At 69.1% G+C, this 53,573-nt stretch carries 59 protein-coding genes, 1 tRNA gene and 4 pseudogenes (1 of these 64 only partly in view); 26 read left to right on the forward strand and 38 right to left on the reverse strand.

Features of this window, described 5'->3' with window-relative positions; translation table 11 throughout:
• Positions 1-77 carry the start of a VOC family protein gene (locus tag HYQ63_RS25945; RefSeq protein WP_179936323.1) on the reverse strand. The gene continues 307 nt to the left of window position 1, outside the view, so the window shows 77 of its 384 coding nt (coding positions 1-77); the start codon lies at positions 75-77; its stop codon lies off the left edge, out of view.
• A gap of 97 nt (positions 78-174) precedes the next feature.
• Here HYQ63_RS25945 and HYQ63_RS25950 point away from each other — a divergent pair, with 97 nt between their 5' ends.
• Positions 175-1,176 carry a YafY family protein gene (locus HYQ63_RS25950; RefSeq protein WP_179936324.1) on the forward strand — a complete coding sequence of 334 codons (1,002 nt, stop codon included), beginning with the start codon at positions 175-177 and terminating at the stop codon, positions 1,174-1,176.
• Here the strand turns inward: HYQ63_RS25950 and HYQ63_RS25955 are convergent.
• From HYQ63_RS25955 to HYQ63_RS25970, 4 genes are all read right to left on the reverse strand, one after another.
• A complete protein-coding gene (locus tag HYQ63_RS25955; RefSeq protein ID WP_179936325.1) occupies positions 1,146-1,829 on the reverse strand; it encodes a histone-like nucleoid-structuring protein Lsr2 in 684 nt (227 codons plus the stop codon). The two genes, HYQ63_RS25950 and HYQ63_RS25955, sit on opposite strands and share 31 nt — an antisense overlap.
• 368 nt (positions 1,830-2,197) lie before the next feature.
• Positions 2,198-2,716, reverse strand: a complete 519-nt coding sequence (locus tag HYQ63_RS25960; protein ID WP_179936326.1) for a proline dehydrogenase — start codon at positions 2,714-2,716, stop codon at positions 2,198-2,200.
• A 38-nt stretch (positions 2,717-2,754) separates the two neighbouring features.
• Positions 2,755-3,228: a cyclophane-containing RiPP N-acetyltransferase HaaN gene (haaN, locus tag HYQ63_RS25965; protein ID WP_179936327.1), complete on the reverse strand. Its 474-nt coding sequence runs from the start codon at positions 3,226-3,228 to the stop codon at positions 2,755-2,757.
• Positions 3,229-3,269: 41 nt separating this feature from the next.
• Positions 3,270-3,752 carry a hypothetical protein gene (locus HYQ63_RS25970; RefSeq protein ID WP_257232120.1) on the reverse strand — a complete coding sequence of 161 codons (483 nt, stop codon included), beginning with the start codon at positions 3,750-3,752 and terminating at the stop codon, positions 3,270-3,272.
• A 289-nt stretch (positions 3,753-4,041) separates the two neighbouring features.
• Here HYQ63_RS25970 and HYQ63_RS25975 point away from each other — a divergent pair, with 289 nt between their 5' ends.
• Positions 4,042-5,985: a DUF262 domain-containing protein gene (locus HYQ63_RS25975; RefSeq protein WP_179936328.1), complete on the forward strand. Its 1,944-nt coding sequence runs from the start codon at positions 4,042-4,044 to the stop codon at positions 5,983-5,985.
• Between the two features lie 56 nt (positions 5,986-6,041).
• Here the strand turns inward: HYQ63_RS25975 and HYQ63_RS25980 are convergent.
• From HYQ63_RS25980 to HYQ63_RS26000, 5 genes and pseudogenes are all read right to left on the reverse strand, one after another.
• Positions 6,042-6,996: pseudogene (locus HYQ63_RS25980) on the reverse strand (IS481 family transposase).
• Between the two features lie 256 nt (positions 6,997-7,252).
• Complete coding sequence (locus tag HYQ63_RS25985) at positions 7,253-7,675, reverse strand: PIN domain-containing protein (RefSeq protein ID WP_179936329.1); 423 nt, start codon at positions 7,673-7,675, stop codon at positions 7,253-7,255.
• Positions 7,672-7,947 (reverse strand): CopG family transcriptional regulator, encoded by a 276-nt coding sequence (locus HYQ63_RS25990; RefSeq protein ID WP_179936330.1) that lies wholly within the window; start codon positions 7,945-7,947, stop codon positions 7,672-7,674. Before HYQ63_RS25990 ends, HYQ63_RS25985 begins: the two co-directional genes overlap by 4 nt.
• 94 nt (positions 7,948-8,041) lie before the next feature.
• The gene (locus HYQ63_RS25995) at positions 8,042-8,869 is read right to left on the reverse strand and encodes a hypothetical protein (protein WP_179936331.1); all 828 of its coding nucleotides are present in this window, start codon (positions 8,867-8,869) and stop codon (positions 8,042-8,044) included.
• 267 nt (positions 8,870-9,136) lie between these two features.
• Positions 9,137-9,352, reverse strand: a complete 216-nt coding sequence (locus tag HYQ63_RS26000; protein WP_179936332.1) for a DUF397 domain-containing protein — start codon at positions 9,350-9,352, stop codon at positions 9,137-9,139.
• A 466-nt stretch (positions 9,353-9,818) separates the two neighbouring features.
• On the opposite strand from HYQ63_RS26000, the gene HYQ63_RS26005 reads away from it, so the two are divergent.
• Together HYQ63_RS26005 and HYQ63_RS26010 are read left to right on the forward strand one after the other, a co-directional pair.
• A complete protein-coding gene (locus tag HYQ63_RS26005; protein ID WP_373689141.1) occupies positions 9,819-10,283 on the forward strand; it encodes an ATP-binding protein in 465 nt (154 codons plus the stop codon).
• A 63-nt stretch (positions 10,284-10,346) separates the two neighbouring features.
• Positions 10,347-10,643 carry a GYD domain-containing protein gene (locus tag HYQ63_RS26010; protein ID WP_123098495.1) on the forward strand — a complete coding sequence of 99 codons (297 nt, stop codon included), beginning with the start codon at positions 10,347-10,349 and terminating at the stop codon, positions 10,641-10,643.
• Between the two features lie 66 nt (positions 10,644-10,709).
• Here HYQ63_RS26010 and HYQ63_RS26015 read toward each other — a convergent pair whose 3' ends face one another.
• The 5 genes from HYQ63_RS26015 to HYQ63_RS26035 form a co-directional block, all read right to left on the reverse strand.
• On the reverse strand, positions 10,710-11,168 hold the full coding sequence (locus tag HYQ63_RS26015) for a type II toxin-antitoxin system VapC family toxin (protein WP_123098494.1): 459 nt from the start codon (positions 11,166-11,168) through the stop codon (positions 10,710-10,712).
• Positions 11,158-11,427, reverse strand: a complete 270-nt coding sequence (locus tag HYQ63_RS26020) for a type II toxin-antitoxin system Phd/YefM family antitoxin (RefSeq protein ID WP_123098493.1) — start codon at positions 11,425-11,427, stop codon at positions 11,158-11,160. The genes HYQ63_RS26015 and HYQ63_RS26020 overlap by 11 nt, the downstream gene beginning before the upstream one ends.
• Positions 11,428-11,460: 33 nt before the next feature.
• Positions 11,461-13,236: an alpha/beta fold hydrolase gene (locus HYQ63_RS26025; RefSeq protein ID WP_179936334.1), complete on the reverse strand. Its 1,776-nt coding sequence runs from the start codon at positions 13,234-13,236 to the stop codon at positions 11,461-11,463.
• Positions 13,233-13,835, reverse strand: a complete 603-nt coding sequence (locus HYQ63_RS26030; protein WP_179936335.1) for a TetR/AcrR family transcriptional regulator — start codon at positions 13,833-13,835, stop codon at positions 13,233-13,235. Before HYQ63_RS26030 ends, HYQ63_RS26025 begins: the two co-directional genes overlap by 4 nt.
• A 117-nt stretch (positions 13,836-13,952) precedes the next feature.
• A complete protein-coding gene (locus tag HYQ63_RS26035; protein WP_179936336.1) occupies positions 13,953-14,318 on the reverse strand; it encodes a hypothetical protein in 366 nt (121 codons plus the stop codon).
• Between the two features lie 268 nt (positions 14,319-14,586).
• On the opposite strand from HYQ63_RS26035, the gene HYQ63_RS26040 reads away from it, so the two are divergent.
• From HYQ63_RS26040 to HYQ63_RS26070, 7 genes and pseudogenes are all read left to right on the forward strand, one after another.
• Positions 14,587-14,931: a hypothetical protein gene (locus HYQ63_RS26040; RefSeq protein ID WP_179936337.1), complete on the forward strand. Its 345-nt coding sequence runs from the start codon at positions 14,587-14,589 to the stop codon at positions 14,929-14,931.
• 58 nt (positions 14,932-14,989) lie between these two features.
• Positions 14,990-15,328 (forward strand): hypothetical protein, encoded by a 339-nt coding sequence (locus HYQ63_RS26045; protein ID WP_179936338.1) that lies wholly within the window; start codon positions 14,990-14,992, stop codon positions 15,326-15,328.
• Positions 15,329-15,595: 267 nt separating this feature from the next.
• A complete protein-coding gene (dctA, locus tag HYQ63_RS26050) occupies positions 15,596-16,966 on the forward strand; it encodes a C4-dicarboxylate transporter DctA (RefSeq protein ID WP_373689142.1) in 1,371 nt (456 codons plus the stop codon).
• Between the two features lie 21 nt (positions 16,967-16,987).
• Positions 16,988-17,350: pseudogene (locus tag HYQ63_RS26055) on the forward strand (glycerate kinase); the annotation flags it as partial.
• Positions 17,351-17,374: 24 nt separating this feature from the next.
• Entirely contained in the window at positions 17,375-18,103 is a 729-nt protein-coding gene (locus HYQ63_RS26060) for a glycerate kinase (RefSeq protein WP_257232122.1), read from the forward strand.
• Positions 18,104-18,177: 74 nt separating this feature from the next.
• Positions 18,178-19,095 carry a LysR family transcriptional regulator gene (locus HYQ63_RS26065; RefSeq protein WP_179936340.1) on the forward strand — a complete coding sequence of 306 codons (918 nt, stop codon included), beginning with the start codon at positions 18,178-18,180 and terminating at the stop codon, positions 19,093-19,095.
• Positions 19,096-19,222: 127 nt separating this feature from the next.
• Entirely contained in the window at positions 19,223-20,317 is a 1,095-nt protein-coding gene (locus HYQ63_RS26070) for a tartrate dehydrogenase (protein ID WP_179936341.1), read from the forward strand.
• A 6-nt stretch (positions 20,318-20,323) separates the two neighbouring features.
• Here the strand turns inward: HYQ63_RS26070 and HYQ63_RS26075 are convergent, their stop codons facing one another.
• Positions 20,324-20,965, reverse strand: a complete 642-nt coding sequence (locus tag HYQ63_RS26075; RefSeq protein WP_257232648.1) for a polysaccharide deacetylase family protein — start codon at positions 20,963-20,965, stop codon at positions 20,324-20,326.
• Positions 20,960-21,679, reverse strand: a pseudogene (locus tag HYQ63_RS44900) (glycoside hydrolase family 11 protein); the annotation flags it as partial. The gene HYQ63_RS26075 and the pseudogene HYQ63_RS44900, both read right to left, overlap by 6 nt.
• A gap of 161 nt (positions 21,680-21,840) precedes the next feature.
• Here HYQ63_RS44900 and HYQ63_RS26085 point away from each other — a divergent pair.
• Positions 21,841-22,617 (forward strand): aminotransferase class IV family protein, encoded by a 777-nt coding sequence (locus tag HYQ63_RS26085; protein WP_179936342.1) that lies wholly within the window; start codon positions 21,841-21,843, stop codon positions 22,615-22,617.
• A 9-nt stretch (positions 22,618-22,626) separates the two neighbouring features.
• On the opposite strand, the gene HYQ63_RS26090 is transcribed toward HYQ63_RS26085, so the two are convergent.
• Positions 22,627-22,860, reverse strand: coding sequence for a cold-shock protein (locus HYQ63_RS26090; protein ID WP_179936343.1), 234 nt, complete (start codon positions 22,858-22,860; stop codon positions 22,627-22,629).
• Positions 22,861-22,962: 102 nt separating this feature from the next.
• Between HYQ63_RS26090 and HYQ63_RS26095 the strand changes: the two genes are divergently transcribed.
• Both HYQ63_RS26095 and HYQ63_RS26100 read left to right on the forward strand, forming a co-directional pair.
• Positions 22,963-23,286, forward strand: a complete 324-nt coding sequence (locus HYQ63_RS26095) for a helix-turn-helix transcriptional regulator (RefSeq protein ID WP_179936344.1) — start codon at positions 22,963-22,965, stop codon at positions 23,284-23,286.
• On the forward strand, positions 23,252-23,638 hold the full coding sequence (locus HYQ63_RS26100) for a VOC family protein (RefSeq protein ID WP_179936345.1): 387 nt from the start codon (positions 23,252-23,254) through the stop codon (positions 23,636-23,638). The genes HYQ63_RS26095 and HYQ63_RS26100 overlap by 35 nt, the downstream gene beginning before the upstream one ends.
• 18 nt (positions 23,639-23,656) lie before the next feature.
• On the opposite strand, the gene HYQ63_RS26105 is transcribed toward HYQ63_RS26100, so the two are convergent.
• Positions 23,657-24,523: a helix-turn-helix transcriptional regulator gene (locus HYQ63_RS26105; protein ID WP_179936346.1), complete on the reverse strand. Its 867-nt coding sequence runs from the start codon at positions 24,521-24,523 to the stop codon at positions 23,657-23,659.
• Positions 24,524-24,741: 218 nt separating this feature from the next.
• On the opposite strand from HYQ63_RS26105, the gene HYQ63_RS26110 reads away from it, so the two are divergent.
• From HYQ63_RS26110 to HYQ63_RS26125, 4 genes are all read left to right on the forward strand, one after another.
• Complete coding sequence (locus HYQ63_RS26110) at positions 24,742-25,680, forward strand: SDR family NAD(P)-dependent oxidoreductase (protein WP_257232124.1); 939 nt, start codon at positions 24,742-24,744, stop codon at positions 25,678-25,680.
• Between the two features lie 35 nt (positions 25,681-25,715).
• Positions 25,716-26,504, forward strand: coding sequence for an alpha/beta fold hydrolase (locus HYQ63_RS26115; RefSeq protein WP_179936347.1), 789 nt, complete (start codon positions 25,716-25,718; stop codon positions 26,502-26,504).
• Entirely contained in the window at positions 26,498-27,328 is an 831-nt protein-coding gene (locus HYQ63_RS26120) for a MerR family transcriptional regulator (RefSeq protein WP_179936348.1), read from the forward strand. The genes HYQ63_RS26115 and HYQ63_RS26120 overlap by 7 nt, the downstream gene beginning before the upstream one ends.
• Before the next feature lie 80 nt (positions 27,329-27,408).
• Positions 27,409-27,732: a hypothetical protein gene (locus tag HYQ63_RS26125; RefSeq protein ID WP_179936349.1), complete on the forward strand. Its 324-nt coding sequence runs from the start codon at positions 27,409-27,411 to the stop codon at positions 27,730-27,732.
• 342 nt (positions 27,733-28,074) lie between these two features.
• Here HYQ63_RS26125 and HYQ63_RS46085 read toward each other — a convergent pair.
• The 3 genes and pseudogenes from HYQ63_RS46085 to HYQ63_RS26140 all read right to left on the reverse strand — a co-directional run bounded on the left by HYQ63_RS46085 (position 28,075) and on the right by HYQ63_RS26140 (position 31,810).
• Positions 28,075-28,293: pseudogene (locus tag HYQ63_RS46085) on the reverse strand (CPCC family cysteine-rich protein).
• 1,689 nt (positions 28,294-29,982) lie between these two features.
• Entirely contained in the window at positions 29,983-31,326 is a 1,344-nt protein-coding gene (locus HYQ63_RS26135) for a hypothetical protein (RefSeq protein ID WP_179936350.1), read from the reverse strand.
• A 25-nt stretch (positions 31,327-31,351) separates the two neighbouring features.
• Positions 31,352-31,810 (reverse strand): hypothetical protein, encoded by a 459-nt coding sequence (locus HYQ63_RS26140; RefSeq protein ID WP_179936351.1) that lies wholly within the window; start codon positions 31,808-31,810, stop codon positions 31,352-31,354.
• Positions 31,811-31,983: 173 nt separating this feature from the next.
• Between HYQ63_RS26140 and HYQ63_RS26145 the strand changes: the two genes are divergently transcribed.
• Together HYQ63_RS26145 and HYQ63_RS26150 are read left to right on the forward strand one after the other, a co-directional pair.
• On the forward strand, positions 31,984-32,349 hold the full coding sequence (locus HYQ63_RS26145; protein WP_179940512.1) for a hypothetical protein: 366 nt from the start codon (positions 31,984-31,986) through the stop codon (positions 32,347-32,349).
• Positions 32,346-32,540 carry a hypothetical protein gene (locus HYQ63_RS26150; RefSeq protein WP_179936352.1) on the forward strand — a complete coding sequence of 65 codons (195 nt, stop codon included), beginning with the start codon at positions 32,346-32,348 and terminating at the stop codon, positions 32,538-32,540. The genes HYQ63_RS26145 and HYQ63_RS26150 overlap by 4 nt, the downstream gene beginning before the upstream one ends.
• A 237-nt stretch (positions 32,541-32,777) precedes the next feature.
• On the opposite strand, the gene HYQ63_RS26155 is transcribed toward HYQ63_RS26150, so the two are convergent.
• Both HYQ63_RS26155 and HYQ63_RS26160 read right to left on the reverse strand, forming a co-directional pair.
• Positions 32,778-32,853: transfer RNA gene (locus HYQ63_RS26155), tRNA-Arg, on the reverse strand.
• Positions 32,854-33,264: 411 nt separating this feature from the next.
• A complete protein-coding gene (locus HYQ63_RS26160) occupies positions 33,265-33,468 on the reverse strand; it encodes a hypothetical protein (RefSeq protein ID WP_179936353.1) in 204 nt (67 codons plus the stop codon).
• 111 nt (positions 33,469-33,579) lie between these two features.
• Here HYQ63_RS26160 and HYQ63_RS26165 point away from each other — a divergent pair, with 111 nt between their 5' ends.
• Positions 33,580-34,791, forward strand: coding sequence for an exo-alpha-sialidase (locus HYQ63_RS26165; RefSeq protein ID WP_257232125.1), 1,212 nt, complete (start codon positions 33,580-33,582; stop codon positions 34,789-34,791).
• Between the two features lie 68 nt (positions 34,792-34,859).
• On the opposite strand, the gene HYQ63_RS26170 is transcribed toward HYQ63_RS26165, so the two are convergent.
• The 11 genes from HYQ63_RS26170 to HYQ63_RS26220 form a co-directional block, all read right to left on the reverse strand.
• Positions 34,860-36,647, reverse strand: coding sequence for an IucA/IucC family siderophore biosynthesis protein (locus HYQ63_RS26170; RefSeq protein ID WP_179936355.1), 1,788 nt, complete (start codon positions 36,645-36,647; stop codon positions 34,860-34,862).
• Positions 36,644-37,216, reverse strand: coding sequence for a GNAT family N-acetyltransferase (locus HYQ63_RS26175; protein ID WP_179936356.1), 573 nt, complete (start codon positions 37,214-37,216; stop codon positions 36,644-36,646). The genes HYQ63_RS26170 and HYQ63_RS26175 overlap by 4 nt, the downstream gene beginning before the upstream one ends.
• On the reverse strand, positions 37,213-38,517 hold the full coding sequence (locus tag HYQ63_RS26180) for a lysine N(6)-hydroxylase/L-ornithine N(5)-oxygenase family protein (protein WP_179936357.1): 1,305 nt from the start codon (positions 38,515-38,517) through the stop codon (positions 37,213-37,215). Before HYQ63_RS26180 ends, HYQ63_RS26175 begins: the two co-directional genes overlap by 4 nt.
• A 68-nt stretch (positions 38,518-38,585) precedes the next feature.
• Positions 38,586-40,160 carry an aspartate aminotransferase family protein gene (locus HYQ63_RS26185; RefSeq protein ID WP_306664839.1) on the reverse strand — a complete coding sequence of 525 codons (1,575 nt, stop codon included), beginning with the start codon at positions 40,158-40,160 and terminating at the stop codon, positions 38,586-38,588.
• A 238-nt stretch (positions 40,161-40,398) separates the two neighbouring features.
• Positions 40,399-41,289 carry a siderophore-interacting protein gene (locus tag HYQ63_RS26190; RefSeq protein ID WP_179936358.1) on the reverse strand — a complete coding sequence of 297 codons (891 nt, stop codon included), beginning with the start codon at positions 41,287-41,289 and terminating at the stop codon, positions 40,399-40,401.
• Between the two features lie 73 nt (positions 41,290-41,362).
• Positions 41,363-42,388, reverse strand: coding sequence for an ABC transporter substrate-binding protein (locus HYQ63_RS26195; protein WP_179936359.1), 1,026 nt, complete (start codon positions 42,386-42,388; stop codon positions 41,363-41,365).
• Between the two features lie 173 nt (positions 42,389-42,561).
• Positions 42,562-43,581: a 2Fe-2S iron-sulfur cluster-binding protein gene (locus HYQ63_RS26200; protein ID WP_373689143.1), complete on the reverse strand. Its 1,020-nt coding sequence runs from the start codon at positions 43,579-43,581 to the stop codon at positions 42,562-42,564.
• The gene (locus HYQ63_RS26205) at positions 43,578-43,754 is read right to left on the reverse strand and encodes a hypothetical protein (protein ID WP_179936360.1); all 177 of its coding nucleotides are present in this window, start codon (positions 43,752-43,754) and stop codon (positions 43,578-43,580) included. Before HYQ63_RS26205 ends, HYQ63_RS26200 begins: the two co-directional genes overlap by 4 nt.
• Positions 43,751-44,869, reverse strand: coding sequence for an aromatic ring-hydroxylating dioxygenase subunit alpha (locus tag HYQ63_RS26210; protein ID WP_257232126.1), 1,119 nt, complete (start codon positions 44,867-44,869; stop codon positions 43,751-43,753). Before HYQ63_RS26210 ends, HYQ63_RS26205 begins: the two co-directional genes overlap by 4 nt.
• Before the next feature lie 93 nt (positions 44,870-44,962).
• A complete protein-coding gene (locus HYQ63_RS26215) occupies positions 44,963-45,241 on the reverse strand; it encodes a DUF4190 domain-containing protein (RefSeq protein WP_179936361.1) in 279 nt (92 codons plus the stop codon).
• A 3-nt stretch (positions 45,242-45,244) separates the two neighbouring features.
• A complete protein-coding gene (locus tag HYQ63_RS26220; protein WP_179931904.1) occupies positions 45,245-45,415 on the reverse strand; it encodes a hypothetical protein in 171 nt (56 codons plus the stop codon).
• Between the two features lie 125 nt (positions 45,416-45,540).
• Here HYQ63_RS26220 and HYQ63_RS26225 point away from each other — a divergent pair, with 125 nt between their 5' ends.
• The gene (locus tag HYQ63_RS26225) at positions 45,541-46,167 is read left to right on the forward strand and encodes a TetR family transcriptional regulator (protein ID WP_179936362.1); all 627 of its coding nucleotides are present in this window, start codon (positions 45,541-45,543) and stop codon (positions 46,165-46,167) included.
• Here HYQ63_RS26225 and HYQ63_RS26230 read toward each other — a convergent pair.
• Positions 46,133-47,458, reverse strand: coding sequence for a M6 family metalloprotease domain-containing protein (locus tag HYQ63_RS26230; RefSeq protein WP_179936363.1), 1,326 nt, complete (start codon positions 47,456-47,458; stop codon positions 46,133-46,135). The genes HYQ63_RS26225 and HYQ63_RS26230 overlap by 35 nt on opposite strands.
• A 249-nt stretch (positions 47,459-47,707) precedes the next feature.
• Between HYQ63_RS26230 and HYQ63_RS26235 the strand changes: the two genes are divergently transcribed.
• Both HYQ63_RS26235 and HYQ63_RS26240 read left to right on the forward strand, forming a co-directional pair.
• Positions 47,708-48,373, forward strand: coding sequence for a TetR/AcrR family transcriptional regulator (locus tag HYQ63_RS26235; protein WP_123098462.1), 666 nt, complete (start codon positions 47,708-47,710; stop codon positions 48,371-48,373).
• 269 nt (positions 48,374-48,642) lie between these two features.
• Positions 48,643-50,163, forward strand: a complete 1,521-nt coding sequence (locus HYQ63_RS26240; protein ID WP_179936364.1) for an MFS transporter — start codon at positions 48,643-48,645, stop codon at positions 50,161-50,163.
• Positions 50,164-50,291: 128 nt separating this feature from the next.
• Here HYQ63_RS26240 and HYQ63_RS26245 read toward each other — a convergent pair whose 3' ends face one another.
• Positions 50,292-50,816, reverse strand: coding sequence for a MarR family winged helix-turn-helix transcriptional regulator (locus HYQ63_RS26245; RefSeq protein ID WP_179940520.1), 525 nt, complete (start codon positions 50,814-50,816; stop codon positions 50,292-50,294).
• Between the two features lie 133 nt (positions 50,817-50,949).
• Here HYQ63_RS26245 and HYQ63_RS26250 point away from each other — a divergent pair, with 133 nt between their 5' ends.
• Positions 50,950-51,711, forward strand: a complete 762-nt coding sequence (locus HYQ63_RS26250; RefSeq protein ID WP_179940522.1) for a dioxygenase — start codon at positions 50,950-50,952, stop codon at positions 51,709-51,711.
• Positions 51,712-51,756: 45 nt separating this feature from the next.
• Here HYQ63_RS26250 and HYQ63_RS26255 read toward each other — a convergent pair whose 3' ends face one another.
• On the reverse strand, positions 51,757-52,167 hold the full coding sequence (locus HYQ63_RS26255) for a hypothetical protein (RefSeq protein ID WP_257232129.1): 411 nt from the start codon (positions 52,165-52,167) through the stop codon (positions 51,757-51,759).
• 346 nt (positions 52,168-52,513) lie between these two features.
• Here HYQ63_RS26255 and HYQ63_RS26260 point away from each other — a divergent pair, with 346 nt between their 5' ends.
• Entirely contained in the window at positions 52,514-53,515 is a 1,002-nt protein-coding gene (locus HYQ63_RS26260) for an RNA polymerase sigma factor RpoD/SigA (protein ID WP_179936366.1), read from the forward strand.
• Positions 53,516-53,573: the final 58 nt, after the last annotated feature.

The raw sequence follows: 53,573 nt of genomic DNA on the forward strand, positions 1-53,573 counted from the left end.
ACCCCCGTGGCGCGCTCGTAGAACTCGACGAGACGTGCGACGTCGGCGGTGATGATGCGGATCGAGACGAAGTCCATGGTGTTCTCCTTGGCTGCTGGAGCTGAGCTGCTGCGCGTCGCAGGCTAGGAGAAATAGGGGACAGAATCGGCCCGGTATGCGCGCTAGGCTGCGAACATGCCTCGTCCCACCGGCCGCGTGCTGACACTCCTGGAGCTGCTTCAGTCGGGCGGTACGCGGACGGTGGCCGAACTGGCCGATCGGCTCGGCGTCGACGGGCGCACCGTGCGGCGGTACGTGGACCACCTGGTCGACCTCGACGTGCCCGTGGAGTCGGTGCGCGGCCGCTACGGCGGGTACCGACTCGCTCCCGGGTACCGCTTGCCCCCGCTCATGCTCAGCGACGACGAGGCCCTGGTCGTGCTGCTCGGCCTGGTCGCCGGCCGACGAACAGGGCTGATGACGGCGGGGCACACGGCGAGCGAGACGGCATCGGCCAAGATCCGGCGGGTATTGCCCCAGCACGTCGCCCGCCGGCTCGACGCGCTCCTGGAATCGCTCGCCTTCACCGATCAGCCCGGCGAGTTCGCCGCCCCCGACACCGGGATCCTGCTCACCCTCGCCGACGCGGTCCGCCACCACCGACCGGTCTCGATGCGATACACCGACGGCGACGGCCGCCGCAGAGAACGCACCCTGTACGCCTACGGCATCGTCGCCCATTCGGGCCGGTGGTACGTCACGGGCAAGGACGCCGGGATCGACGAGGACCGAACCTTCCGCCTCGACCGCATCGCAGACGCCCGCACCCTGCCCGGCTCCTTCGAGCCTCCCGTGGACACCGCTCCGGCACAGCGCGTGTTGTCAGGGTTCGCCACGACCGAGTACCGACATGAGGTGACCTTGCGGATCCACGGCACAGCCGATCAGATCCGCGCCCACCTCCCCGCAAGCATCGCGACGTTGGAGGACCTCGAGCCCGCGACAGGCCAGGACCGCACGCCCGAACGCTGGCTGCGCGTTCGGCTACGTGCGGAACGCCTTGACTGGCTGCCCCCGGTACTGGCCGCACTCGACCGGCCGTTCGTCATCGAGCACCCCGACGAACTGCGCACCCTCGTCGTCGCCTTCGCAGATCGCCTCGCGTCCTACGCCCGAAAGGCCTGGGCCCGATCGTAGGCTTCGCGCACCTCCGCGGGCACTCGCCCACGGTCGGGCACGTCGTACCCATGGGCCCGCCCCCACTCCCGGATGCTCTGCGTGTTGATGGGCGGCGTCCTCCTCACGTTGACGGGGACCCAGGGCTTGGGGACGGAAGGCTCGAACCCCACCGGTTCCTCAAGGAGCCCGTCGGGAACCTCGGGGACCGCGGTCTCGCCGCTCAGAACCGAGACGAGGAATTCGGTCAGCGTGCCGTCGAAGGTGAACCAGCGGAGCCCGCGGTCCTCGGTCCCGGCGATGCGCCAGGTGTCGGGGGCGTCCAGCGGATCGGTGATCCAGAAGAGCTTTTCGCCGTTGCCGATACCACCCATGGAGAACAGGTGCCGCGGGTGACAGGGGACAGGCGCCCTGCCCTGGTCGTAGTCCTGCTGTACGTACTCGCGGATGATGCCGGGCATGCGGCCGGTGAGGTTGCTGTACTCGGTGTAGCCGTGGGGATGGCAGATGCTGATGAAATCGGCGAAATCCCCGGGCCCGTAAGTGGCGGCGAGCCGCTTGTAGTCCGCGGGCAGCCGCATTCCGAGGACGGTCTCGACCGCGTCCCAGTCAATCGCCCACGGCGGATCGTCCGGCGGCGGACACAGCTGGACGAGTGCGTCGATGGCGTTCACCGCCTCTTCCTCCTCTGCGGCCTCTGCGGCCAGGGATAACCAAGCCGCTCCGCGCTCTCACGCGAGCCGCCACAGACGTCCGCGGCGGCCCGCGGGTGCCAGCCGTCCCACACCACGTGATCGCCGTCCCGCCGTACGGTCATACAGAGCGCACCGCAGCACCGCAGGGGGCCCGCCGCCGGACCCCGGTCGAAGCCCTCGGTCACGAGGTCACGGCCGTCGACGATGGGGCGAAGCTGCGCCACTGCGCCTTCCTCGTCCGGCTCGGGGACGAGGACGCCAGGGCGAGGGAGTTCACGTTCTCGATCATCCCCCCGATTCTGATCCCCACCCCGACCACCCCGCCAACGCATTCCCCGCCCACCGCATCAGCCCCCGTCGCCCAAGACACCCCCTGCCACCGCCCGGAACGCCTTCACCGCCTCCCACAACGCGTCCGACCTCTCCACCGCGAGCGCCAAATCCTCAGCCCTGCGCGAGGCGTCACCGCGGCGCGCGTCGTCCACCATCCGCCGCATCACACCGGAGAGCGCACTCGACGCCTCCGCCACCCCACTCACGGCCTCGCCGACCCCAGACGGCCCCTCCAGCAGCACCACCTCGGCAGCCCGGTGCACCTCGCGCGCCAGCCCGATGAACGTCTCCACCCGCCCGTCGACGACCGCCTGGTCAGGAGCCTCCGCATCGAGCGCGCGCAGCACGTCGTCCATCGCCACATCGCGGTCGTGGAGGGCGACCAGGTACTGCGTGTACGCCTCACGCCGCACCTGCCGACGCCACTGATCATGCTGCGAACGCGCCTGGGCCCGCCCACTGACCGAAGCCGCCCCCAACGAAGCAACGGCCCCGAGGGCAGCCCCCACCAGCGCCGCAAGTCCCGCATCCATGCCCGCAATTCTGCCGCCGCCAGGCGGTCTCGACAGGCTTACGCGGTGCTGGTATCGACCCGATAGATGATCTTCCCGTCGAACTCGGCGAACCCGAGCGACTTGTAGAAGGAACGCGCGTCCGCATTGTCGCGATCGGTCATCCACTCGACGCGGCTGCACCCAGGGCGCGCGGCGGCGAGGGCGCGGAGTTCATCCATCAGTCGAGCGCCGACGCCCTGGCGGCGCAGGGTGTCGCGGACGTACAGCTCCTTGAGGAACAGCGAGTGGGAGGAACCCGCGGCCGGCCAGAGGAACGAGTAGGCTGCGAGCCCGGCGAGGTCACCCGTCTCGTCCTCGACGACCAGGGCGAAGACCATGGGCGGTGAGTCGAACAGGGCTTCCTCCACCTGGGCCTGGCGTTCGTCGAGCGGCTGGACCTCGGTCGAACCGTAGAACCACTCGATCTCCTCGATCAGCTCGGCCAGGGCGAGGACGTCCCGCTTTTCAGCGGGGCTGATCGTCACGGTCATCGGCATCTCCTGTCGTTCCTCAATTGCTTCACTCGCTCGCTTCAACGCGGACTCCCACCGCGGCGGTGCGGTCCGGCGTGGGTGCTCCAGCCGTGCTCGCGCAGGGAGTCCTGGACGTGCCGGATCAGGTACTCCAGGTCCGCGCAGTACACGGAGGGATTCCGGTAGCCGCGTACGGCGCTGAAGCGATGCGGGAGGTAGCCCCCGCCGCAGACCTCGACCAGCGGGCAGCCTTGGCACTGTTCGGCCAGCGCTGCCTTGCCATCGTGCCGGTGGCGGAGCTTCGGGTGGCGCATGGTCTGGTCGAAGGACTGGGTGAGGAGGTCGATGCCCAGCCAGGAGGCGCCTTCCTCGACGGAACGAAGGGTGTCCACGCCTTCGATCGTGCCGTTGGACTCGATCACGACGCCGGCCGGTGGGGCGAGGCCCAGGGTTTCGACCGAGCCGCGGACACCGGAGCTGAGATCGAGTTCTTCGGCCCCTCCGAGGCGAGCCGTATTCCACTCGCGCCCCGCGGCAGTCACCACTAGATGCCAGTACAAGCCACAGCCTCGCTCCGGTCGCCTGCCCCTTGAGTCCGCCCCCAACGGCAACGGGCAGGCTGGTCTCCCACTGCTGAGCAGGGCTGGAGGAGCGACCAGTGGTGAGAGCCTGCACATGGTGGGAGTACCCAGCCGAGGAACGTCGCCACACGGCTTCCGCCTCCGGCGTATCTGGGAAGCCAGAACACCTTGTCACACCAGGCTGCTAGCGTTGCTCAGATTGTAGGGGGACCGGTGGGGGGGAACCGCCGGATTTCGAAAGGCGGAGAGTATGCAGATTTCGCAGATCCTGGATAAGGTCGATTCGGGTGACATCGCGCTCCCTGAGTTCCAGCGGGGGTACGTCTGGACACGTGACCAGGTTCGCGGTTTATTTCAGTCTCTATACCGAGGCTATCCGATCGGCGGTTTTCTGACTTGGAGCACTAAGGCGGAGCAGGCCGATGCCCGGGGCAGCGGCCCAGGCAAGGATGGGACTGTGCAACTTCTGCTGGACGGTCAGCAGCGTCTCACGACCCTATACGGCATTACCCGTGGAGTGCCTCCCCGTTTTTTCGAAGGGAATAAAGCAACTCTCGGTGGGTTGCATTTTAATCTTGAGAGTGAGGCATTTGAGTTTTATGCTCCGGCGAAGATGAAAGACAATCCGGTTTGGATTGATGTGACGAGCCTATTTCGAACAGGACTGGGAGGGTATCTCTCGAAAGTGACCACGCTCGCCAAAGGTGACGCCGATCGCCAGGTCGTCTACATTGAGCGATTGAACCGGCTCACGCAGATCAAGGACCGTTCCGTCCATATCGACGAAGTCACGGGCGCCGACAAGACCATCGATGTCGTGGTGGACATCTTCAATCGGGTGAATTCGGGGGGAACAAAGCTCTCCAAGGGGGATCTGGCTCTGGCGGCCATTTGCGCCTCTTGGCCGAATGCCCGGTCCGCTATGAACGATGCCCTCGGCGTGTGGTCGGAGGCTGGATTCAACTTCAAGCTTGACTGGCTGCTCCGTAACATTAACGCTGTCCTGACTGGTGAAGCCGAGTTCTCTAAGCTAGCCGACGTCAAGGTCGCAGATTTCAAATACGGCCTACGGGAGACTGTAGATTCGATCTCCTATATCCTAAATGCTCTCGGCGGCCGCCTTGGCCTTGATCATGATCGGGTCCTCGGTGGTCGTGGCGCCTTCCCTGTGATGAGTCGCTTGCTTCATTGTCACGGTGGTGAATTCCCGGACGCCATGACCCGAGATCGGCTGTTCTACTGGTACGTCCATAGCTTTCTGTGGGGTCGTCATACTGGTTCCACTGAAACTGCACTCAATCAGGACCTCCAAGCGCTCGACGAGGGCGGGGTGAACGGTCTGATTAAGGTTCTACGCCACAGCCGAGGCCACTTGGAGATCCGCCCAGACGACTTCATGGCCTCCACCATGGGTTCCCGTTTCTACCCGCTTCTTTATTTACTCACTCGGGTCCATGAATCTCAGGACTTCGTGAGCGGTGTTCCACTCAAGGATAATCTGCTGGGCAGGCTCAGCTCCCTCCAGGTGCACCACATCTTTCCCAAGGCCAAGCTGCGACAGTACGGATACACCAGCAATGAGATTAATTCCGTGGCCAACTTCTGCTTTCTCACGCAGGGGACCAACCTCAAGATCGGCGCCAAGTCGCCAGTCGTGTACTTGGAGGAGATCGAGGAACGTATGCCTGGAGCCCTAGCCTCCCAGTGGATTCCCATGAATCGTGAATTGTGGGAACTGGACGCCTATCGCGCCTTCCTCGATGCTCGCCGCCAACTTCTTGCCCGCGCTGCTAACCGTTTCTTGCAAGCATTGCATGACGGCCCCTCGCCCGTTGCCCTCACAGACTTCGCCTCCGTCGCGGTTCCGTCCGCGCGTCCTGCGAATGTATCCGAGCCAACGGAAGATGTGCCTGGCTTGTCGGAGCTGCTCAGAGTTCTTACGGACGCAGGCATGTCTCTCCCTGAGTACGAGGCCGAGATTTGCGACCCCCGCACTGGCAGGGCTATTACCATCGCTGCGGCCCTGTGGCCCCACGGGCTTCAGAAAGAGGTCGGCGTCCCAGTCGTCCTCGCTCTGGACACTACTGCGACCGAGCAAGCAGCCCTTGAAGCCTGCGACTTCCGCGTCTTCCACAGTGCCGAGTCGTTGCGTCGGTATGTGGACAATGTGCGGACGGAGTATACGGCTGCGTGAGTGCGGTCGGGCGCTGGCATGGCAGAGGTTGGGTGTCTGAGAGGAGATGGGACGGCCTAGTTGTGCTGTCCGGAGAGGTTGGTGATGCGGCTGGCTGGGGTGTGGCCGCTGATTCCGGTGTGGGGTCGGTGGTAGTTGTACCAGTCCAGCCAGTCGGGAAACGCTGCCTGACGTTCGCGCTCTGAGGTGTAGGGCTGTTGGTAGGCCCATTCGTCCAGCAGGGTGCGGTGGAAGCGCTCGACCTTGCCGTTGGTCTGCGGTCGCCAGGGGCGAGTCCAGCGTGGGCTGATGCCCAGGTCACGGCACGTATCGCGCCAGGTGTTCTTGCTGTAGGCCCAGGCGTTGTCGGTCAGCACCCGCTCGACGGTCACGCCGTGGTCGGCGAACCAGACGGCAGCTCGTCGTAGGAAGGCCGCGCAGGTGGCCGCCTTCTCGTCGGGCAGGTCTTCGGTGTAGGCCAGGCGGGAGTGGTCATCCAGCGCGGTGTGCAGGAAGGCATAGCCGACCCTGGTCCTTGTTCTTGCGGCCGGCCGCGCGGCCCAGGACTTTGTGCCTGCCGCTGTCGGGGATGCGGCCGAGCTTCTTGACGTCGATGTGGACCAGTTCGCCCGGTCGGGAGCGTTCGTAGCGGCGGAGGGGTTCGCCGGTGGCCCGGTCGCAGACGGTCAGCGGTGGCAGGCCGTGGCGTTGGAGGATGCGGTGGGCGGTGGAGGCGGCGACGCCAGCACGGGCGGCCAGCCGCAGCGGGCCGATCCGGTGTTCGCGGCGCATCCGCAGCACCCGCTCCTCCACACAGGCGGGTGTCCGGCGTGGTGAGTGATGGGGGCGGCTGGAGCGGTCGTGCAGGCCCGCTGCCCCGTGACGGCGGTAGCGTCCGGCCCAGCGGGCTGCGGTGGTGTGGCTGACCTGGAACCGTTCGGCCGCCCGTCGCAGCGGCCAGCCGTCCTCGACGACACACCGGGCCAGACGCAGCCTGCCGGTTGGAGTCAGCGGGGCGTTACGGTGGATCAACGAGGGCCTCCTGCGTGTTGGTGCAGATGTCGCAATCCACACCGAACCCAGAGGCCCTCACCTCATGCAAGGCCCCCTGAAGGCGAGTCGCCTGTCACCAACGTCCCCGGACAGCACACCTAGTCGCTGTCTCTTCTGCACAGCCGAAGTCGTGCGGCGGGATGCCTCGCGGGCGGTGCTTGCCGAGTCGATCAGCAGGTAGGCCACCGCTCGGAGTCCTCCGCGATGCGATGGCACTGACTGAGGCTGGCCCCGGTCAGACCTTCTTGACGACGATCCTGTCCGGGACCAGCTTCTCCAGGTCGTCCACGTCCGAGGTGAAGACCGTGACCTGACCCTTCTGCTGGCTCGCGACGACAGCCAGTACGGCGTCGATCGCATACTTGTGGCCGTGTAGCCCGGCGGCGGTCAGGAGCCGGCGCGCCTGACGGGCCTCTTCCTTCCCGACATCCGCGACGGTGAGACGGGAGAGCACCCAGTCCCAGCGTTGTTCGGTGGTTCTTCCGTCGTATGCCTCAATGAGCGTCATCGGAGACGTCACGACCTCAGCCTCGCCTTGAGCCGCGAGAGCGAGGCGCGTGATCATCCTTCGCTCGCCGCGCACAGCAAGCGACAGAGCTTCGCAGTCGAGTACGAAGATTCGGAGCGGTGACGTGTGCTTGCCGCGTCGCTCCTTCACGCAGCTTCCCCCGCGAGGCCCTTTTCGGTGGAGCGGCGCTCGTGTTCGGCGTCGATTTCGTCCAGCTCCTCCAGCGCCGCCGCCTGTTCGCTCTCGGTGACTGGTCCGTGTTCCTCCTGTAGCCAGTCGACCAGCTCAAGGAGCCGGTCTCGGTTTCGTTTGAGGCGTACCGCTTCCGCGATGTACGCCGACAGTCCCCGCTCGGCTGCCTCCGAACGGATCTCCTCAAGGAGGTCTTCCGGGATCGTGACCGTCACCTTCTTGGTTGCCATACAAGGCACCATACTCCCAGTGTCAATTGCCTTACTTTCGTTTCCTCGGGTTGCTGCACCATTCACCTGGACGGACGGCGCCGCACCCTCGGGCTCAACAGGCCGCACGGAGATCTTCTCGGCAGTCGCGGCAGTGTCGGCCGGGCTCGCCCGCCGCGCGGAAGGCGCGTTCGCAGCCGTCGCAGGTCCGCCAGCGGAGGACGGGCGGTGGCGTGGGCGCGGCGGTGGTCGGGGTGGGCGTCGGGAGGGGCGGGTCGCTGAGGCGGAACGCGAGGATGCGGGCGGGGCGGGTCAGGAAGTGGTCGGGGAGCCGGGCGGTGAGCGCCACGGTGATCTGCGCGGGGCCCACCCCGGCGGCGAGCCACTGCCCGACGGCGGGGGCGAGTTCGGCGACGTCGCGGCGGGACAGGATGAGCCGCGGGTCGGCGAGACGCAGCGAGGAGAGGATGGCGACGGCCCGCTCGTCGGCGTCGGCGAGCGAGGGCGCCTCGGGGACGGCTTTCGGCTCAGGCTCGGGCTCGGGCGTCGCCGGTGTCGCCGTACGTGTGGTGGAGGGCGGGGTGGGCGAGCCGCCGCCCGGTACGTCGTAGAAGAAGGTGCGGGTACGGATCACCCCGCCGGGCCCGCGTTCGCGCCGCCGTTCCAGGTAACCGGCGGCTTCCAGCTCCCTCAGCGCCCGCGAGATCAGGATCTCGCCCTCGGTGAAGTGCTCGCACAGCGCGGCGATGCTCACGGGCGCGCCGTCGGGGAGGGACAGGATGTAGGCCGCGACGCCAACGGTGACCGCGCTTCCGCGTCGCTGCGCGAGGGCGTTGGCGATCACGGTGAAGTCGGCGGTGAGGCGGGTGCGGATGTGGATCACGCCGGAGGTCGGTGCTCCGGCGTCGGCGCGCGCGTGCGCGTTAGACTGCGGCTCAGCCATCGGGAAGCGGCTCTTCCTGATCGGTCAGGCCCTCGTTCGGGATTGCCGTCCCGGCGGGGGCCGTCGTTTTGCGGTTGTTGCGGCGAACGTAACGACCGTCATGCCGCCCCCGCAAGCCGGTCACCCGTACGAGTGACCGCAGCCGGAAGGGTGGGTGGGCGGGAGTTCTTTACCCCGGTTCTTAGGGGGAGTTCGCGGCCCGCCGGACCCCCGCGTACGAGGATCCGGCGGACCGGGAAAGCCGACGCCGACCGGTACCCGGTGGGCTCAGAGCCGGTCGCCGGTCTTCAAGTCGCCGATGAAGGAAGCCCAGGTGCCCGCAGGGAAGACCAGCACCGGACCCTCGGGGTCCTTGCTGTCACGGACGGGAACGACAGCGATGACGCCGTCGCCCACCTCGACGCAGTTGCCACCCGCCTGGTTGCTGTAGCTGCTCTTGCGCCAAGCGGCGACGTTCAGATCGGGACGGGACACTCGCTCCAACGGCAGTTGCCCTCCATCACGGATCGGATCATGTCGAGCGACATGAGCGGAGGCAGGGATGCTGCCCGCAGCCGATCGTAGGACAGCGCGAAGCGCTTGACGTCGTCTGGTTTTTCGATGAGTTGGCCGTTGGTTCTTCGATGAGTCTGTAAGTGACCAGGCACCAAGTGCGCCGAGTACTCCCGGATGGACACGGCCCGCGCAGAACGCTCATGAACGCCTGCGACCAGTCCGGGAACGCCTTCCGGTACACATACGGCCACAGGTCGACCAGCAACTCGTCCACCCCGAGCGCCGCGTCGAGCGCCCGGGTCAGCGACTTCGTCGGCTTCGCTCCCGAGGCCCGCTCGATCTGGGTGATCCGGGTGCTGACCACGGTGTCTTCTTTCCCAGCTCGGCCTGGGTCAGCCCGGCGGCCATGCGGAGTCTGCGGACACGCGACCCGAACACCCCGCGACACAACACCGTGCTGAAGACGACGACCACGCCGGACGAGGAACCGAAGTACCGCGAGCTCATCGCGCAGTTCCCCTCGACGCCCCGAGGCGCACGGCTGGCGCGGCGGGGCGCCGTACGGCACGTGGCGGAGTGGGGATATCCGCCCGCGTCGGACACGTCGTGCACGGTGGCCCTGCTGGTGGCGGAGCTGGCGTCGAACGCCGTACGCCACGGACGCGTACCCGGGCGGGACTTCCGTCTCCGCCTCACCCTGCAACAAGCGCCCATGCAGACGATCCGCATCGAGGTCTCGGACACCCGCGACGAGCGCCTACCGCTCAGGCCGCCGACCACCTCGCCCGAGGACGAAACGGGTCGCGGGCTGCTCCTGGTCGACCTGCTGGCCACGCGCTGGGGCACGGCTCCCCGCGTACCGGTCGGCAAGACCGTCTGGGCGGAGTGCGCTGCGCAGGAGCATCGTCACGGAGCCTGATGTCCGCCAGGGCGTGCGCCCTCGCCCGGACCTCTTCAGAATTGACATGAGGAGGTGAGGGCCATGCCCACTTACATCACCCTGCTGAACTGGACCGATCAGGGTGTCCGTGCCTTCCGGGACACGCCGAAGCGCTACGAGGCCTTCAGAGTGGCGATGGACAAGCTCGGGGTGAAGCTCCTGGACTTCCACTGGACCGTCGGCCAGTACGACATCATCTACACCTTCGAGGCGCCCGACGACGAAACCGCCACTGCGGCATCGCTCCAGCTCAGCGGCTTGGGAAACGTCCGCAGCACGACGCTGCGCGCCTTCGACCGAGAGGAGATGGACGGCATCATCGCCAAGGCGGCGGGCTGACGGTTCCGGTCTCAGCGGGTCGGCGGCCCCTGCCACGCGGAGCTGAGCGGCGGAGGCAGGGCCCGTCTACCTGTCGTGAGGTACTCGTGGCCGGGTGACGGGGACAACGGTGAGGAGGTCGTCCAGCCCTCTGAAGTCGTCGGGGTTGGTGGTGAAGAGGGGGAGGTCTTCGGCGACGGCGATAGCGGCGATCATCAGGTCGGCGACCCGGCGTCGCGGTTTGCGTCCACTGCTGATCACGGCCGCGCAGACCCTGCCGTAGACGCGGGCTGCTTCCGCGTCGAAGGGAATGGGGTCGAACTCGTTCTCGGCGCGCTGGAGGACGTCCATCCGTCGGGCGCGCTCAGCGTGCTCGTCGTAATCGTCCTGTTCCTCGTTCCGGCGGACCTCATGCGGACCCGCGGACAACTCGGCCAGGGTGATGGCGCTGATCGCGACCTCGGCGGGAAGCTCGTCGGCGTTGATCCACTTGCGCAGGATCATCACATTGGTGTCGAGGAGTCCCTGTGCGTACTCAACGGTCATAGGGGTCGTCCTGCTCGTGCTGAGCAGCGGAGTCCTGGTCGGCGCGGAACGCCTCCAGCGAGATGTCCGGGGCCGGGCGGGACATGGCCGCGAACTCCGCGCGCGGGACGAACCGCCGACGTTGTCGCAGCGGGACCAGCTCGCCGATGCGGTGTCCGTCCCGGGTGACCGTGAACGCCTGGCCATCCTGGACGGCGTCCATGATTTCTCTGGACCGGGTGCGCAGGTCCCGCTGGGTGATCTCAGGCTGGGCGGTCATGGCGCCCACGGTAGCGCGTGGTGCTACCGGGTGCTACCAGTGCCCGATGGCCTTGGCGACCTCCTCCGGGTGCGTCAGCTGGAGATGGTGGCCCGCGCCGTCGACCACCGTCACGGTGGCGTGGGGGAGTGCGTCCAGCAGGGCCTGGCCGTCGGGGGTGAGCGGATCGTCGGAGCCCACGATGACGTGCACCCGTCCCGGGTACCGCCGCAGCTCGGCCCGGAGGTCTTCCCGCCACCGCGGCTTCGCGGCGGCGGCCAGGAGCCGGGAGACGTTCGCCGCGACGGTGCCGCGGCGAAGGTCCGCCACGCTTGAGCCGAGCGCGGTGGCGTGCGCCGTGGTGCCCGTGAGGCGCTTGGCCAGCGCCTCGGGGGATACGTGGCTCAGGTACCCGCGGGTCAGGGGCGCCCACCGGGTGGTGAGCGCTGGGCGCGCCTGGAGGAAGTGCGGCGCGACGAGCGTGAGCTGCTCCACCGCGGCGGGGTGGGCGGCCGCGGCCTCGACGGCGGCCGCGGCGCCGATGGAGTGGCCCACCAGGTGACGGGCGCCGGTCCCGGTCACCAGCGCGGTCAGCCAGGTCGGCCAGTCGTCGTGGTGTCCGCCGCTCATCCCCAGGCCGGGCAGGTCGACGGCGCGGGCACGGCCGACCGCCGTGACGACCGGCGCCCAGGTGTCGGCGTTGACCGGCAGTCCCGGCATCACCACCGTGGGGGCGTCCGGTGCGCCGAGCTCGAACGTCCGTATCCCGCCCGGCGTGGCGAACCGCCTGCCGTCCGCCGGGGCGTCGCCGAAGCGGTGCGCGGCCAGGTGGTCGGCCCAGCGGCGGATCGTCGTGACGGCGTCCGGCATGGTCAGCCCGTGGCGGGCGGCGAAGGCGTGCGCCGGATCGGTGGGGTAGCGGTCGCTCGACAGGAAGGTCAGGGTCTCCGGATCGGCCTTGGTGAGCCGCCGGGGCAGACGCTTCACCAGGGATACGGGAATCCGTACCCGGGGCGCCGTGATCCCGTAGTGCTCCGCGACGAGCGTGAGCAGGTCGGGCAGCGTGGGAGTGTCGTCATCCAGCAGCCAGTACGAGGCGCGCTCGGCGGCGTCGTCCTCCGGGAGCAGGGCCATGAACCGGGCGAGGTAGTCGGCCGCGACCACCGGTACGAACGTGGACGCGTTCCCCGGCAGCGCCGGGAGGGAGCCCCGCCAGAGGTCCTTCACGCTCGACGCGAGCCCCAGGTACTGGTCGGATTCGCCGGTGACGCTGTCACCGATCACACTGGCCGGGCTGACGATGGACCAGGGAACGCCCAACTCGTCGGCCATGGCCTGGAATACGGCGTCCGCCTCGGCCTTGGACGCCTCGTAGGGCCCGAGGGCCCGGTAGGCCGCCGCTCTCCGCTGGTCGCTCCAGTGGGCAGGGTCCTGCCCGCCGACCCGGTACCCGGAGACGTGCACCAGGCGCCGCAGGCGCGGCAGTTGCGCCGCGAAGGCGACCACCGCGCGGACGCTGTCGACATTGGCGCGGCGGGCATCGTCCGCCGACATCCCGAAGCGGTAGGCACCCGCGCAGTTGTAGATCTCGGTGACGTCGTCGCACGCGTCCTGGATCAGCGACGGCTCCGTGAAATCGACCCGGAGATCGGCCGGGGCCTCGTCGTGCCCGCGCTCGGCCAGCCATCGGGCGAGCCGCCGGTAGGACTCGTGGCTCCGGCTGGCCGTGCTCACCCGTACGCCGGCCCGGCCGAGCGCGAGGACCAGGTGGCGTCCGAGGAAGCCGGTGGCGCCCAGCACCAGTGCGTGCCGGTCCTCGACCACGCTCATGCCGACGCCTCCGTACCCTCGTCACCCTCGTCCAGCAGTACGGCGAGCGCTTGGGCGGCGCAGCGCAGCGGCTCGGTGGACCGCTGGGCACGCGACACGATCAACGCCCCCTCCACCATGCTGACCACGGCTGTCGCCAGGGCGCGGGCGTCGGTGTGAGGGCGGCCGTGTGCGACGAGATACTCGGTCACCGGCCCGATCCACGACTCGAAGGCGTTCGCGCAGGCGTCCCGCAGCCGCTCGCTCTGCGCGCCCATCTCCAGCGTCACCACCGAGACCGGGCACCCGAGACGGAAGTCGCTGTCGGTGAGCATCCCGGCCAGTGTGTCGATCACGCGGCGCAGCACCTCGCCCGGTGTGGCCGATTCCAGCGCCGAGTCGGCGACGAGGGAAACGAACCGTGCGGCCGCGAGCTCGACGGCCTTCTCCCCGAGCGCCTCCTTCCCCTGGGGGTAGTGGAAGTACAGCGACCCCTTGGGGGCGCCCGAGTGCTCCACCACCGTGTTGAGTCCCGTACCGCTGTAGCCGTGCAGCTGGATCAGTTCGAGCATCGACTCCGCCAGCCGTGCGCTGGTCATGGCGCCCTTGGTTCCCGTCATGGGAGCACAATAGACCGGTCTACATATTTTTCAAGGGGGTCGGGGCCAGCAGGGCGACGCACGACGGCGCACGACGGCAGGCCCCCGTGGAAACGGGGGCCTGCCGACCGCTGCTACTTACTTGCAGTAAATGGCGGGATTCGACTTGCGAACGGAGGTCCCCGAACCCCGCTTAACGCTCGCATAACTCGAGTACTTACCGCAGGTGCCGACCTTGGCGGTGACGCTCACGGACCCGGCCTGGGTCGTTTTGCACTTGTTGGCCACCTCGATGTCGGGGTAGTAGGGGTGGGCCACCAGGAGGGATACGCACAGTTTCGTGCCCGCGGGCTGCGGGCCGAGCATGGTCGCCTTTGCCGTGACCTTGCCGGACTTGTAGGTGGGTGCCTTCGCGGTGAGCCAGTCGGCAGCGGATGCCGATTGAGTTGTCCCGAATACTGCGAGTGACGCGACAACGGCCACACCGATGGTCTTGAACCTCAAAATTGCTCCCCGTTTGAGCCTGATCAAAGTGATCGTGCTTGGCGGGAAAGCTAGCAGACGTCATGGTCGACGTCAGGGTGTCGGCAAGGCAGTTCCGCTTGGTCCTTGATGGCAAGGTAAAGGCATGACTTTGCCCGATATGACGGGAGGTCGGCACTCCCCGGGATTGGGTGGCGCAAACCCCTTGCGCCCGGCGAACGGGCGCAGGTACAAAGTTCCGCGACCGCAAAACAGGCTCAGCCTGAAAAATGAAAACGGGGGATTTTGAATGAGGAGCAAAGTCGGCTCCATCGCGGCCATCGCGGCTGCCATCATGACAACGGGCGCAATGCTCGCGCCTGCCGCTGCCGCCGCGGACGACGACGTGAGCGTCAAGTACGTCTGCACCACAAAGCACACGGAGACCACCGCGTACGCCAAGTGCGCCGACCTGGCGAGGTTCGACCGGTATCGGGTAAAGGTCACCTGCATCGACACCCGCGGCGTACAGACCTCCTTCTTCGGTCCGTGGCGGATGGGAACGAGCGGTGACTGGTCCAAGCGTAAGTGCCCTGGCACTCAGGGTGGTGCGGTAGGCGTCTACAAGGCGGGTTACCAGGTCGAGTTGTTCTGACGCGCGACCACCGCACCACGAGTCCAGGCGTAGTTTTCGCACATCAGAGGACACCGGCATGAATCGAAAGAAGTCTTTCCTCGCCATCGCCGGACTGGCCATCAGCGCCAGTCTCATCGCACCGAACGCCATGGCGAATGACGGCGGCGATGTATCAACCCGGTCCGCCGACTGCAATGCGTGGTCGAGGGGCGGCACCACCGGCTATTCCTACTGCTCGGGGCTGGGCCATCTCGGCGCGCACCGGGTGAAAATCATTTGCGTGGACACCCGGGGCGTGGAGACCACGTTCTACGGCCCCTGGGTCTGGAACGGCAAGACCTCGAAGCGTAAGTGCCCCGGCACTCAGGGCGGCGCGGTCGGCATTCTCCGCGTCGGTTCGGAGATCCGGGACTGACCGTCCAGCTCCAACAGACAAGGCGGCGCCGCCGGTTCGCCCGGCGGCGCCGCCGTCGCTTCCCCAACGTCGCCGGTCGGCGGAAGCGGCGGAACAGATAGGCCCCGCCTATGCGGGGCATCGATTTTTGGTCGTGGACCCCCTGAGCTGTGGCCCGGTTCACTGTGGCGCAAGCTGGCGCGGACCGATCGGGCTCGGTCTCGCGCGATCAGGGAGGCTGCAATGACGCATACCCCGGACCAAGAGCGAGCCGCCCCGGAACGAGCCGTGGCGAAACCGTGGTACCGGCAGCTGTACATCCAGGTGCTGGCGGCGATCGTGATCGGCATCGTGCTGGGCTGGCGGTGGCCGGATCTGGCCACCGCCATGGAGCCGATCGGTACGACCTTCATCACCGCGATGAAGATGCTGATCGGGCCGATCGTGTTCCTGACCATCATCGGCGGCATAGCCGGAGTCGCCGACCTGAAGAAGGTCGGTCTCACCGGGATCAAGGCGCTGACGTACTTCCAGATCGGCACGATCGTCGCCCTGCTCACGGGGCTGGTCGCGATCAACATCTTCCGGCTCGGCGACGGCGTCCACGCCGATCCCTCGACGCTGGACACCTCGGGCGACGCGGGACAGTACATCGAGCAGGGCGCTCACCAGCACTGGTGGGAGTTCCTCACGAACATCGTGCCGGAGAGCTTCTTCGGGCCGTTCGTCGAGGGCGACATCCTCCAAGTGATCTTCCTGGCGGTGATCTTCGGGATCGCGCTGAAGTCGGTCGGGAAGATCGGCGAGCCGGTCATCGCGGGCGTGGGCAGGCTGACCGAGGTCGTCTTCAAGGTGCTGTCGTTCGTCATGAAGGCCGCACCGCTCGGCGCGTTCGGCGCGATGTCGTACGCCATCGGGAAGTTCGGCCTGTCCACGCTGACCAGCCTCGGGTCGCTGATCCTGCTCTTCTACGTCACCTCCGCGCTGTTCGTGGTGGTGGTGCTGGGCGGTGTGCTCGCCGCGTACGTACGGCTGAACATCTTCCAGCTCGTCCGCTACTTCAGGGAGGAGTTCTTCCTGATCCTGGGCACGTCCACCGCCGAGCCCGCCCTGCCGGGGCTGATGCGCAAGCTCCAGTTCATGGGCGTCGAGCGGTCCACGGTCGGCCTGGTCGTCCCGACCGGCTACAGCTTCAACCTCGACGGCGCGGCGATCTATCTCTCGCTCTCCACCCTCTACATCGCGCAGGCCACGGACACGCCCCTGTCCCTCACCCAGCAGCTCGGGCTGCTCGCCGTGATGCTGCTGACGTCCAAGGGCGCGGCGGGCGTCGCGGGCGGCGGCTTCATCGCACTCACCGCGACGCTGTCGACGGCCGGGCACGTCCCCGCGGCGGGCATCATGCTCATCTTCGGGATCGACAAGTTCATGTCGGAGTGCCGGGCGTTGGTGAACTTCTTCGGCAACGCCGTCGCGACGCTGTTCGTCGCCCGCTGGGAGAACGGCCTGGACGTGGCGCGGGCGCGGAGGGTACTGGCGGGGAAGGGCGGCGAGCCCCCGACCGCTGCCGAGCCCGAGCCCGAGCCCGAGCCCGAGCCCGAGCCTGAACCCGAAGCCGTCGCGGCGTCCCCTGCCCGCACCGCCGGGGCGACCCCCTGATGGTGTCCGACCGGTCCGACCGGGCTGCCGCTCACCGCGCGCGTCGCGGTGGATGCCCGTACCCGTACGGCCGTCGTCGAAGCCGCGGCCGTCTGCGGGCTCGGGGTGCTGCCGGACGGCCGTACGGCACCGCTCACCGCCACCAGCCGCGGCCTCGGCCGGGCCGTCCGGCACGCGCTCGCGGGCGGCACGGACACGGTCGTCCTCGCCCCAGGGGGTGTCTTGCCGATCATGCCGGGCTCCCGACGCCTGGCACGGCACCTCGCGGCCCCGGGCTCGTCGCGCGCAGCGCCGCTGCGCTCTCCTCACGCGGGTTGCGATGCTCCCCCAGCTACCGCTGCGAGGTGCCCCCTGCACCAGACGCCGCTCGCTGATCCGGCCTGATCGACAAGACACCCCCTCGGCGGCGTGGCCACCACCGACGGCGGCGCGGGTCTGCTCCAGTCCCTCGGCGCCGTGCTGGCCCGCGAGTACGGCACGCCGATCGGGCCCGGCGGGCGAGGGCTCGCGGACCTCCGTACGGCCGACCTCGCCGAGGCCCGTTCCGCGCTGGCCGGTGTCGACCTCGTCCTCGCCACCGACGTGGACAACCCGCTGCTCGGACCCGCGGGCGCGGCCGCCGTCTACGGCCCCCAGAAGGGCGCGACCGCGCGCGACGTACGCGAACTGGACGACGCCCTCGGCTCCTTCGTCCGCGGACTTGCGGCGGCGGGCGTCCCCGACGCGGCCCGCCTCGCCCGTACGCCCGGCGCCGGAGCGGCAGGCGGCCTCGGCTTCGCCGGGATGCTGCTGGGCGGACGGGTGCGCTCGGGGGCCGACTACTTCCTCACCCTGCTCGGCGCCGACGAACTGCTCGCCGCGAGCGATCTCGTCATCACCGGCGAAGGCAGCCTCGACGAGCGGTCCCTGTCGGGAAAGCTGCCGGTCGCGCTCGCCCGGCGGGCCCGTCGACAGGGCGTACCGGTGCACGCCGTCGCCGGGCGGTGCACGCTGCCCGCCGACCGGACCGCGGCTCACTTCCGGTCCGTGCAGGCCCTGGCCGACCTGACGGACCAGGACTGCGCGAGCGACAGCGCGCTGTCGGCGCGGCTGCTCGCCCGGTGCGGTCGGATCCTCGCCGACCGCTGGATCGGGTAGCGACGGCCGGGGGCGGATAGGTTGACCCGGCAGCCGTAGCCGTAGCCGCAGCCAGAACCGCCCGGGGAGGCACCATGGACGCCCGGCAGCTCGAATACTTCCTGGCCATCGTCGAACACGGCGGCTTCAGCAAGGCCGCCGCCGCCCTGCACGTGGCCCAGCCGTCGCTGTCGCAGGCCATGGCGACCCTGGAGGCCGATCTCGGGGTGGCCCTCTTCCACCGGGTCGGGCGGGGCGTCGTCCTCAGCGAGGCGGGCGCGGAGCTGCTGGAGCCCAGCCGGCGCGTCCTGCGGGACCTGGCCGCCGTACGCGACACCGCCGCCGGGCTCGCCGGGCTGCACGGCGGCACGGTCGAGGTCGCCACCATGCCCTCACCCGGCATCGAACCGCTCACCACCCTCATCCACCGCTTCGCCGAGCTGCACCCGTCCGTGACGGTGAGCACCCAGGCCGCCTTCACCCCGGACGAGGTGGTGTCCCTGGTGCGCAGCGGCGCCTGCGAGCTGGGCCTGCTGGGCTCGGCGAGCCCCGTGAACCCGTCCGGGCTGGACGTCCTGCACGTGGAGGACCAGCCGTTCGTCGTCGTCGCCGCGCCCGGCGGGGCGATCGAGGACGGGGTCACGATCCGGCCCGCGGACCTGGCCGGGCAGAAGCTCATCGCCTCCCGCACCGGCAGCCTCATGCGCAGCATCGTGGACGACATCACCGCGACCGCGGGCGGCAGCGGTACGCAGATCGTGACGGTCGTCGACCACCGGACGTCGATCCTGCCCCTGGCCCTCACCGGGGTCGGCGTCGCCGTCCTGCCCTCGTCCTGGACCCGGCTCGCCCGGCGCTGCGGAGCGGCGGTGGCGCCCCTGGAACCGACCGCCCAGCTGCACGTGACGATGGTCAGCCTGCCCGCGCACCTCACCCCGGCGGCACGGGCCTTCCTGTCCCTCACCGGGTCGCTGGCCGCGCGGCGCATGCGCGACACCACGCGCCCCGACTGACGCCCGACCCATCGGCCAGACCTATACGTCGCATCGAAACCAGGTCTTGGACGCGCCACGACCGCCCTGTGTTGACTCGAACCATCCCCTCGAGACCCCACCCCACCACAGCGAGCCGGAGGCACCCATGACCGCCGCCCCCCGTACGTTCCGCATCGCCGCCATCCCCGCCGACGGCGTGGGCGAGGAAGTCGTCGCCGCAGGGCGCGCCGTCCTGGACGCGCTGGCCGAGGACTCCCGGAACACCGACGACGCCTTCGCCTTCGCGTGGGAGGAGTTCCCCTGGGGCTGCGGCTACTACGAGCGCACGGGCAAGATGATCGACGACAACGGCCTGGACCGCCTCAAGGACTTCGACGCCATCTACTTCGGCGCGGTCGGCTGGCCCACCGTCCCCGACCACATCAGCCTGTGGGGCCTGCGCCTCAAGATCTGCCAGAGCTTCGACCAGTGGGCCAACATCCGCCCCGTACAGTTCCTGCCCGGCGTCACCAGCCCCCTGCGCAAGGCCGACACCACCGAGCTGGACTGGGTCGTCGTCCGGGAGAACAGCGAGGGCGAGTACGCGGGCCTCGGCGGCCGCAACCTCTCCGGCCGCGGCCCGGGCGGCGAAGTCGCCGTCCAGTCGGCCCTGTTCACCGAGGTCGGTTGCGAACGCATCCTCCGCTTCGCCTTCGACCTGGCCCGCACCCGCACCCGCCGCAGGGTCTCGTCCGTCACCAAGAGCAACGCCCAGCAGTACGGCATGGTCCTGTGGGACGACGTCTTCCGGCGCGTCGCCGCCGACTACCCGGACGTGGAGACCGAGAGCGTCCTCGTGGACGCCATGTCCGCGAAGTTCGTCCTCCACCCCGAGGACCTGTCGGTCGTCGTCGCCTCCAACCTCAACGCCGACATCCTCTCCGACCTCGGCAGCGCGCTGGCGGGCAGCCTGGGCCTCGCCGCCAGCGCCAACCTCAACCCCGAGCGCCGCTTCCCCAGCATGTTCGAGCCCGTCCACGGCTCCGCCCCCGACATCGCGGGCCAGGGCCTGGCCAACCCCATCGGCGCGGTCGGCAGCGCGGCCCTCATGCTGGACCACCTCGGCCTCCCCGACGCCGCGGCCCGCCTGCACAAGGCCATCGAGGCGACGACGGCCGCGGGGGTGCTCCCCCGCGACCTGGGCGGCACGGCGACGACTGAGGACGTGACGAAGGCCCTGATCGATGCGCTGAACGCCTGAGCCCTGTTACGTCCCCGGGGCCACGGCGCGGCCGGTCCGCGGCGAGATCATCCCGGCGCAGAGCCCGCGAGCGGCCAGCCCCTGTGCGATGCGGGGGATCGCGGCGCGGGTGTTGGCGGGCCCGTCGTGCATGAGGATGACCTGGCCGTTGGTGAGCCTGCCCGCGGCCTGCACGATGGCGTCGACGCCGGCGTTGTTCCAGTCCTGCGAGTCGACGTCCCAGAGGATCTCGGTCAGGCCGTACTTGGCCGCGACCGACTTCACCGTCGCGTTGGTCTCGCCGTACGGCGGCCGGAACAGCTTCGGGGTGCCGCCGCCCGCGCCCGCGATGGCCGCTTGCGTCCGGGAGATCTCCGCGTCGATCTGCGCCTGACTCTGCTGGGTCAGGTGCGGATGGGTGTAGCTGTGGTTGGCGACCCACATGCCCGCGTTGACCTCGGCCCGCACCTGGGCCGGGTTGGCGGCGGCGTTCTGGCCCTTGTTGAACATCGTGGCGCGCAGCCCGTTCTGCGTGAGCGCGTTGAGCAGGGCAGGTGTGTTGCTGGTCGGCCCGTCGTCGAAGGTGAGCCCGACGTACCCGTTGCAGGCCGCCGCCTGCGTGGGGGCCTGCGCCGGTGCCTGTGCCGGGGCTGAACCGGCACCGTTCACCGTGATGTTGGAGCTGCCGCTGCTCCGATAGCCCTCGGTCGCGAGGATCATGTAGTAGCTGAAGCTGCCCAGCGGCATCCCGGCGCGGGCCCAGGCGTCGAAGTGGTTGCCGGTGGTGATCGTCCCGCCCGTCCTCTTCGACTGCCGGACGCTCCAGTACTGGTCGAAGGTGCGCGTGCCTTCGACGGAGGGGGCGTTGTACCGCGTCGTCTTGTAGATGTCGTACGTACCGCCGTCGCTGGTGACGGTGCCCTTGTACGTCCCCGTGGGCCGGTACGTGCCCCAGTTGTCGACGACGTAGTACTCCACCAGCGGGTTCGACGTCCACCCGTAGAGCGCGAGGTAGGCGTTGCCGGACGGGTTGAACGTGCCCGAGTACGTCACGCTCCTGCGCCCGCCCTTGCTCCACCCCTTGCCCGCGACGAAGTTCCCGGTGTTGCGCCACGACGTGCTGTAGCTGCCGCCGGAGGCCAGGGTCATGGAGACGGTTCCCGGCGCGTCGGTCCAGAACGAGTAGTAGTAGCCGTTGTTGGTGCCGGTCTGGTTCGTGGTGATGACCGTGTCCGCGTGCGCGGTGCCGGGCAGCACCAACGCCGACACGGCGACCAGCACCGTCGTACAGGCCGCGCTGATGAGCAGCCTGAACCGACCGAGCGCGCCCGGGCGACCGCGTCTGCCGCGCTTCGGGTGTGCGTGAGCGGGTGCGTCCTTCATCTGCGTGATCCCTCCTCGCCCCCCGCTCACGCAGTTTTGAGCTGCCCACGTCAACAGTCAATGGCGTTCCGGAAAGAATCACGAAAATTTCCGAAGCCTTACCGGTCGCTCCCGGCGCGATCGCACGGGGCCGGGTCGGCGACGCCTGCCATCCTGAAGCCATGGCCGAATTGAACGGACGCCCCGCAGATCCCGACGCCCTGCTGACGTTGGCGCTCACCAACTACGGGCACTTCACCAGCATGCGCGTCGATGATCAGCGCGTACGCGGCCTCGGGCTGCACCTCGAGCGCGTGGTGCGGGACTGCGAGGCGGTCTTCGGAGCAGAGCTCGACCCCGAGCTGGTCCGGCGGTACGTCAGGCAGGCGGCGGGCGGGCGCAGCGGGTCGTTCGTCGTCCGCGTCACCCTCTTCGACCCCGACGTCGACATGGGGCACCCGGCGAAGGCCGACACGCCCCACATCCTCGTCACCGTGCGCCCCGCGGCGTCGCTGCCCCTGCCTCCGCTGCGGGTGAAGGCCATCGGCTACGAACGCGATGTGCCGAGTGTCAAGCACCTGGGCCTGTTCGGCTCGCTCCACTCCCGCCGTAGGGCGCAGCTCGACGGGTACGACGACGCCCTCTTCGTCGGCCCCGACGGCCGGATCTCCGAGGGCGGAACGTGGAACGTCGGCTTCATCGGGGACGAGGGCGTCATCTGGCCCGAGGCGGACGTCCTGCCGGGAGTGACCATGGCCCTGCTCCAGCAGCACGCCACGCACACGACGGCCCCCGTGACGCTCACGGACGCACCGCACCTGCACGCCGCCTTCGCGACGAACACGAGCATCGGTGTGCGCGCCATCTCCCGCATCGACGAGACCCCGATGGCCACGGACCACCCCCTGCTCGCCCACCTCCGCGCGGCCTACCTGGCCATCCCCGGCGAACCGCTGTAGGCGGCTCGTTCAGCCGCCGTGACCGGCCCGAGGGACGATGCGCACCGCGCGGTACTCGTAACCGTCCTGTTCGAACCCGGGCGCTTCCCATTCGAGCTCGACGTGCTGCCCTGGTGACAGCGTGCGGAATCCCGCCATCTCGATGTGGGAGAAGTGGCCCCAGCAGCCACCGGGAGTCTCGACGCAGTCGAGCACGCCCCACCCTTCGTCTTCGTGCCACTCGCGCACTGTCGCAGTCACCATGATCCGAACCCTACGGCGCGGTCGGGGTGCCGGGGCTGCTCGTCGATCAAGCAACATCATGACGCTTGATAGGCAAGTAGTCACTTGCCTATGCTGTGGGGTGTGACGGAGGATGTCTTCAAGGCGCTGGCCGACCCCACCCGTCGGCGCATCCTCGATGAGCTGGTGGAACGTGACGGTCAGACGCTGTTCGAGATCTGCACACGGCTGGTGGCCAAGCATGGTCTGGGGCTGACCCGCCAGGCGGTCAGCCAGCACCTGGCTGTACTGGAATCCGCGGGCTTGGTCCTTTCGCGGCGCCAGGGCCGCTACAAGTTCCACGACGTGAACACCGAACCCCTCGAGCACATCGTGACCCGATGGCTCAGGCCCGATGCACAGGAGAAGGCCCATGAAGATCCACCTGACCAGTGTCTTCGTCGATGACCAGGAGAGGGCCCTGCGCTTCTATACCGACGTCCTTGGTTTCGTGAAGAAGCACGACGTCCCGCTGGGCGAGGATCGTTGGCTGACCGTGGTCTCGCCCGAAGAGCCCGACGGGACCGAACTGCTGCTTGAGCCGTCCGGCCATCCCGCAGTGCGGCCGTACAAGGCGGCGCTGGTCCAGGACGGCATCCCGGCCGCCTCTTTCGCCGTGGACGACGTGCGGGCGGAGTTCAACCGGCTGCGCGAGCTCGGGGTGCAGTTCACTCAGGAACCGCTGGAGATGGGCTCGGTCACCACCGCGGTTCTCGACGACACCTGTGGCAATCTGATCCAGATCGTGCACAGCAAGTAGGCCCCCGGCAGCCGCCGGTCAGGGGAGCGCGGGGGTGGTACGGCCAGCCGTGACGCGCAGCAGGTCGAGCTTCGCCGCGCCGCTGCTCCCGGTCGCCGCCGTGTAGGTCACCATGCGCAGGTCCGCGCCGGGGACGATGAGGACGTCGCAGTCGAGCAGGATGTCGCCGACCTCCGGGTGCCGGATCGTCTTCCGGTCGGTCGTGTGCTGGACGGCGGCCGTCTGCACGGACCAGTGATGCGCGAAGGCGTCGGATACGCCTCGCAGCTCGCCGACGAGACGGTCGAGCTGGACGTCCCGGGGGTAGCGGGACACGGCGTCCTTGAGGTCGGCGACGATCGACGCCTCGAAGGCGTCCTGACCGCGCTCGGACCGCACGGGCAGCATCGCGGCGTGCGCGACGCCGTTGCCGAACAGGGCGCGGGCGAGGTTGCGTTCGGAGGGCGGGAGGACGGTGGGGTCGCCGAGCAGGGCGCGCCACGTGGCGTTCCACCACACCAGGGTCCAGTCGGCGGCGAACACCCCGATCGGGACGTCGCCCAGGCGCCCGGCGAGCCGTTGGATTCCCGCGGGCACATGGGTGCTGACCGTCCCGTCCTGGGGCGGCAGGAGCCCGGCGCTCCGGTACAACTGGTCGCGTTCGGCGCGGGAGAGCTGGAGGGAACGGGCGAGGGCGCCGACGACCTGGGCCGAGGGGTTCTTCGCGCGCCCCTGTTCCAGCCGCAGGACGTAGTCGACCGAGAGCCCGGCCAGCTGCGCCAGCTCCTCGCGGCGCAGCCCCGGGGCACGGCGGTCGGGCGTCACGGCGAAACCGGCGTCGGCCGGCGAGAGGCGGTCGCGCCAGGCGCGCAGGAGTGCGGCGAAGTCGGAGCGGGAGGAACCCATGGACGCATTCTCGCCGCCCCGCGCCACATCAGCCTGGGTACTGCCAGTCCTGGTGACGGGCACGGCACTGGTTGGGGGTGATGGCCGCGGCGAACGTAGGGGCGCGCCCGGAACGTAGGGGCGCGCCCGAGCCGGGCCGCGGGCCGGGCCCCGAGCCGGGCCCCAGGCCGGGCCCCGAGCCGGGCTCCAGGCCGGGCGGAGCAGTGAAGGAGCCTCCCGTGAAGCACGCCATGCACGCCATGCACACCATCGTGATGACCGGCGCGAGCCGCGGCATCGGCCGCGTCGCCGCGGAGCAGATCCTGCGCCGTTCGCCGGACGCGCACCTCCTCGTCGTCGCCCGCGGCTCCTCCGGCGCACAGCTCGCCGCGGACCTCGCCACGGGCGGGCATGCCGTCTCGTACGTCCCGGCGGACCTCGGCTCCCTCCGCAGCGTCCGCTCCGCCGCCACCGAGATCCGCGCCCGGCTCGACAGCGGTGAACTCCCGCCGCTGCGCGCCTTCGTGGGCAACGCGGGTGTGCAGCACACCAACGCCCTGACCGAGGGCCCCGACGGATTCGAGTCCACCTTCACGGTCAACGTGCTCGCCCACCACCTCTTCGTCCGCCTGCTCCAGGACCGCTTCACCGCGCCCGCCCGGATCGTGATCACCGCCAGCGACACCCACTTCGGCGATCTCAGGCACAACCTGGGCATGGTGCCCGGCCCGGCCTGGAAGTCCCCGGACGTCCTGGCCCGTACGGGCGCCTTCCCCAGGCCGCACACCACCGCCGCCGGGCGCACCGCATACGCGACGAGCAAGCTGGCCGCGATCTACCTCGTGCACGAGTACGCGCGCCGCCTGCCGACCGGCATCGACGCCGTCGCCTACAACCCCGGCTTCGTCCCCGGCACCGGCCTCGCCCGCAACGCCGACCCTCTCTCCCGCTTCGCGATGCGCCACGTCCTGCCCGCGATGACCCTCACCCCGTTCGCCACCACCCGCGGCGCCGCGGGCCGCCACCTCGCCGACGTCGTCCTCGGCACGACCAGGGCGCCGACCGGGTCGTACGTCGACCGCGGCAGCGAGGCCCGTTCGTCCGAGATGTCCTACGACCCGCGGCGCGAAGACGAACTCTGGGACGCCGTCGAACGCTTCACGAGGCCGTCGTCTTGACCCTGCCGCAGGGGCAACCCCTCAGCCTGACCGGCATGAGGACGAAAATGATCCACCACGACGGCGTCACGATCCCGATGACCCGCGGCGGCCGCGGACGCCCGCTGGTCCTGTGCCCCGGCCTGAACTCCACCCAGGCCGACCTGCACGAGCTGACCGCCCTCCTCCGACGCGACCACGACGTGGTGACCTTCGACCTCAGGGGCCACGGCCTCGCCTCGGCCGCCGACCGGTACTCCTTCGACGCGTTCCTGAGCGATCTCGTCGCCGTGCTGGCGGACCTCGACCTGCCCTCGCCGCCGCTGCTGGTGGGCTACTCGCTGGGCGCGGACCTGGCCGTGCACTACGCCTCCGAGCGCCCTGACGCCGTCGCCGGGCTCGTCCTCATCGACGGCGCGAACCCGTTGCCCGAACCGTTCATCACCGAGATCGACCTGGTCGAATTCCGCTCACTGGCGGACGACCTGGCGCAAGCGGCCGAACAAAACAAGGGCACCGCACACCAGGTGCTGCTCACCGCCCAGCACATCCACGACCTCAACCTCGAAATCGACGTGGTCCGGTCCGCGCTCCTCGACCGCTACCGGAAGATCGACCATCCCATCAGCTTGATCATGTCGACCTCCATTGCCGGGGACAGCACCGAGGGCTGCGCGCCACGGCACAACCGCCTCTGGCGTACGGGCGTCGAACGTCTCGTACGCGAACGACCGCACACCTCCACGACCTGGCTCGACGCCGACCACCGCCTGGTCTTCACCCACGCCCCTGCCATCGCGGAGATCATCCGCCGCGCGGATCCTGGCACACTGCCAGGATGCTGACCATCGGCGAGCTGGCGTCGTACGCCGGAGTGACCGTGCGCGCGGTGCGGCACTACCACGCCAAGGGGCTGCTCCCGGAGCCGGAGCGGGACCACTCCGGCTACCGGAGGTACGACGCGGGCGCCGTGGTCGAGCTGATCAAGATCCGCACCCTGGCCGAGGCCGGGGTTCCCCTGGCACGCGTCCGCGAACTGCTCCAGGCCACCGAAGATCAGTTCGCCACGGCGGTCACGGACATCGACCGGCGGCTGCGCGAGGAGATCCGGGAGCGGCAACGCCACCGCGAACGGATCGCCCGCCTGGCCGCCGGTGACCATCTGGCACTACCCCAGGAGGTGGTCGACTTCCTCGACCACCTCCGTGCTCTCGGCGTCGACGAACGGATCGTCCAGGTCGAACGCGACGGCTGGATCCCGCTGGCCGCCCACTCACCCGACCGCGTCCCGGAGTGGATGGCCCGCAAGCGGCAGCAGATCGCCGACCCGCGGTTCATCGCCTTCTACCGCACCCTGACCCAGGCCCTCGACCGCCCCGAGGACGACCCCCGCCTGACCGACTTGGCCGACGAACTGGCCGCCTACCTCACACAGCTGGCCGACGCCCGGGGCGAGGACTACGTCGACGACGCCGACCTCGAGCCCCCGCTCGCAGCACTGATGGACACCCTGGCCTTCGACACCGTCCCGCCCGCTCGCCGGCTGATCGAGCTGCTGAAGGAACGAGGCTGGACGGGCTGGACCAAGCTCCAGCGCGTGGGCCGGAAGGTCGGACGGTGCGGCAAACCGCTCCCCCCAACGGCGGAGGTGGATCACCCCGCGGACTGACGTCCGCTCCCGGGCCGAGCGGAAGAGTGAAGCCATCCGGAACCGCCGGACCACACCACCTTCCACAGGAGTTGAGTCACATGCGCGGGAGCATCACCGTCGGCCTGTCCGGGGCCTTGATGGCCGTCACCACCTTGGCGGGAGCCTCCATAGCCTCGGCCGAGTCGTCGGCAGCTGCCTGTACGGACGGATACGCAAGGGCGAAGTTGACCATCCACGAGAGCCCTTCCCCGCGCGCCGCATCGATGGGGACCTACGCAAGGGGGTCAGCCCTGTGTATCTACAAGGCGGAGCGCTACGGAGCCGAGGCAACCAAGTGCGGGGAGACCTCCAGGGTCTGGCTCAAGGTCTACGCCCCGGTCAACAAGCGCGGCTGGGTATTCGAGCCGTGCGTACTCCACTGACAGGTGCCCTGCCGGACCCCCGACCGCGCCCCAGGCAACCGATCAGCGCGCCGATCTAGCCGCCTGCGGCCCCAGCCCAGCCTGGACGCCCAAGACGACACCCGGCCCTGCTGACAGCACCCTGAACGCCAAACGCTCCGGACCACGACCGGTCCGGGGCGTTCCGACCGATACCCCCGGCAGGACTCGAACCTGCGACACCCGCTTTAGGAGTTCGATCCTGAGTGCGTCCAGGCCGTCCCTGCTCGTGGTCCGCCTCTGGGGCCGGTCCAGCTGTGACTGCCCTGATCCATCGTCGTCCAGTGACGTTGATGTCAGCTGGTGATGTCAGATCGGGTGTTCTTACGGCAGGGGGTCGCGTACGAACTGGGTGCACCGCTCGTCGCAGGCTCCCATGGCATGGAAGTTCCGTCGCGCCTCTGTGAGGCTCAGCCTGCGGTTGGGGCCCCTCGGACCTCATCAGCGTCGTGATCGTCCTGCCCAGTCGTCCTCCCAGAAGCGGACGGGGCAGATCTCGGAGTTGCCGCGCTCGTCGAGCGTCACGAAGCCGCAGCAGGGCAACAGTATGGGCCGTTCTTGGCCTTCCCATGGACGTTGAAGAACGGAGCTGGGGCCTCCTCAGCCCATTCGGCCTCCGGGGGCACTCCACTGCTGTGCAGCCAGGGCGCACGCTTTCCAACCCGTCCGAGCCCCTGGCCGGTGCGATGGTGTCAAGGCGGCGGCCTTTTTCGGGATCCGAGGAGTGGCTTCGTGCCTGCTGGTACCGCTACAAGCGACGCCTTACCGACCTCGGCTGAATCCCGCATCCCCAGCGACTCGTTAATCACGAAGTGCGACTGGGGTATTGGGCTCCAGAAGGTCACACAGACGTAGTGCCTCCTCTGGCACGGTGCTCGTCCGACCCCGAGGAACGCGTACGCCGAGCGTGCCGCCAACTCCAGATTGTGTGACCCACTAGAGTCAACGCAACAGCGCCTGCGACGAGCCGAATCACATTCCAAGTCATTCCGACAACCGAACCTTGCCCCTCTGCCTCTGTAGTCAGCCGCATGGAGGTCTCGAAAAAGGCTACGAGCGGAACAATCAGTCGGAATGGGAGGCCGCCAATGCCTGGCACTCGCGCCAGATTGCCCAAGAGTCCCACAGGTGCCCCAAGGGCGAAAGCTGCTATTCCCCACACGAGAATCCTAGAGGAAAGACCCTCGCCGGAGGCGCCAGATTCCATTCCAGTCGGGGCGGTGGGGCTCATATCCTTAAATAGGTAGTATGTAACCACGCCAATAGCCAACCCCAAGGACGACAGCAACGCTGACTCAATTTTGGATCGGCGGAAATAGCCCACCAAGAATGCATAACAGGCCCACGACCACCCACCGGAAAAAATAAGATTCAGAATGACGCAAACGGCATTGTCCCATTTTCCGGCGACGGGGCCCACTATGCCAAGGAGTAAACCCAGCCCGAGAGACGCTGCGAGCGGCGCAACGCGAGTGCGCGGAAAGTGTGCGATTTCCCTTCCCCGTTCTGTGATTAAGTCAGAGTTGGAGGTGGCGCCACTGGGGATCTGTACCGCCATCCGGCTGTAGCGATCTTAATGTCGCCATCTCCGTCAACAGACGTTGTGCCAGATGGCTAGATCTTTTCTTTGCGGAGAAATCACGTCGGCGGAGCCCAGGTACGCAAGTGCTTCATGAGTGAGGTGACAGATTCCGCATGCCGGTTCGGTTGGCGAGATGAATCCGGTCCATAACTACCTCCCTAGTCGCCCAACGAGCCTCAGGGGCCCGCCCAGCGGGGCGCACGCGCTCGATCGTGCCGCAGTGATCCCTTGACCGCTTTGCCCCGCCTCCTCGGCTACCACTCACCTCAGCTCCCATCCCGTCTGCTCGGCTTTGCCTGGGTCGACGGCAGACGGGATGGGGGCTCCCCCCGCACGCCACCAACAACTGGCACTCGCGTACGGCGCCCCGTCCATCCCGGAGTCTGAGCGCCCCCGCCGGAGGCATCAATCCCTAAGGTCAAGCGGCTAATTGCTATGTGCGCGGCACGGGCGCCGGGCGGGCTGGAGCGGGGCGTAAGACAGGAGCGCAGGCCCGGCCGGGGGCCGGGCCGCGCGGTGAGCGGCGCGAGCCGCCTTGAAGCCGTAGGGAAGGTTGTAACTCACCGCTTGCCCAGGGTCTGCCACCACTCGCTCCGAGGTGCCCGCGCTGGTCGCGCTCTCGGCCGGGGTGAGGGGCACGTCTCGTGGCATCAGCTTCCGAGTATGTCGATGAGGTGGTCATCCAGGTCCGCGACGAACTTTTCGTGGCGCCAGGGCCGCAGTGCCTTGCGTGCCTGGCGTAGACGAAGCGCAGGCACACGCCCGCCGGTGCTGGCCGCGGTGGCGATGCAGCCGTGCAGGAGGTCCACGGCCCTTTCCGGCGCGTCGAGGCGGATGCAAGCCAGGGCCTGATCGGTTGTGACGATGGCTCGTTGTACCCGCTCACGCGGCGCTCCCAGGGCCTTTGCGCTGCTCGCGAAGACGTCGTGGGCGACCGCCGCGTCTCCTACGTACAGCTCGCACAAGCCCTCGAAGCCCCGCAGGTGATCAGCGCTGAAGCTCGTAGGCACCGGATCGCCGTCCGCGTCGCGTTCGACGTCGTACCAGGCAAGCGCCAGCGCGGTCTGCGCGTGCCGCTCGGCGTTCGACCGGGCGGCGATCTCGGCTTGCAGCGCGTGGGCTCGGGCCCGTACGCGGATGCTGTCGCCTGTACGGGCATCGCGTACCGCGGCGTCGACCAGCCCACGAGCCGCGCCGACGCCGGGGGTCGAGTACAGCGTGACCAGGGCGTGGCTCATGTGAACGATGGCTCGGCGCCACGTGGTGTCGAGCAGTCCTGCCGCGTCCGTTGCAGCCGCGTACAGAGCGTGGGACGCCTGGTCGTCACGGGTCTCGAAGGCCAACCGCCCGGCGAGGGTGTACGCCTGAGCGGCGACCGTGCGTAACCCGGGCAGCAGCGGCTCGGGCACGCCGCCGGCCAGCAGCCGTCGGCAGGACTCGGTCACGGGGGCGAGCAGGAGTTGCAGCCGGGCGAAGGGGAGCGTTCCTACTTGCGCGTTGACGTCTTCGACTGCCGTCCGGAGCCCGTCGAGGAGCGCGTCATCGGCGAGTGCCGGATCGGCGAGTGCGGTCGCGATGGACACCTGGGTGGCGGGCCCGAGCAGGGCGAGGAGGCCGGTCCCGCCATCGGTTGCCGTGCGGACCAGGAGGGTGCGTAGTTCGTGTAGCCGGGCCTCGGCTTCGCCCAGGTGCGCGAGGGCATCGAGCAGTTCGGCGAAGTCGCTGCCAGGCCCGAGTGAGATGTGATCGTCGACGCCTCGGGCATAGAGGTGCGCCAGCAGGAGCTGGTACCGGTCGCTGGGCAGGATGGGACGCGTCGTGCTCTCCCACCGGGCGACGGATCGCTGCACGCTCGGGACGGATGAGGCGAGGGGCTGGCCGAGGCGACGGGCCGTTTCGATGAGCGCCCGCGCGGTGTCGGCCAGAGACCAGCCCCGCGCCTTTCGGAGGGACTTGAGGGCAGCAGCACCGAGGACAATTTCGCACGTGCTCATGCCCTCATCATGCCCGTGATCCATGTCACACGGGCACGATAAGGTGTGGTTTCCCCTGTTCGGCACCGTAGTTGAGGGTCTGCCACGTCCCCGCTGTCCCCTGAGGCCCTGTGAGGGGGAACCCGATCACCATCTCGGAGTGATCGACCATCCACCGGTTCCGGGCGTGGAAGGCCGGGCTGCCCAGTTCTGCCGCATGCAGCTCGACGACCTCCGTGATGCGTCCGCGGCTACGGGTGATGGCCTGCTGCGCCTCGACGGGCTGCTGCCGGACGGTGCCGGCGACGACGATGGTGATCTGCGCGTGGGTGTTCCCGGCGAGCCACAGCAGGGACAGACTGTCGATTCCCTTGGCGCCGCCGATGTAGAAGCGGGTCTCATCACCTGCGAACGGGGCGAGGTAGCGGGCGAACAGCTCGGCATAGCTGTCGAGACCGCGATGCCCTGTCGACCGGGTGCCGGTGATGGTCACAGCGCGAGTCATGATCCACTCCGTGTCATTGGTTGTCATATCCTGCGGCGCCTGCCGGTGCGGTGACATCGATGCATGGACACATCCAGCTATCGCGGCCTCGCCGACCAGAGCACGTCTCCGGGGGCAGCGACGTGACAACGAGAACATTGCCATGGACGCCGCCGCGCGGCAGCGACGTCGAGATGGTCAAGGTCGGCCCTCACTGGGACGTCCTGCGCGCCCCCGCTGGGATCGGCGAACGGGCGCTGGGGTTACTCGGCGACGCGTCCGGCGCCGTCATCGCCGACTACGGCCTGATGTACTGGCTCATCCCGAGCGGCCACGCCCAGGGCTGGCAACGCCTTCGAACGGGGATCCACGCCCTGGGCGCGCAGGGCGCCGAGGTCACGTATGTCGGCGTACCGCCCGCGCACTGGAGGGGTGGTCCACGTCTGCACTGGCGCGTGCCCGTAGTCCCCGACCGGTACCTCACTGACCCCGGACGGCTCCGCGAGGCATTGGTGCGGGCGATTGCCGCTGAGTCCGCCGAGGGGGCGACGGCCCGGTGAGCGTTCAGGTCTGCGCCCGTTGTCAGGAGACCACTGGGCAGCCGGTCGTCGTCGCGATCGCGCACGGCGCGAGCGCGGGCGGTGGCGCCGTCTATGCCTGCCCCGACTGCGCGCCCACCTTCCCGCAGCAGCGGGACCCGTTCGACGGCACCCCCCTCGCCCGCGCCGACGCTCTGGGGCCGGTTCCTTGACCACGTGCCCGTGAGCGGGCGGGCTGCCGTCGTGCCGGATCCATCCGGGGCCCGGCCGGTCCGGGGATTCATCGTCCCTGACGCCGGTCCCGGCCCGCTGCCGCGCTGAGCTGAGGGGATCAGCTGTGAGGACCGGCCGACGGCCCGGCCCTGGTCGTGGCTCTGCTGACCGTCGCCGTTGATGTCAGATGTGGATGTCAAACGCCCCGGACCATGATCGGTCAGGGGCGTTTCGGCTGGTGCCCCCGGCAGGATTCGAACCTGCGACACCCGCTTTAGGAGAGCGGTGCTCTATCCCCTGAGCTACGGAGGCATGGTCGCTGGTAGGGCGGCCGAGGGTCAGCCTACCGGGTTCGGGATCGGAGTGCGGAACAGGTTGCCAACGTCGCGCTGTCCCGCTCGGTAGCGGGGGCGTGCCTGCGGGTAGTGGGATCGCTGGTCAGGGCGAGGGTGAGGCCCGATGTGAGCGTGGATTGCCCGCTGGGAGCGTAAGCGATCATGTGTCGGTTCCGGGGTGGGGCAGCGCCTCATCGGGCGGCGACCGGGTAGAGGTGATCACGGGTGCACGTACGGGCTGGTCTGCCTGGTGTTCAATACGAGCGGCAATCTACTGGCCCAGGGCGACCGTCCTATCAGTTTGAGGCTGGCTTATCCCTCTGAGTTCGACCTCATGGCTCGTATTGCGGCCTTCGGTTGTGTGGCCGTTCGACGGCATCAGTTGGCGTCACAACAGCATCTGCGAGTGTGATCGTTTCTTTTTGGCCTTTTGGGCGCCGCCCATGTTCGTGCAGCTCATGGCGGTGACCTGCTGCTGACAAGGCTGCCCGTCGGCGCTGACGAATTGCTGTTGATTCACTAACGCGTCACTAACGAAAATCGTGATGTTGCGCGATGTGGAAAATCGATGCAGGGTTACGTGGCGAGCCATCAGAACATCGACTGCGAGAGGTCGTTGCCTCCCGCCACCCAGGAAGGCCCCATGCCCACAAGCGCGATTACCCGTTCACGCCCGCGCGGCCCGGAGTTTCTCATATCGCTCATGGCCGCTTTCACCGCTCTTTTCCTCACGTCGTGCAGCGGTGACCCTTCGCAGGAGAGCGAGACCTCGCAGTCCCAGAACGGAAAGGGTGCGGTGAGCAACAACGCGGCGCCCGGGCAGGCGCCCGGGGAGAAGGTCGGGGCCAAGCCGCTGGGGGACGGCGGGGCGCTGTATCCGCGGGCGGTCCGGCTGGAGCACAGCGGGGAGGCGAACGGGCGCGTGCTCGCCTCGTCCGTCTCGCACGAGGGCGGCAACGGGGTCGGGGAGATCCAGGAGAGCACCGACGGCGGCAAGAGCTTCCGCCAGGTGGGCACCGTGTCCGCACCGCAGGCCGCGAACGGCAAGGGGCTGTGCTGCGCGACGCTCTACGAGCTGCCGCAGCAGGTCGGCGACATGCCTGCCGGGACGCTGCTGTGGGCGGCGTCGTTCGGGCAGGACGAGAAGCCGGACCGCCGGATGTCGATCCGGGTGTTCAAGAGCACCGATCACGGGCGGAACTGGAGCCATCTGTCCACGGTCGCCACCGCGTCGAACGCCAAGGGGCTGTGGGAGCCGGAGTTCTCCATCGACGCCGAGGGGAACCTGGTCTGCCACTACTCCGACGAGACCGATCCGCGCCACAGCCAGAAGCTCGTCGCCGTACGGTCGGAGGACGGCGTCTCGTGGAGCGGGCCCCGCGACACCGTGACCAGCAAGCTGGAGTCCGACCGGCCCGGGATGGCGGTCGTGCGGAAGCTGCCGAACGGGACGTACGTCATGACGTACGAGATCTGCGCGGCCGGAGGCAAGTACGCGTGCGTGGCGCATCTGCGGACGTCTCGCGACGGGTGGGACTGGGGCGACCCGGCCGACCTGGGTACCCGGGCGGAGACGGAGGACGGGAAGTACTTCCTGCATGCGCCGAATCTGGCCTGGGCGCCGGAGGAGGGGAATCCGCAGGGCAAGCTGCTGCTGGTCGGTCAGGCGATGTACAACAAGGACGGCAGCCGGGCTGAGGGCAGCGGACGCACGATCTGGACCAACAGCAAGGGTGGGGAAGGAGCGTGGCGCGAGATCCCGGCGCCCGTCGCCGTGAAGTCCGACGAGCTGGACTCCTGCCCCAACTACAGCTCCAGCCTGCTGCCGTCGGAGGACGGCCGCGAGGTGCTGGAGATCGCCACCGACTATGAGGGTGGGGTCTGCCGGCCGTACTACGCCACCGGCGGGGCATAAACGGCAGTTCATGAACGGTGTGGGCACCGTCGCTTGCCGCGGCGGTGCCCACAGTCGTTTGCGCGCGCTCAGCCCTCCGGGCGGAACTTCGCGATCGGGTTCTGGAGGGTGCCGATCAGCTGAAGCGCCCCCGCCGGGTCCTGGAGGTCGACCATCTCGCGGTTGTTGCGCAGCTGGAGCCGGTTGAGGCAGGACAGCGCGAAGTCCTCGGCGAACATGTCGTACTGCTTGAACTTGTCCGCGAGGTGCGGCATCGCGTCCTGGTAGCCCTGGACGGAGGCGGCGACCGTCTGCCAGAAGGTGTCCTCCTCGATCAGCCCGTCGGAGACGAGGATGCCGTTGAGGAAGCGCAGGAAGCAGTCGAAGACGTCGGTGAAGACGGACAGCAGTTTCTTGTCCTCGGGGACGTCCGCGCGGATGCGCTCGACGGCCGGGGGCAGGACCGCGTCCGGGTCCATGACCGCGATCTCCTCGGCGATGTCCTTGAAGATGACGCGCTGGACGGCGCCGTCCTCGATGACCAGGATGACGTTCTCGCCGTGCGGCATGAACACCAGGTCGTACGCGTAGAAGCTGTGCAGGACCGGGGTGAGGTAGGCGTCCAGGTAGCCGCGGAGCCAGGCCGCCGGGGTGAGGCCGGATTCCTCGATGAGGGCGCTGACGAACGAGCCGCCGTCGGCGTCGGTGTGGAGGAGGGAGGCCATGGTGGCGAGGCGCTGGCCGGGTTCCAGCGACGGGACGGGGCTCTCGCGCCACAGGGCGGCGAGCATCTTCCGGTACGGGGAGTACCGGTTGGTGGCGGCCTCGTACTGGCGGTGGTGGTAGCCGATGGCGGCCCGCTCGCGGATGATCGAGAAGCGGGCGGCCTGGAAGACGTCGTCGGCGGCGATGACGCCGGTCAGCCAGTCGTTGATGGCCGGGGTGGCCTCCATGTAGGCGGCCGAGAGGCCCCGCATGAAGCCCATGTTGAGGACCGACAGGGCGGTCTTCACATAGTGCTTGGACGGGTGGCTGGTGTTGTAGAAGGTACGGATCGACTGCTGCGCGAGGTACTCGTCCTCGCCGGTGCCGAGCCAGACCAGCCGCTGCTGGGCGACCTCGGCGGCGAAGCTGACGGACAGCTTGTTCCACCACTGCCAGGGGTGCACCGGCAGCAGGTGGTAGTCGGCGATGTCGAGGCCCTGGCCGCTGAGGGTGTCCGCGAAGCGGGCCCGGGTCTCCTCGCTCAGCTCGTCGCGCACCAGCGCGTCGTAGTCGAGGTCGGAGGAGGCGGTGAAGGTGGAGTGGTCGCGGTGCGCGGCCAGCCAGACCAGCTGGACGGGGCTCGCGGTCTCCGGGGCGTACGAGAGGTACTCGTGGATGCCGAAGCCGAGCCGGCCGTTGTTGGCGACGAAGCAGGGGTGGCCCTCGGTCATCCCCGTCTCGATCTCCTGGAAGCCGGACTTGGCGAGCTGGGCCGCGCCGACCGGCTCGGCGGCCAGTTTGTAGGCCGTACCGGAGAGGGTGGAGCTGATCTCCTCCAGGTAGACGGGGAGGATGTCGTCGCTGAGGCCGAGGGTGCCGCGCAGCTCGATGAAGAAGTCGAGGGCGTCCAGCGGGCGCTGCGCGCCGTCCTGGCCGTGGCGGGTGATGCTGTCCGCATCGACCAGCCAGTGGTCCAGGGTGAGGACGCGGGCGGCGAAGCGGTAGGTCACCGTGCCGTCGTCGCTGGGGACGGCGTACCGGCCGTCGTCGGCGAGCTCGGGCTTCAGCAGGCGCTCGTGCGTGAATTCGGCGAGCGCTTTGCGCAGGAGGAGGCGGCCCGCCCGCTCCCACAGTTCGGGGGTGAGGTGGGCGACGGCGTCGCGGGGGCTCATCGGAATACTCCTTGGGCGGCGCGCGCGGCGGCGAAGCGCTCGCGCGTGCAGGTACTGAGGTAGGCGTCCTTCTCCGGTTTGACGATCTTCTCGACGACGTCGAAGCCGACCGCCGCGTTCAGCGCGTGCACCGCGTCGTTGCGGACGTCGGGTTCGACGACGACGCGCCGGACGGCGGGGTCGCCGAAGCAGAACTCCATGACGGTGGTGATCACGGCGAGGGTGAAGCCGTGCACCGGGGTGTCGGTCGGCGCGCACAGGAAGTGCATGCCGACGTCGCCCTTGCGGGGCTCGTACAGCCCCACCAGCTCGACCTCGGCCGGGTTGTAGCGCTCGGCGAGGAAGGCGGGTTCGCCCTCGTGCAGGCCGATGAAGGCTTCGTGGTGCGGGTGGTCGGCGATCCTGCGGTACTCGGCCTCGGTGTCGGCGAGGCTCGCGTCCTGCATCATCCAGTAGGACGCCTTGGGGTGGGTCACCCAGCGGTGCAGCAGCGCGGCGTCCGTCCCCGGGTCGAGGGTGCGCAGGGCGAAGCTGCCGAGGCGGTCGTCGTGGCGTTCGAAGACGGTCATGTCAGGGGTCCCTCCGGCGCGCCGAACTCCTGGAAGGCGATCGACTTCTCGACCGGGTAGTGCTCGCGGCCCAGCAGCTCGCGGATGATCCAGGAGTTGCGGTACGGGCCCATGCCCAGGTCGGGGGAGGTGAGGCTGTGCGCCTGGGTGGCACCGTTCTGGAGGAAGATGCCGCGGCCCGTGGTGTCGATGCTGTAGTTGCGGGCGACGTCGAAGCGGCCGTGGTCGTCCCAGCGGATGCGGTCGCGCACCGGCTCCAGGAAGGCGGGCACCTGGTAGCGGTAGCCGGTGGCGAGGACGAGGCCCTGGGTGGTGAGGGAGAAGTCGCGCTCCTGCTCCTCGTGGCGCAGCCCGAGGGTGTACGTCCCCGTCGACTCGTCGTACGAGGCTTCGGTCAGCGCGGTGTTGGTGAGCAGCCGGGTCGGCACCGGGCCGTCCACGCTCTGCTGGTACAGCAGGTCGTAGATGGAGTTGATCAGCTCGGCGTCGATGCCCTTGAACAGGCCCTTCTGCTCGGACTCCAGCCGGTAGCGGGTGTCCTCGGGGAGGGCGTGGAAGTAGTCCACGTACTCCGGCGAGGTCATCTCCAGCGTGAGCTTGGTGTATTCGAGCGGGAAGAAGCGCGGGGAGCGGGTCACCCAGTTGAGGCGGTAGCCGTGGCTGCCGATGTCGGCCAGCAGGTCCTGGTAGATCTCGGCCGCGCTCTGCCCGCTGCCGACGATCGTGATGGACTCCTTGGCCTGGAGCGCCTCCTTGTGCTCCAGGTAGCGTCCGTTGTGCAGCAGGTCGCCGCCGAGCCCCTGGCAGGTCTCCGGGACGAAGGGCGGGGTGCCGGTGCCGAGCACCAGATGGCGGGCGCGGTGCTCGGTGGTCTCGCCGGTGGGGCGCCGGGAGCGCACGGTGTAGAGGCCGTCGGCCTCGTCGTACGTGACGCCGGTGACCTCGTGGCCGAAGCGGACGCTGGTGAGCTTCCCGGCCGCCCAGCGGCAGTACTTGTTGTACTCGGCGCGCAGCGGATAGAAGATCTCGCGGATGTAGAACGAGTACAGCCGCCCGGATTCCTTGAGGTAGTTGAGGAAGGAGTACGGGGAGGTGGGGTCGGCCAGGGTGACGAGGTCGGCCATGAACGGGGTCTGGAGGGTGACGCCGTCCAGCAGCATGCCCGGATGCCAGTCGAAGTCGGACTTGCTCTCCAGGAACAGGCCGTCCAGTTCCTCGATCGGCTCGGTGAGGCAGGCGAGGCCCAGGTTATAGGGGCCGAGCCCGACGGCGACGAAGTCGTATATGTGCGGGGTGGACACGGTGGTTCTCCGAGGTGTTGCGGCGGTCAGCGGCTCAGTCGGGCCAGCGGCTCAGGCGGGCCGGCGGCTCAGCTGGCGCGGGAGTGGCTGAGTTCGGGCTCGATGTGCAGGGCCAGGTACTGACCGGCGTGCTCGGCGAGGAGGTCGAGGACGAACGCGATGTCGCGCAGCGACGTCTCCGGGTTGAGCAGCGTGAACTTCAGGTAGTGACGGCCGTCCACGACGGTCCCGGCCACCACGGCCTCGCCCGAGGCGGCCAGGGCCTCGCGGGCGTGCAGGTTGGCGCGGTCGACGAGGTCCGCGTCGGAGTCGTCCCCGGGCACGTAGCGGAAGACGAGCGTGGACAGCTGCGGCTCGGTGACGACCTCGTACCGCGGGTCGGTGTCCAGCAGGTTCCAGGCCTCGGCGGCCCGGTCCACGACCTCGTCGAAGAGCGCCCCGACCGCGTCCGCGCCCATGATGCGCAGGGTCAGCCACAGCTTCAGCGCGTCGAAGCGGCGGGTGGTCTGGATGGACTTGTCGACCTGGTTGGGGATGAGCTTCTCGGCGCTGCGCTCGGGGTTCAGGTAGTCCGCGTGGTACGTGGCGTGGCTGAGCGTGACGCGGTCGCGGACCAGGACGGCGCTGGAGCTGACCGGCTGGAAGAACGACTTGTGGTAGTCCACGGTGACCGAGTCGGCGCGCTCGATGCCGTCGAGCAGGTGGCGCCGGGTGGGGGAGGCCAGCAGCCCGCAGCCGTACGCGGCGTCCACGTGCATCCAGGAGCCGTGCCGCGAGCACAGCTCGGCGATCTCGGGCAGCGGGTCGATGGAGCCGAAGTCGGTGGTCCCGGCGGTCGCGACGACGGCCATGACCACCTGGTTCTCCTGGCGGCAGCGGTCGAGTTCGCGGGCCAGGGCGACGGTGCGCATGCGCCGGTCCTGGTCGCAGGGGATCGAGATGACGGCCTCGTAGCCGAGTCCCAGGATGGCGGCGGACTTCTTCACGGAGAAGTGGCTGGCCTGGGAGGTGAGGATGCGCAGCCGCGGCAGGATCTCGGATTTCGGGGGGACGGGCTCCCCGGCCGCGGCGGCTTCCTTCTCCACCAGCTTGCAGGCCTCGTCGCGGGCCAGCAGCAGCGCGTGGAGGTTGGACTGGCTGCCGCCGCTGGTGAAGATGCCGTCGGCGGCCTCGCCGAGCCCGATGCGCTCGGCGGTCCAGTCGATCAGCCGCCGCTCGATCAGGGTGCCGCCCGCGCTCTGGTCCCAGGTGTCGAGGGAGGAGTTGACGGCCGAGAGGACCGCCTCGCCGAGCAGCGCCGGGATGACCACCGGGCAGTTGAGGTGGGCGAGGTAGCGCGGGTGGTGGAAGTAGACGGCGTCCTTGAGGTAGACGCGCTCCAGTTCCTTCAGCGCGGCCTGCGGGTCGCCCAGCGGGTGTTCCAGGTTGATGCCGGAGATCTCGGGGGCCAGTTCACCGGGGGTGACGCCGGTGAACGGGCGGTCGGTGCGGGCGACGGTGGAGGCCACCAGGCTGACGCCGTCGGTCACGGAGCGCCGGTAGCTCTCCACCGTACGGTCGTTGAAGAGGTGGGTCCTGCCATCCGCCGCCCCGGGTATCGACTCCGGCGACGGGTCCTCAGCGGTCTGCGCGAGGAAACTCACGGTCTGTCCTTCCTGGAGCATGCGGACGCACGGGTGTGGGCGCGCCTGCGGGCGTGCTTGTGGGGGTGGGTGTGGCGCTGTGGGGTGAGAGCGGGCATGCCGGGGCGCCGGCCGGGGGAGCCGGGCGCGCGGTGGCGCGCCTCGGCGTTCGTACGTCCCGTCGGCCAGTTGATGGGCTGGGGGTGGGGTCAGCGAGCGGGCAGGGGGAGGGGAGCGGTCAGGGGGGAGGGGACGCGGGTCAGTCGTCGGACTTCGGACCGGTGCCGCTCACGGCCTCCTCGACGAGCTGTTCCTCACAGGTGCCGAGCCGCCAGTAGCCGGTGAAGGTCACCGCTTTGCGCTCGAAGCCGCGTTCGCGCACCAGATGGCGGCGCATCTCCTTGACGGTTCCGGCCTCTCCCGCGATCCAGGCGTACGGGGTGCCGGAGGGCAGCTGGGTGGCGCGTACGTCGTCCAGCAGCAGGGCGGAGCGCGGGGAGCCGGGGGTGGCGTCGTCCCGGACCAGCCAGGTGATCTCGGCGTTGGCCTCGGTGTGCAGTTCCTGCACGTCCTCGGCGTGCTGCACCTCGATCCAGACCTTCGCCGGGGTGCCGGCGGGCAGCCAGTCGAGGATGCCGGCGACGGCGGGCAGCGCGGTCTCGTCGCCGGAGATCAGCACCCAGTCGGTGCCGGACGGCGGCCGGAAGTCGACACCGCCGTTGTCCTCGACGACCGGGCCCAGCAGGGTGACGCGGTCGCCGCGCTCGGCGCGCGCGGCCCAGCGGGCGGCCGGGCCTCCGTCGTGGTGCAGCGCGAAGTCGACGTCGATCTCGTCGGGTTCGCGGCGCTGCTCGCGCACGGTGTACGAGCGCATGATGCCGCGGACGGCCGGGTCCATCTTCCGCCAGGTGGCGAACCAGCCCTCGCCGTCCTCGACCGGCACGACCGGCGCGGGCTGGCCGGGGTGCGGCAGGAACAGTTTGAAGCGCTGGTCGCGGCCGCCGGTGGTGAAGTCCCCGAGGCCGGTGCCGCTGAAGGTGATCCGGGACATGGACGGTCCGAGCGCCCGGGTCCGTACGACGTGCGCGTCGAAGAAGCGGAACGGTACGGCGGTGGAGGAGGGGCGGGTGGAGGTGGCTGCGGTGGTCATGGGAGCGACGTCTTCCCTTCGCTTGCCTTGGGTCAGCGCGCCGTGGTCAGCGCCGGTGGCCGGTCGGCCGTCGTCAGCTGACCTTCTTCGCGTCCTGGATGGCCTTGGTGAGGGACTCGATGAGCGGGGCCGCACCGGCGTAGGAGAAGCGCGGCTCACTGCTCCAGGGCGTGATCTGGTCCGCCTTGACGGCGGGCAGTTTCGACCACGTCGGCTTGGACTTCAGGGCGCCCGGCTGGAGGGTCGCGGTGCGGTTGTCCAGGAACAGCACATCCGCGTCGTACTTGTCGGCGTTCTCCCAGCTCAGGCTCTCGAAGTAGCCGCCCTTGTCGGGCTTCTGAGGCTGTACGAGGTCGACGCCCAGCTCCTTGAAGTACATCAGGTCGGCGTTGATCTCCGGGTTGGAGACATAGAAGAGATCGGCGCTGGCGGAGCAGGCCATGACCCGGATCTTGTGCGATTTGGCGGTCTTGCGCAGTTCCTCGGACGCCTTCTCGAAGCGTGCCTTGGCGTCGGTGACCTTCTTGGCCTTGAGGTCGGCGCCCAGCGCCTCGGCGAGCGCGGCGTAGCGCTTGATGGGCTCCAGCATGGAGACCCGGCCGGTGGTGATGGCGCAGCTGGGGGCCAGTTCGAGGATCTTCTTCTTGCTGTCGTCCGGGATGTAGAAGAGCGCACCCGGGTCGAACATGTTGGTGATCAGCAGATCGGGGCTGAGCGAGGCGTACTTCTCGACGTTGAACTGGCCCCAGGCCTGGCCGAGGCTGGTCAGCCGGTCGACGTCGATGCCCCCGGCCTGCGGGTCCGGCTTGCCGTTCTTGAGCTTGGTGGGGCCGAAGACGCCGGTGATCTGCTTGTCGATGCCGAAGTCATAGAGCGCGGCGGCCGAGGCGACGTACGCGACGATGTGCTGGGGAGGGCCATCGTTGGTGATCTTCTTCTTGCGGTCGTCGGTGAAGGACCAGGAGCCGCCGCCCTTTTCGCCGCCGGATCCCGAACCGCCCTTGCCGCCACAGGCGGTGACGAGGGCTCCGAGTCCGGTGGCGCCGCCCGCGGCGAGCAGGCCGCGGCGGGAGAGCGGGAGTTCTCTGGCGTGGCGCATGGACCGCATGGTGGTGCCTTTTCTCACGACGTACGGGGACGATGCCCAGGGGACGTCACCCCGAAGGCGTACTTAGGTTAGCCTAACCAACCCGTTTGTCCAGTGGGTGGGGGCACCCGGTCCCATTATTTGAGAGGCGTAAGCGGTCGTTCAGCGCCGTTTCGCAGGGGCGTCTACAGGTCCAGCACCAGTTTCGGGCCCCGGCAGCGCGAGACGCAGATCATCATCGTCTCGCCCGACGAGCGCTCCTCGTCGGTGAGTACGGAGTCGCGGTGGTCCACCTCGCCCTCGATGACATCCGTCTCGCACGTACCACACGTGCCCTCTTCGCAGGAGTACAAAACTGGCACCCCTGCCTCCTCCAGGGTACGCAGTACGCTCTGTCCGGGTTTGACGGTGAGGGAGCGTCCGGATCGGTCGAGGATCACTTCAAAACTGCCGGAGTCCGCCTGCTCCGCCTCGCCGTTGGCGCCGATCCCGTCGCTCTCGTCCGCCGGACGAGGCTGGAACCGCTCGGTGCGCAGCGCGCCCGCGGGCCAGGCGCGGCACTGCTCCTCCGCGACCCGCAGCAGCGGTTCCGGGCCGCAGCAGTAGACCAGGGTGCCGGGGTCGGGCTCGGCGAGATACGCCGTGAGGTCGAGCAACCCCGCCTCGTCCTGCGGCACCAGCCGCACCTTCCCGCCGTAGGCGCCGGTCAGTTGGTCCGCGAAGGCCATGGAGGCGCGGGTGCGCCCGCCGTACAGCAGCGTCCAGTCGGCGCCCGCGGCCTCGGCGGCGGCCGTCATCGGGAGGATCGGGGTGATGCCGATGCCGCCCGCGATGAACAGGTAACGGGCGGCCGGGCGCAGCGCGAAGTGGTTGCGGGGCCCGCGCACCCGCACCCGCGCGCCCTCGGTGAGCGTGTCGTGGACCCGGGCGGAACCGCCGCGTCCGTCGGGTGCGCGCAGCACCGCGATCCGCCAGGACGCAGCGTCCGCCGGGGCCCCGCACAGCGAGTACTGGCGGACCAGTCCGTCGTCGAGGACGAGGTCGACATGGGCGCCGGGCTCCCAGCCGGGCAGCTCGTGCCCCGCCGGGTGACGGAGCGTGAGCGTCACCACGTCCGGCGTCGCGTCGGCCCTGGCGGCCACCACCAGGGTGTCGTCGTACGCGTGGCCGTCGGTGACCCCGTGGCCTTCGGTGGCGCTGCTCACTCGGCGGTGCCTTTCTGTGGGGGAGCGGGGCTGTGTCCTTCGGGGTGCGCGAGCATCCACTGCCACAGCTCGACCGGGTCCTGCGCGGTGCGCTCCGCGCCGCAGTGGCAGACGCCGTGCAGCACGTCGGTGCCGGGCAGCCAGTCGATCCGGTAGACCTCGGCGGTGTTCACGGGGCGGCCACCGTCGTGGGCGATGTGGCGGTGCGCTGCTCGCCGGTGCGCTGCTCGCCCTCGGCGGCGAGGCGGGCGAGGATGCGGCGCGCGGCCAGGCCGCCGGTGTCGATGTTGATGCTCAGCTCCTGGTAGCCCTCGCGCTCGGTGTCCAGCGCCTTCTGGAGCAGGTTCAGCGCGTCCACGTCCTGCCGCACCACGGTGCGGTTGAAGTCGTGCAGGAAGGTGGTGACTTCGTCGTCGTCCTGGGCGAAGTCCCGTGAGACGGCCCAGAAGTCGTAGACGGTCCGGTCCGTGGAGGGCGTGATGGCGTACGTGATCTCCACATGGAAGGCGTTCGGATCGGAACCGTCGGCCTCCGGCAGCACCCCGACCGGTGCGATGCGGCTGTGCAGCAGATACAGACAGGGCGCGTGGTACTCGATGTCCTGCCAGCGGGTGATGCGGCCCTCGATGCCGGTGGAGCGTGCATAGAAGGGAGGACAGGCGGCGTCGTCCATGTGGCGGCTGACCCGCACGATGCCCGCGCCCTCGTCCACCTCGGTGGTGATGGGGGTCTCGGCGACCTCGGGGGTGCCGATGTAGCCGCCGTGCAGATACGTCTCGTGGGAGAGGTCCATCAGGTTGTCCACGAGCAGCCCGTAGCCCGCGTCGATCGGCTCCATGCCGCCGACCGTCGTCCAGCGCGGATCGGCGAGCCAGGGGGCGCGGGGGATCGCGGCCGGATCGGCGAGCGCCGGGTCGCCGATCCACACCCAGACCAGCGAGTCCTGCTCGACGACGGGGTACGAGGCGACCCGGGCGGTGCGCGGGACGCGCTTCTGGCCGGGCACGAACACACAGGTGCCGGTGGTGTCGTAGGTGAAGCCGTGGTAGCCGCAGACGACGTTGTCGCCGTCGAGGCGGCTGGCCGAGAGCGGATAGCGGCGGTGCACACAGCGGTCGGCGAGCGCGACGACGGTGCCGGTCGACTCGTGGCCGGTCGACTCGGTGCCGTCCGGCTCGGTGCGGTAGAAGGCGATGGGCTCGTTGAGGATGGTGCGCGCCAGCAGCTCGCGGCCGACTTCCCGGCCGTAGGCGGCGACGTACCACTGGTTCCGTGCGAATGCGGTCATGCACAGCAGCGTGGTGACGCGGGTCACGCACGGGCAACGGCCCTTCCACTCAGTGGAAGGGCCGCCAGGAGCCGCTGGGAGAGGTGGGGGCGATCAGCTGCCGAACTGCCAGAAGACCGAGTGGTCCAGCGTCATCAGGACGACCAGCAGGATCACGTCCGCGATGCCGAGCGCGATGCCGAGCAGCGCGCGGCCCCGGCGCTTGGTCTCCCGGGCGATCGCCAGGGTTCCGAGGACGATGGCGCAGGGCCCGAAGACCGCGTTGAAGAGGAGGGTGCCGATCAGACCGAGCACGAAGGAGGCGACGGCCATGCCGTCGGCGTCCTGGCGCGCGCGGACCGGCGAGGTGCGGGTGGGTGCGGTGAGTGCCATGGGTCAGCTCCCCTTGTGTCCGGTGCGTTCACGGATGAAGAAGATGAGCAGCCATGCGCCGATGACGCCGGAAGCGGCGAGGAAGACCGGGAGCGGGGTATGTGCCGCCGCGCCCAGCAGAACCCCCATCAGGGCGAGAGCCGCGACGATGAAGAGCATGTGAGCCTCTCTCATGGTGGTGGATCCGGGGTGCGGATGCTCATTAAGTGAACAATTGGATTCACGACTGTTCACTGACATCTAGGCTACCCCCGCGTACGGCTGGCCAAGGTCGGCGAACACCTGTTTACTGGAATGATATGAGTCACACATGCGGGATCCGCGAGGCCCGTAAGCGCAAATCGCGCCGCGCGCTGCTCGACGCGGCGCTGGGGCTGCTGGAGGACCAGAGCCTCAGCAGCCTGGGTCTGCGGGAGCTGACCCGGGTGGTGGGCATGGCCCCGGCCGCCTTCTACCGGCACTTCCGGGACATGGCCGATCTGGGCGTCGCCCTGGTCGAGGAGTCCCTGGGCAGTCTCCAGGGCATGATCCGCGCGATCCTCGCCGAGCGGGACGGGGACGAGGAGCGGATCGACGCGGTGATGGAAGCGGTCGCCGAGCACGTGCGCCGCCACCCCACCCACATCCGCTTCATCGCACGCGAACGGCACGGCGGGGTGCGGCCGGTGCGGGAGGCGATCGGCGCCGAACTGGGCCTGCTGGTCGACGAGGTCGCGGCGGCCTTCGCGCCCCGGCTCACCCCGGCGGGCTGGCCGCCGGAGGACGTACGGATGCTGGCCGAGCTCTACGTCGACCGCATGGTGACGACGGCGACCGCGTTCATGGAGGCCCAGGAGGACGAGCGGGAGCACGAGCGGATCGCCGACACCGCCCGTAAGCAGCTGCTGCTGATCAGCCTCGGGCGCCGGCACTGGCGCGACGCGTGACCTCGACGCGGTAGGCGCCGTCCGCGTCCCGGCCGGTGACGCGGACGCGTACGCGCACACCGTCCGCGTCCCCCTGGTACGTCTCGCCGGGGCCGAAGGCCGCGTCGCTGAGCCCGGGGTGGACGTTGCGCTCCTGGGTGCAGCCGTGGCCGCCGGGGGAGCTGTCCAGGACGGTGACGGGGCCGCCGCCCGAGTCGACACGGGTGTCCACCCAGGTCACCAGGACGCCGGGCTTGCACACCGCCTCGTCGTTGCCGCCGCCGGTGCGCGCCTCCAGGGCGTATCCGGTGGAGTCCGAGACCGGGACGAAGACCAGCTTGGTGCCCTCCGGCCGGTGCAGCGGGGACAGCGCGTGCACCGTGGTGCCGGGGTGGGCGGCGCAGTGGACCTGGCGGGTGCCGAGCCAGCCGAGCTTCCACTTGTGCCAGGCCAGCAGGTCGTTGCCGGCGCCCCAGTCCTCGGACATCACGTCCCAGTGGCCGACGTTGTCGCCGCCGCCGCGGGTGTAGAGGTCGGGCAGGCCGAAGACATGGCCGTTCTCGTGCGGAAGGACTCGGAAGCCGGTCTTCCGCAGCGAACCGGAACCGTCGTCCTGACGGCTGTAGACAAAGGAGACATTGGCCAGCGGAACCCCGTCCGCGGTCGGGGCGCGCTGGTTGTCGGCGTACGTCACGGAGAGCACCGCATGCGCGGCGGGCGGCCCGGCGTTGGGCGTGACCAGGACGTTCACCAGGTCGTAGCGGCGGAAGTCCACCTGGCCGTCGGCCGTCTTCGCTATGTCGGCGACCAGCTTGCGGTAGCCGGGTTCGAAGGGGCTGCCGCGCTTTATGCCGTACGAGCGGAACGAGTGCGGCATCCGCAGCCAGTGGTCGATCGGCATCGCGGGCCGGTAGTCGAGCCGTCCGTAGGAACTGCGGGCGAACCACCGTGAGGTCTGCGGGAAGAACTCCTCGAAGCGCTCGCGCGCCGTGCCCTTGCCGCGCACATCCGGGAAGTCGATCATCAGGTTGAGGGCGTTGACCGTCCCCGTACTGCGGCTGTAGCCGCGGTTGGTGGGGATGCCCTCGGACATCTGAAGCCCGGGCCCGGGGGTGAGGGAGCACGGTTCCAGCGACCCGGCCTCCGCCGTGGTCACCGGCGCGGGGGCCCGCTTGGCTGCGGCCGGTTTGTCCGGACGCGGCATCGCCGCCGGGGCGACCACCGCGACCGTGAGCACGGCGACGGTGACGAACGCGCTGCCTCGGCGGATCCTGCGTATTCGAGGGCGGGGGGCCTCGCGGGTCTGCTTCATTGCCGCCCACGGTGTGCCGGAGCACTCCGGCGCGCCCGTGGGGTGCGTCCGCGCGGGGGAAACGGCTGGGCCGGGCGGGCGAAACGCGCGCGATTCAGGTGTGAGGCAGGTCACCCACGGACTGTGAAATTCCGGGGAGTGGTTCCCCGTTTAACCCGGTGATCGCACAAACGGGGACTGACTCCCCGGAAATGTTGAACCTCGAATCGTTCCATAGCGGGACGATCGGACACAGAAGGGGGAGCTGTCATGGCCGGAGCCACCGCCGCACGCGCCGCGGATCGCGCACGGCAGGCGCCACCCCGGCTGCGTGCCGACGCCCTGCGCAATCGGGAGCGGATCATCGGTGCCGCACGCGAGGTGCTCGTCGAGTACGGGGCCGAGGTCCCGCTCGATGAAATCGCTCGACGGGCGGGAGTCGGCAATGCCACGATCTACCGGCACTTCGCGGACCGCCGTGAACTGATCCACCACGTGACCCTGTCGGTGATGTCCCGCGTCGCCGAACAAGCCGAATCGGCCCTGGCCGAGGAGCCCGACGCCTTCGTGGCGCTGGGGCGCTTCGTCCATGCCGCGGCGGACGAGCGGATCGGCGCGCTGTGCCCCCTGCTCTCCGACGGCATCGACAAGGAGCACCCTGACCACATCGCCGCACGCGACCGCCTGGACGCCGGTATCGACGCCCTGATGGGGGCCGCCCGAGCCGCCGGCCGACTCCGCGCCGACATCGACGTCGGCGATCTGATGGTCGCCCTCACCCAGCTCACCCGGCCGCTGCCCGGCAGCGGTTGCGTGAACTTCGACGCCTTCGTGCACCGGCATCTACAGCTGTTCCTGGACGGTCTGTCGGCTCCGGCGCGCTCCGAACTCCCCGGCTCCGCCGTCACCTTGGAGGATCTACAGCACCGGCCGTGACGTAGGTCGCACCCGGCCGTTCACCGAACACCGCTTATTTCTCGCGCGTCCACCGGTCTTCATCTGTGTGCGGCGCCGCGCGCCGTCGGCTTTCGCTTCTCCTGCTTCTCCTTCGGCCTTCTTCTCCCTCACCCTCTTCTCCTTCACCCCTCTTCTCCTTCACCTCTCTTCTCCTTCGTCCACTGCTTTCACTGAACGGCTCCGCCCGGTCCGAACCGGGTGTCAAACGTCCCATTTCTTACTCTCCGCACCGCTAGGTAGGCCCACCCATGCCTGAAACGGCCCTGAACAAGGCTCCCCACGCCGCCCCCCGGCGCTGGAAAGCGCTGATATTCATCGCCCTCGCCCAGCTGATGGTCGTCCTCGACGCGACCATCGTGAACATCGCCCTGCCCTCGGCCCAGGCCGACCTGAACATCTCTGACGGCAACAAGCAGTGGGTCATCACCGCCTACGCCCTCGCCTTCGGCGGCCTGCTGCTGTTCGGCGGCCGGATCGCGGACCTGTGGGGCCGTAAGCAGACGTTCATCATCGGGCTGGTCGGCTTCGCCGTGGCCTCGGCGCTCGGCGGCGCCGCCGTGGGCAGCGGCATGCTGCTCGGCGCCCGCGCCCTCCAGGGCGTCTTCGGCGCGCTGCTCGCGCCCTCCGCGCTCTCGCTGCTCGCCGTGATGTTCACCGACCCCAAGGAGCGGGCCAAGGCGTTCGGCGTCTTCGGCGCCATCGCGGGCGGCGGCGGTGCCGTGGGCCTGATCCTCGGCGGCGTCCTCACCGAATACCTGGACTGGCGCTGGACGTTCTTCGTCAACATCCCGTTCGCCATCGTCGCCGCGGTCGGCGCGGTCGCCGTGATCCGCGAGCCCACCGAGAGCCGTAACCCCTCCAAGCTGGACGTCCCCGGTGTGCTGCTGGCCACCTCGGGCCTGGTCGCGCTGGTCTACGCCTTCACCCGCGCCGAGTCCGACGGCTGGACCGCGGGCCCGACCGTCGCGCTGTACGTCGCGGCCGCGGTGCTGCTGATCGCCTTCGTGATCGTCGAGTCCCGGGTGAAGGCCCCGCTGCTGCCGCTGCGCGTCGTCACCGACCGCAACCGCGGCGGGGTCTACGCCTCGCTGGGTCTCGCCGTCATCGGCATGTTCGGTCTGTTCCTGTTCCTCACCTACTACATGCAGATCGTCAAGGGATACAGCCCGGTCGAAACCGGTCTGGCCTTCCTGCCGATGGTCGCGGGCATGATCACCGGCTCGACGCAGATCGGCGCCCGGCTGATGACCAGGGTCCCGCCGCGGCTGCTCATGGGCCCGGGCTTCCTGGTCGCCGCGGCCGGCATGCTGCTGCTGACCCAGATCGACCTCGACACCTCGTACCCGGCGCTGATCCTGCCCGCGATCGTGCTGCTCGGCCTCGGCATGGGTACGGCGTTCATGCCCGCGATGAGCCTGGCCACCCATGGTGTCGAGCCGCGTGACGCGGGCGTCGCCTCCGCGATGGTCAACACCTCGCAGCAGGTGGGCGGCGCGATCGGCACCGCGCTGCTCAACACCATCGCCGCCAGCGCCACCACGGCGTACGCCAAGGGCCATGTGGCCACGGCCTCTTCGCCCAAGCTGCTCCAGCTCCAGTCGATGGTGCACGGCTACACCGCGGCCATCGCCTGGGCGGTCGGCATCCTGCTGCTGTCCGCGGCGATCGCCACCACGCTGATCAGCGCCGGTAGGCAGGACGGCGGCGGCGCGGTCGCCGGTTCGGGCGACGGGGCGGTGGAGGACGCCGTTCCGGTCATGGCGCACTGACGCCGCGTACGCACAGCGTCGCACAGCGCAGGCCCCGCTCCCCGGTGTTCGCCCGGTGGAGCGGGGCCTTCGTGCGTCCCGGCTTCGTGCGTCTCCGCTTCGTATGTCTCCGCTTCGTGTGACTCGGCTCAGCGCAGCCAGGGGAGATCGGCGCCCTCGGGCTGGAGCCCGTCGGCGATGATCCGGCAGACGTCGCCGAACTGGGCGATCTGCTCCGGGCTGAGCCGGTCGAAGATCGCCGAGCGAACGGCGTCGACATGGCCGGGCGCGGTCTGCTTGAGGACGTCGAACCCCTTCTCGGTGAGGACCGCGTTCTGCCCGCGCTTGTCGTCGGTGCAGTCCTCGCGCCGCACCCAGCCGTCCTTCTCCATGCGGGTGATGGCGTGGGAGAGCCGGGAGCGGGTGATCTTGGCGGCCTCGGCCAGTTCGGTCATCCGCATCCGGTGGCGGGGCGCCCAGGAGAGCTTCACCAGCAGGCCGTAGTAGACGTGCGGCATGCCCGCGTCGCGCTGAAGCTGACGGTCGAGATGGTCTTCCAGCAACATGCTGGCCTGGATGTACGCCAGCCAGGTGCGCTGCTCGTCATCGTCCAGCCAGCGGGGCTCGTCGGCGGCCGTGTCCAAGCCTGTGTCTGCGTCTGCGGGGGAGTTCATGGCGTCCACATCGTTCATTGTAAGTCTACTTCTTGAACTTTAAACAAGTGTGCGATACCGTCATCTGAGCTACTGCTTGATACTTCAAGCTTTCTCGTGTTCGTCTGGTCGAGGAGCCGCCGCCGTGTCGCGCATGCCCGCCCTCTATCTCAGCCATGGTGCTCCGCCGCTCGCCGATGACCCGGTCTGGCCCGGACAGCTCGCCGCCTGGTCGGCCGATCTGCCCCGGCCCACGGCCATTCTGATGATCTCCGCGCACTGGGAGGAAGCCCCGCTCGCCATCGGGGCCACCGAAACGGTTCCGCTGGTCTACGACTTCTGGGGCTTCCCCGAGCACTACTACGGGGTCCGCTACGCCGCGCCCGGCGCCCCCGAACTGGCCGAGCGCATCCGCAAGACGCTGCGCACCGCGGGCACGCCCGTCCAGGACATCCCCGACCGCGGGCTCGACCACGGCGCCTACGTACCGCTCGTCGAGATGTACCCGGACGCCGACGTTCCCGTCCTCCAGGTCTCGATGCCGACCCTGGATCCGCGGAAGCTGATGGACATCGGCCGCAAGCTCGCCCCGCTGCGCGACGAGGGAGTGCTGATCGTCGGCAGCGGCTTCTTCACCCACAACCTGGCCGCGCTGCGTCACACCGGCCCGACGCCGCCCGGCTGGTCGACCGAGTTCGACGACTGGGGGCGGCGCGCGCTCGCCGGGCAGGACATCGACGCGCTGATCGACTTCGAGCACGCTTCGCCGAGCGGCTCTCTCGCCCACCCGCGCACCGAGCACTTCGCCCCGCTGTTCGTCACGATGGGCGCGGCGGAGTCGGAACTGGGCAGCCAGCGCAGCGTGATCGACGGCTTCTGGATGGGGCTGGCGAAGCGGTCGGTGCAGTTCGGCTGAGGCGGTCCGGGGGATACCGGGGGTGCGGGGGATCGGTGGCCGGGCTCAGTCCGACCGGGCGTGGATGATGTAGAACGACACCGCTGCCATCGACAGCGCCACCCCCAGGCCGACGCCGGTCGCCCGCCCCACGGCCGCCCCGCTCAGGCAGTACAGGAAGCCGATCACGCAGCCGAGCAGACTTCCGTACAGCCCCGCCCGGACCTCCGGCAGCAGCCGCCCCTGGACCCGCCCGACCAGATAGCAGACCGCGCCGACGACGACCGCCGCCACCACGCCGAGGAGTGCGGCGGAGGGCAGTGTCGACCCCTGGTCGTGGCCGATGAACATCGCGTAGCCGCCGGTGAGGACGCCCAGCACGACGGGAACCACCCAGGAGGCGGCGGGGTGGAGCGGCACGGCGGGGAGACGCGGCCGGTGGCGCCTGCGCGCGGGGGCCGAAACGGATCCGTTCATGGCGGGACCTCCTCTCCTCCAGCGCACACCCGCTCCCGGCCTCCGGCAAGCCCGGTACGGGCAACCAGAAGGCCGTGGGATCCGTCTTGTGGGGAGGGAGGCGAGGTGGAAAGCGGGGGGAAGGCGGTCGTTCCGGTGCAACGGGCGCCCCTGACCTGCACTTTCCCGGCGCTGTTGCGCTGCGCTGAACCCCCTGTGGCGGCACAGGGTACTGCATGATCGTAAAAAGGTGGGCGCGGCTTGGGAATTCTGTCCGGATTCCAGTCGTTGTTTCCATCGGACGGGGCACCCGCCCAGGGAAGGTCCGTTCATAGTCCGCGCCCGATCCATCTGTAAGGGAGCACGCATGGCAACCCGTGCCGTCGCCCGCAATCAGGCCACCACCGGTGGCGCTGATGGGGCCAACAGTGTTCGCGCCACAGGCGGGGAAATCGCCGATCGCGACCTGGTCGGCATGTATCTCGACGAGATCGCTCGCACCCCGTTGCTGGACGCGGCCAAGGAGGTGGAGCTGTCCCAGGCTGTCGAGGCGGGTGTATATGCCCAGCAGATCCTGGACGGGGAGGTTGAGGACACCGGAGCCGCGGGTGCGAGCCGAGAGGAGCTCGAGGCCATAGCGGCCGAGGGTGCCCGCGCCAAGGATGTCTTCATCCGCTCCAACCTGCGCCTGGTCGTGGCCGTGGCGCGCCGTTATCCGCGCAGTGGCCTGCCCCTGCTCGACCTGATCCAGGAGGGCAACGCGGGCCTGGTGCGCGCCGTGGAGAAGTTCGACTACACCAAGGGCTTCAAGTTTTCGACGTATGCCACGTGGTGGATCCGTCAGGCCATCACGCGCTCGATCGCGGACCAGTCCCGGACGATCCGGCTGCCCGTCCACCTGGTCGAGGAGCTGGGCCGGATCCGCCGGGTGCAGCGGGAGTTCAACCGTGAGCACGGCCGCGAGCCGGAGCACACGGAGATCGCCGAGGAGCTGGGTTCCACCCCGGAGCGGGTCTCGGACGTGCTCGACTGGGCGCGCGACCCGGTGAGCCTCAACATGTCGGTGGACGACGAGGGCGAGACCCAGTTCGGCGACCTGCTGGAGGACACCTCGGCCGTCTCGCCCGAGCAGTCGGTGATGACGCTGCTGCGCAGCGAGGAGCTGGAAGACCTCATCGGCCGCCTCGACGACCGGACCGCCTCCATCATCAAGGCGCGGTACGGCATCGATGACGGGCGGGAGCGCACGCTCACCGAGGTCGGCAAGCAGCATGGGCTCACGCGTGAGCGCATCCGTCAGATCGAGAAGCACGCGCTGCTGGAACTGAAGAAGATGGCCCGCCAGACCGGCTTCGACGCCGCGGCCTGAGCCGCCGCGTCGCATGGACCGACTGCACGCCACAGACCCCATAGACCGAGCCCCGGCG

The organism is Streptomyces sp. Rer75, assembly GCF_013414305.1.
Lineage (GTDB): Bacteria > Actinomycetota > Actinomycetes > Streptomycetales > Streptomycetaceae > Streptomyces > Streptomyces himastatinicus.

What these genes read in the sequence shown, in the direction of transcription:
- HYQ63_RS25950 (WP_179936324.1), top strand. Translation starts at nt 175, where the DNA reads ATGCCTCGTCCCACCGGCCGCGTGCTGACACTCCTGGAGCTGCTTCAG.
- HYQ63_RS25960 (WP_179936326.1), bottom strand. Translation starts at nt 2,716, where the DNA reads ATGGATGCGGGACTTGCGGCGCTGGTGGGGGCTGCCCTCGGGGCCGTT.
- haaN (WP_179936327.1), bottom strand. Translation starts at nt 3,228, where the DNA reads ATGACCGTGACGATCAGCCCCGCTGAAAAGCGGGACGTCCTCGCCCTG.
- HYQ63_RS25975 (WP_179936328.1), top strand. Translation starts at nt 4,042, where the DNA reads ATGCAGATTTCGCAGATCCTGGATAAGGTCGATTCGGGTGACATCGCG.
- HYQ63_RS25990 (WP_179936330.1), bottom strand. Translation starts at nt 7,947, where the DNA reads ATGGCAACCAAGAAGGTGACGGTCACGATCCCGGAAGACCTCCTTGAG.
- HYQ63_RS25995 (WP_179936331.1), bottom strand. Translation starts at nt 8,869, where the DNA reads ATGGCTGAGCCGCAGTCTAACGCGCACGCGCGCGCCGACGCCGGAGCA.
- HYQ63_RS26010 (WP_123098495.1), top strand. Translation starts at nt 10,347, where the DNA reads ATGCCCACTTACATCACCCTGCTGAACTGGACCGATCAGGGTGTCCGT.
- HYQ63_RS26015 (WP_123098494.1), bottom strand. Translation starts at nt 11,168, where the DNA reads ATGACCGTTGAGTACGCACAGGGACTCCTCGACACCAATGTGATGATC.
- HYQ63_RS26020 (WP_123098493.1), bottom strand. Translation starts at nt 11,427, where the DNA reads ATGACCGCCCAGCCTGAGATCACCCAGCGGGACCTGCGCACCCGGTCC.
- HYQ63_RS26025 (WP_179936334.1), bottom strand. Translation starts at nt 13,236, where the DNA reads ATGAGCGTGGTCGAGGACCGGCACGCACTGGTGCTGGGCGCCACCGGC.
- HYQ63_RS26030 (WP_179936335.1), bottom strand. Translation starts at nt 13,835, where the DNA reads ATGACGGGAACCAAGGGCGCCATGACCAGCGCACGGCTGGCGGAGTCG.
- HYQ63_RS26040 (WP_179936337.1), top strand. Translation starts at nt 14,587, where the DNA reads ATGAGGAGCAAAGTCGGCTCCATCGCGGCCATCGCGGCTGCCATCATG.
- HYQ63_RS26045 (WP_179936338.1), top strand. Translation starts at nt 14,990, where the DNA reads ATGAATCGAAAGAAGTCTTTCCTCGCCATCGCCGGACTGGCCATCAGC.
- HYQ63_RS26065 (WP_179936340.1), top strand. Translation starts at nt 18,178, where the DNA reads ATGGACGCCCGGCAGCTCGAATACTTCCTGGCCATCGTCGAACACGGC.
- HYQ63_RS26070 (WP_179936341.1), top strand. Translation starts at nt 19,223, where the DNA reads ATGACCGCCGCCCCCCGTACGTTCCGCATCGCCGCCATCCCCGCCGAC.
- HYQ63_RS26085 (WP_179936342.1), top strand. Translation starts at nt 21,841, where the DNA reads ATGGCCGAATTGAACGGACGCCCCGCAGATCCCGACGCCCTGCTGACG.
- HYQ63_RS26090 (WP_179936343.1), bottom strand. Translation starts at nt 22,860, where the DNA reads ATGGTGACTGCGACAGTGCGCGAGTGGCACGAAGACGAAGGGTGGGGC.
- HYQ63_RS26100 (WP_179936345.1), top strand. Translation starts at nt 23,252, where the DNA reads ATGAAGATCCACCTGACCAGTGTCTTCGTCGATGACCAGGAGAGGGCC.
- HYQ63_RS26105 (WP_179936346.1), bottom strand. Translation starts at nt 24,523, where the DNA reads ATGGGTTCCTCCCGCTCCGACTTCGCCGCACTCCTGCGCGCCTGGCGC.
- HYQ63_RS26115 (WP_179936347.1), top strand. Translation starts at nt 25,716, where the DNA reads ATGAGGACGAAAATGATCCACCACGACGGCGTCACGATCCCGATGACC.
- HYQ63_RS26120 (WP_179936348.1), top strand. Translation starts at nt 26,498, where the DNA reads ATGCTGACCATCGGCGAGCTGGCGTCGTACGCCGGAGTGACCGTGCGC.
- HYQ63_RS26125 (WP_179936349.1), top strand. Translation starts at nt 27,409, where the DNA reads ATGCGCGGGAGCATCACCGTCGGCCTGTCCGGGGCCTTGATGGCCGTC.
- HYQ63_RS26135 (WP_179936350.1), bottom strand. Translation starts at nt 31,326, where the DNA reads ATGAGCACGTGCGAAATTGTCCTCGGTGCTGCTGCCCTCAAGTCCCTC.
- HYQ63_RS26140 (WP_179936351.1), bottom strand. Translation starts at nt 31,810, where the DNA reads ATGACTCGCGCTGTGACCATCACCGGCACCCGGTCGACAGGGCATCGC.
- HYQ63_RS26145 (WP_179940512.1), top strand. Translation starts at nt 31,984, where the DNA reads ATGGTCAAGGTCGGCCCTCACTGGGACGTCCTGCGCGCCCCCGCTGGG.
- HYQ63_RS26160 (WP_179936353.1), bottom strand. Translation starts at nt 33,468, where the DNA reads ATGGCTCGCCACGTAACCCTGCATCGATTTTCCACATCGCGCAACATC.
- HYQ63_RS26165 (WP_257232125.1), top strand. Translation starts at nt 33,580, where the DNA reads ATGGCCGCTTTCACCGCTCTTTTCCTCACGTCGTGCAGCGGTGACCCT.
- HYQ63_RS26170 (WP_179936355.1), bottom strand. Translation starts at nt 36,647, where the DNA reads ATGAGCCCCCGCGACGCCGTCGCCCACCTCACCCCCGAACTGTGGGAG.
- HYQ63_RS26175 (WP_179936356.1), bottom strand. Translation starts at nt 37,216, where the DNA reads ATGACCGTCTTCGAACGCCACGACGACCGCCTCGGCAGCTTCGCCCTG.
- HYQ63_RS26190 (WP_179936358.1), bottom strand. Translation starts at nt 41,289, where the DNA reads ATGACCACCGCAGCCACCTCCACCCGCCCCTCCTCCACCGCCGTACCG.
- HYQ63_RS26195 (WP_179936359.1), bottom strand. Translation starts at nt 42,388, where the DNA reads ATGCGCCACGCCAGAGAACTCCCGCTCTCCCGCCGCGGCCTGCTCGCC.
- HYQ63_RS26210 (WP_257232126.1), bottom strand. Translation starts at nt 44,869, where the DNA reads ATGACCGCATTCGCACGGAACCAGTGGTACGTCGCCGCCTACGGCCGG.
- HYQ63_RS26215 (WP_179936361.1), bottom strand. Translation starts at nt 45,241, where the DNA reads ATGGCACTCACCGCACCCACCCGCACCTCGCCGGTCCGCGCGCGCCAG.
- HYQ63_RS26220 (WP_179931904.1), bottom strand. Translation starts at nt 45,415, where the DNA reads ATGAGAGAGGCTCACATGCTCTTCATCGTCGCGGCTCTCGCCCTGATG.
- HYQ63_RS26225 (WP_179936362.1), top strand. Translation starts at nt 45,541, where the DNA reads ATGAGTCACACATGCGGGATCCGCGAGGCCCGTAAGCGCAAATCGCGC.
- HYQ63_RS26230 (WP_179936363.1), bottom strand. Translation starts at nt 47,458, where the DNA reads ATGAAGCAGACCCGCGAGGCCCCCCGCCCTCGAATACGCAGGATCCGC.
- HYQ63_RS26235 (WP_123098462.1), top strand. Translation starts at nt 47,708, where the DNA reads ATGGCCGGAGCCACCGCCGCACGCGCCGCGGATCGCGCACGGCAGGCG.
- HYQ63_RS26240 (WP_179936364.1), top strand. Translation starts at nt 48,643, where the DNA reads ATGCCTGAAACGGCCCTGAACAAGGCTCCCCACGCCGCCCCCCGGCGC.
- HYQ63_RS26245 (WP_179940520.1), bottom strand. Translation starts at nt 50,816, where the DNA reads ATGAACTCCCCCGCAGACGCAGACACAGGCTTGGACACGGCCGCCGAC.
- HYQ63_RS26250 (WP_179940522.1), top strand. Translation starts at nt 50,950, where the DNA reads ATGCCCGCCCTCTATCTCAGCCATGGTGCTCCGCCGCTCGCCGATGAC.
- HYQ63_RS26255 (WP_257232129.1), bottom strand. Translation starts at nt 52,167, where the DNA reads ATGAACGGATCCGTTTCGGCCCCCGCGCGCAGGCGCCACCGGCCGCGT.
- HYQ63_RS26260 (WP_179936366.1), top strand. Translation starts at nt 52,514, where the DNA reads ATGGCAACCCGTGCCGTCGCCCGCAATCAGGCCACCACCGGTGGCGCT.